Origin of the sequence: Mesorhizobium sp. M1423, from assembly GCF_040317575.1 — a bacterium.
Taxonomy (GTDB): Bacteria; Pseudomonadota; Alphaproteobacteria; order Rhizobiales; family Rhizobiaceae; genus Mesorhizobium.
On sequence record NZ_JAMYKU010000033.1, the window covers coordinates 1 to 57,671 of the forward strand.

Sequence of the window (57,671 nt, forward strand, 5' to 3'; positions counted from 1 at the left end):
AACAAGCGAACAACCGCCGCAACCCCGCCGCCGCAAGCTTTTGCTCATGACTGCGCAACAGGTCCCTTGTGGGAGAAGGTGGCCGAGCGAAGCTCGGTCGGATGAGGGGTGCTGGACGGATCGCGGCATTGAAGATGTAACCCCTTCAAATCATTTTATTTTTTTCAAGCCGAGTTTCTTCCAACACCCCTCATCCGGCTCGGCGCTGCGCGCCGATCCACCTTCTCCCACAAGGGAAGAAGGAAAGATGCCAGCGCCACAGCGCGCCTTCCCGGTTGAATAGCCGGCTTCAATGAGGCATTTCTGAAATGAACCATTCGGGATAGCGGGCGGTTTTCCTGCTGCGAACCGGTAACGGGTACGGGCTGCAACGCATGATCGTCAGGCAATGAACTGGAGCCGCTATTTCTGGCCCGTCATCGGCGTCGCCGCGGTGGTGTTCTCGCTGTGGCTGTTGCTGCACGAATTGCGTGGCATCTCGCTCGACGACGTCTGGGACGGCATCGTCGCCATCCCGGCGCGCGGCTGGGTGCTGGCGGCGCTGAGTTCGGTCATCGCCTATGCCTCGCTGGCCGGCTACGACCACATCGCGCTGCTGCACATCGGCAAAAAAGTCTCGTGGCTGTTCGTCACCTTCTGCTCGTTCACCACCTATGCGCTGTCGCACAATATCGGCGGCTCGGTGTTTTCCGGCGCGGTGATCCGCTACCGCGCCTATGGCACCAAGGGCCTGACCGGCCAGGATGTCGGCATTCTGGTGGCGATCTGCTGGATCACCTTCGTGTTGTCGACGCTGTTCGTCTCAGGCATCGTCCTGCTGCTCGAGCCCGAGGTGATCGACCGGTTTTCCGGCACGCCGCATCACAAGCTGTCGCAAGCGGCAGGGCTCGCCATGCTGCTCGTGGTGGCGGCCTATGTCTTCGGCAGTTGGCTGCATCTGAGGCCGTTGAGGATCGGCAGCTTTCAGTTGCACTACCCGGCGCTGCCCATCGTGGCGCGGCAATTGCTGGTCGGCCCGATCGAACTCCTGGCGGCTGCGGCGATCATCTTCTTCGCCCTGCCTGTATCAGGCAATCCCGGCTATTTCGTCGTGCTCGGCGTCTTCCTGGTGTCGTTCTCGATCGCGCAGATCTCGCATGCGCCGGGCGGGCTCGGCGTGTTCGAGGTGGTGTTCCTCGCCGGCTTATCACATATGGACCAGGTCGGCGTGCTGGCGACGCTGCTGGTGTTCCGGTTGTTCTACCTGATCATCCCGCTGCTGATCGCGCTCGGCGTGGTGCTGTTTTTCGAGCACTCGCAATACAGCCGCAACGAGAATTGAAGGCTGGGGCAATCGCGTCAGGCCCTGATGACGACCTCATGTATGTGAGACGATCAATCCTCGAAGTCGGCGCCGCCCCTCATCTGCCTGCCGGCATCTTCTCCCCGTGAAGGACGGGGAGAAGGGGCTAGCCGCAACGCTGGCGCCCCCCTCTCCCCGTCCTTCACGGGGAGAGGGTAAGGGTGAGGGGCAGCGCAAACGGCGGCAGGAGTGACGACAGGGCAAATCTGAAGCAACCGCGCCGATTGAAATGCCTACGGCAGGGTTGACTATTTTCCGGCGGCGGCTACAAGGCACGCGCGGCGAGATCGTCGCCCTGCCCGCGTGGTTTTCTTCAACCGCGCCTGCTGGGGAATAGGTTAACGGTAGACCCACGGACTCTGACTCCGTTAGTCCTGGTTCGAATCCAGGTTCCCCAGCCACTTTAACTCCTTGGAATTGCTGCGCTTTTAGCTTCATCCGATGAAATTCCCTTGTTGCAGTGGCTTGCAACTAAAAGCCAGTAAAAACAACACGGGGCCACACCGGCACGCAACTCCCCTGCAACTGAACTGCAACAAAACTGGCGGTTCTTCGCCGCGTTAACGATGCCGCAACACTGCGCTTGCGAGCGTTAGTTAATTATGTGTAAAGTGCAGTCCCGTCCCCTTCAAAGGACGCTGACACAGGCCCGGGCATCTCATCGGGAAACGCGCAACCAACCGCGCCGACTGTGTCATCAATGCTGAGTCGGCGTACCTAGTACGGAGCCGACCATGGCAGGAACCCACATCAAGCAGGAACACGACCACGACATCGTTTGGGGCACCCCAGCGATTGGCAAGATCATCAATCGCGACGCCCGTGTTGTCGAATATCTGTTCACGAAGTACCCCAAACAATTCCCAGTCAAGAAGGTAGTCGGCGGCTATGTCGCCAGCCGCAAGGCGCTGCTCGCGTGGCTCCTTGAGAAGGAGGATGCGTGATGGACGCCCATGACATTAAGCTGATGGATCGGCTGCTAAAGGTGGCTGAGGGCGCTTTCGACGGCCACCTCTCCATCCTCAAGTTTACCACCAACTGGCGTGTCTCCTTAGAGACGCCAAGCAATCGCGACGATATCGACGCGATGGCAGTGGGCAGCACGTTCAAGGAGGCTGCGCTTACTCTCCTTAATCGGATCCAACTCGCCGATCCGATCCATTCAAAGGAAACGCCGATTCCTGACTGAACAGGAACCGGCGTCTGGAGAAGCATGAGCACATAAAAGCACATCCCGAGCTTGGGCAATGCTCGCAAAACGCTACCCTACTTCAACCTTGAGTTGCAACAGATTTTATTGGGTAGGGTAATGACACAACAGCCACTTGCCGTGGATATCGACGAGGCTGAGCGCTTTCTGAATATCATCGATCCAGAGGCAACATCCTTCACCTTCCAGACAATCGACGACAGTCCAAAGAAAGACCCAAAGCTGGGGCGGGTGCTGAACGGCTCGCTTCGCCAGTGCGCCCCTGAACTAATCAAGATGAACAAGCTGGGTGCCGGCGTCTTCGTCACTATCAACGAGACGAATGGCGAGGGGCGCAAAACGGAAGACATCATCCGTGTCCGCGCTGTCTTTGTCGATCTGGATGGCGCGCCACTTGACCCAGTGCTGAAGGATGTTTGCCCGCCGCAGGTGGTGGTAACGACATCCGAGGGCAAATGGCACGCATATTGGCGCGTCGAGGGGATGGAGCTTGACGAGTTCCCTGCTGCCCAGCGCAAGCTCATCGCAAAGTTTGATGGTGACGAGGTGGTGAAGGATTTGCCCCGCGTCATGCGTCTGCCTGGCTTCTACCACCAGAAAGGCGAGCCACAGCTTGTCCGCATCTACAAGACATGGCTTGTCGAGACATACCCAGCAAGGCAGTTCAGGGGCGATCCGCCTGCCGCAGCCATCCCGCAAGTTGTGGACGCGGCGGACGATGATAATGGCGCGGCCATGCAGCTGGTGGAGAGTGAGTGTGCCAAGGTGGCAGCAACGCCAGATGGCAGCAAGAAGCGCAACGACAACTTGAACAAAGCTGCCTTCACGATAGGTGGGCTAGTCGCGAACGGCTACATTGATGAAGAGGACGCTCGGAAGCGACTTGAAGCAGCGGCGGATGAATGTGGCCTCGCTCGGAAAGAGTCGAGCAAATCAATTCAATCAGGACTGGCGGCTGGCAAGCAGCGCCCCATCACCCCCCGCTTGATCCTAGATCCGACAGACCCGATGCGTAGCGCGAGGAGCATGGTGCTTGCGCGCTACACCGACGACAAGGGGCTGCGCACGCTACAGCGCCACCGCAGCACCTTCTGGGTATGGAATGGCTCGCACTATGCAATTGCCGACGACGAGCAGATCGAGGCTGATGCGTGGGGCTTCCTCGCCGTCGCCTTTCAACCGGGCAAAGAGGGACTAGCACCCTTCAAGCCAAACTCTGCCCGCGTGGCTGACGTAACCAAGGCGCTGCGCGCCGCCGCGCGCCTACCCAATGACATTTCAGCACCCGCATGGATGAACGCCGATCCCGACAAGCCGGCGTCAGAATTTATGGCAGTGAAGAATGGACTGCTTCACGTCCCGAGTGGCGAGATGTGGAAACCCACGGCTAGCTTCTTCAACACCAGTTCATCGGAAGTGTCGTTCAATCCCGACGCCTCCGCACCCAGCAGATGGCTGGCATTCCTGAAGCAAGTGTTTGTCGATGATCAGGAGGCGATAGACGCGCTGCAGGAGTGGTTTGGCTATACGCTTCTGCCTGACACATCGCAGCAGAAAATACTCCTCATCGTAGGACCACGCCGCTCCGGCAAAGGCACTATTGCCCGCGTGCTGACGCAACTGCTGGGACGCGACTCGGTCGCCGGCCCGACTGCATCGGGGCTTGGCGATACATTCGGGCTTGAATCGCTCATACCAAAGCCCCTCGCCATCGTGCCTGACATGCGGATTGGCGCAAGGACGGACAAGTCCACAGTGGCGGAGCGACTGCTGTCTATCTCCGGCGAGGACACGCTTACCGTCAATCGCAAGTTCAAGGACGCGTGGATTGGACGGCTGAACACCCGCATCATGATCCTGACAAATGAGGTGCCCGCGTTCTCCGATGGTGCAGGCGCCCTCGCCAGCCGCTTCCTTGTGCTGATGATGGAGGTGAGCTTCCTCGGCGAAGAGGACAGAGGGCTGTTCGACAAGCTCAAGACTGAAATGGCTGGCATCCTGATTTGGGCGATGGAGGGCTATGAGCGTCTGCGACAGCGTGGGCACTTCATCCAGCCGTCACGCAGCGAGGCGGTGGTGGACGAGATGGAGATGCTTGCGTCCCCTGCCCGCGCCTTCGTGAAGGATTGCTGTGAGGTTGGTCCGGGGTTTGAAGTCACCATCGACGACTTGTTCGACGAGTGGGAGGCGTGGTGCCAGCGCTCCAATATCGACAGGGCAGGCACAAAGAAGTGGTTTGGACGCAATCTGCGCACAGCAGTTCCCGGACTGGGCAGTGGCGACACTGGCACGGGCAATGAACGCACTACCATCTACAAGGGACTGAGACTGACAGATGCTGTCGTGGAACGGCGGCACAGTGCCCAGCAGGCGCGACTTAATCGGGACGCGGTTGACACTGGGAGGGACCCCTTTCACCCAGATGGCTATGGGCGGTGACGGTACACACCTCACAAACCGGGACATTTACACACCCCGTTGCGGCTTGCGCTTTTTCCCAGTGCAAAATTTCCCACTCTAGGATCGGTAAATGTTGGGTGTTGTGCGGTGAGATGAAAATCTGGTCACCTCGCGCTTTTTATTGCAGCAACTGGGCTTGATGCAGGCGGGCTAAAAGCTCAACTGCAATAACGGACTATGCATCCGTTGGTCCGGTACTAAACGATTCAAACTATTGCACAAAAAGGTTCCAGTTGCACTTCAGTTGCAGTGCGCCCTACGCATTTGCACTACTGCACCCCACCCAAAACAAGCAAGCAGATACGTAAGCGACAACACATGGACAGGACTAGGACAGCTATCAAGAAGCCCATGGCTCGCAGCGCCACGACGAATGGCACTGCCGTCCTGCCCAACGTTGATGGTCGAACTGTGTGGGTGCGCCGCCTCTCGGACTTGATGGCACTCATAACACATGACTTGGGGGGCGAGGACGCTATCAGCGAGATGGAGCGCGGCCTGATACGGCGCGTTGCCACCCAGCAGGTGGCTATCGAGAAGATGGAAGCGCAGTTTGCTCAGGACGGCGCGGCAGACGTGAAGGACCTCGACACGCACCAGCGCCTCTCCAATACCCTGCGCCGCAACCAGGAAGCCCTGGGACTGAAGCGCAAAGCAAAGGACATCACCCCGACACTCGACGCCTACCTCGCGAGGCAGGCATGAACATTCTTCAAGCCTGTGCCGACCCCAACCTGTTCGCCCCTTGGTTCAGGAAACGCGAGACGTACATGGCATGGTTCGCCTTCCTCGCCGCTCTGTTCGCCCTGCCCATGGACGCCGCACAGCTTGCCTTGTACCGCGCGCACACAGGCAGGAATGAGCCGCCCGAAGAAGCGTCGGACGAGGCTTGGCTAATCGTCGGGCGACGTGGCGGCAAAAGTTTCATGATGGCGTTGATCGCCGTCTACTTGGCGTGCTTCCGCTCCTATCGCGAGTTCCTAGCGCCCGGCGAACGAGCGACGGTGCTAGTCATCGCCGCTGACAGAAAACAAGCCCGGATCATCGTCCGCTACGTGCGGGCAATGCTTGAGGGCATCCCCCTGCTGACGAAGCTCCTCGTGAACGCGAACTCGGAAAGCTTCGCCCTATCCAACAGCGTCACGATTGAGATTGGCACCGCCAGCTTTCGCTCTACCCGCGGATACACGTTCGCTGCCATCGTCGGTGACGAAGTTGCGTTTTGGCGGACGGGCGACGACAGCGCCAACCCTGACTTTGAAATCCTCGCCGCAGTCCGCCCCGGACTGGCGACAATTCCGGGCAGCATGTTGATATGCGCCAGCAGCCCATACGCGCGGCGCGGTGCGCTGTTTGACGCATGGAAGCGCTACTGGGGCAAGGATCAGACGCCGCTCGTCTGGAAAGCACCAACGCGGGCAATGAACCCAACGCTGCCGCAACGTGTCGTTGACGAGGCGATGGAAAGCGATGCTGCCAGCGCCAAAGCTGAATACGGGGCTGAATGGCGCGAGGACATCGAGGCCTTTGTCCGCCTTGACGTTGTGGAGCGGTGCATACGGACTGACGCGCAAGTGCGAAAGCCGCAACAGGCACTGCTGGGCAGCTATGTCGCCTTCGTGGATCCGTCCGGGGGCAGTGCAGACAGCATGACACTGGGTATCGCCCATCTGGATGGCGACATGGTGATCCTCGACGCGCTGCTTGAGGAACGGCCACCGTTCTCACCTGACACTGTGACGAAGAAGTTTGCCGACTTCCTCAAGACGTACGGGATCAGCAGCGTTGAGGGTGACCGGTACGCTGGCGAGTGGCCGCGTGAAGCGTTCCGCAAACAGGGCATCGAGTACAGACTGGCGGACAAGACGCGCTCCGAATTGTATCTCGATCTGCTCCCTGTCCTGAACAACGAGAGCGTCGATCTTCTCGATAACCCCAAGCTCGTCAACCAGCTCGTCGGACTTGAGCGGCGTGTTGCGCGAGGGGGGCGTGAGAGCATCGACCATGCGCCGGGGGGACATGACGACATCGCCAATGCGGCGGCGGGCGTCATCAACATGGTGACGCGCCCTGTCCTCCGCACAATCACCACCACCCTAGCCATTCCGATGTGAGAACAGAACATGCGTAGCGGCGACATCATAACATCACGGCGTGGGCACAAATGGATCATCGGCTATCCGGTCGAGGAAGGTGCATACGAACGCGCTCTCGGCAAGGGCCGTCACTATTTTTTGATTCGCGCTATCGACTGGAATGGCACGCCCAACCTGCTGTTCACATTGCGCCCCCAATGCGACATCCGGAAGGGTTGGCAGCGGAACGACTTTGAAGTCGGATATTCGTCAGCTGGATACCTGAATGGTTCGGTGAGCCTCGTGCGGCAGGACACGCTCTATTTCGCGGTGCCCGCTACGGCAGACGTTCACCCCTTCACGGAGGTGCATGACGGCAAGATGCTGGTCAAAGCGGCGTCGGGCTTCAACGACCTGTTCGTCGCGGTGCAATATGATAGCGACGGCGGCGGCTCAGACCACCTCATTTTGTGGCGTTGGCAATTCGCACTGCTGATGCAGCGTGACCGCGAGGGGAAGGCGCCCATCGATTTTTCGCAAGTGCAGGGCCGCATAGCGCGGCCGGAGGAAATCTGATGACCGTAGCTGTCGGCGATATCGTCGTGTCGGGATCAGGGTTGCGGTGGTGCGTCTTGGGCTTCGTTGGCAACGCATCCGGGACACAGGACGCGAAGCTGATCCGCAAAAACAGCGAGGGCACTTTCACCGGCCTCCAGAAGGACGCCGAAATGCTGATCCCGGTGGAGACGCCTGTTTTCGAGTCGGGCGATGCAGTGACGATTGACGGCTTCAAGGGCCGGTACATGAGCCGCGATGGCGACGTGGCGCGCATCATGCTGGAACCACGCCGACGCCAATTGTCGAGCGGCGGATTTGTCCAGATCGAGGCCGGCGTTGCTCGTGCCTCGTTTGCATTGCTCGTCGTCCAAAATCGAAAAGTCTGAAAAGGAGAAGACACATGGCAACCGCCGCCGACCTGGAACAAAAGCTGCACGTCAGCCCCTCAATTCACGAGGGCCTGATTGACCACCACGCCGCAAGGCAGAGGGGCAACGACAAGCCGCCCGAACCCGATCTTGAGCAGGTCGTGCTATCAGGAGCGATGAAGCTAGCGCGGGAAGAAGCCAACGCGCTGGTCGCTCTCGCTGAGGCAGTGTACGGGGACGCCTCGCAAACGCCCGAACAAGCGGCGATTCAGCTAGCCGCCGCCGCGCAGAGGACAGGCGAGCGTGTGGCAGCGCGGCTCGTCGCCGCGAACGAAAAGGCGGACGCCACAATTGCTTCACTGGAAAAGGCGACGTTCGCTCCTCCCCCTGACGCAGACATAGGCGAGAAGTTCGACAAAGAGGTCCGTCAAGCCCTCAAAAGCATGACGCCAGATCAACGCCGCGAAGAGCTGGCAGAAGCATTCGAAGCCGGTGACACAGCGACGATCGGCGCCGTGCTGCGCGCGCCAAGAATGCTTACCGGAATGACTTCGACCGAGCTTGCCTCGCTCAGGCATCGATTCCAGACGAAACATTTTCCTGCCGAGATGGCTCGTTTGGAGAGGCTGAAGAAGATGCGGGCTGCGTCTGAAACGGGCGGCGGAGCATTTGTCGAGCTCGTCAAGAAAGTCGGCAAAGGCCGATTTGGCAAATTTGTCGACAACGCAATCACAGCTCGTTCAAAGCGCGAAAGCGCGCTGGCGGCACATCAACAACAGGAGGCATGAGCATGAGCAGTTGGAAAAATAACCACACCACAAGTGAGGGCGTTGTCCTTCGCAGAAAGATCGCGACTGCCGATCTTGCGTCAGTCCCCGAGGAATATCGCGTAGCCTACCGAGAGGCTGACCAGGATGATGAAGATGAAGCAGGCTATGACTTCATCCTGGCCGTCCGAGCAGCGGATTACGTCGCGGAGGCCAAGGCCGAGATCGCCCGCCTCGACGCCGCTCTCGAGACGCTGAAAGTTGAAGGTCCTGCGATGGTGGCGGCTGAGAAGCAAGCGTCACGCGACTATGCTGTCTCTACCACCCTTCGTCATTCGCTCGTGAATGCCGGCGTCAAGGGCGGGTTGGTAGAAGGTGTTATCTCACTGCTGAAGGACGAAAATGACTTCGAGGTGGGGGAATCTGATGACCGCAAAAAGAAGCGTGTCGTCCATGCCCGAACCGAGCGTGGGCTGCTGACGGTCGATGCACTGGTCCAGCAGTTCGTCACCAACGAAGGGGCAGCTTATCTGGAAAAGCGCGCTGCCCCCGTCGGTGGCCACTTCAGTCAGCTACAGTCGGGGCTGAAGCTGCGTCACTGACAACTGGACCCTTGCCAAAGGCGAGCGTCTTTTCCTTTGATCGCTTTGGCTTGACGGTCGAGTAGCGCATCGCACCGTCCTTCATGACACCGGCAATTTCAACGCCGGCGCGCTTCACGTCGCCGATCAGCGAATAGGCGGCCTGCTTGCTGATTGATAGCTGCTCCGCGATCTCAGCCACGCTGACGGCGCCGGCATTTAGCAATTCCTGCACGCGGGATTTCTTGGTCTGCGGCTTGTCGGCTGCTACGTCTTTGCTCTTGGGCATGTGATGTTCTCCTGTCTGACACGTCCTTGATGGACGAAAAGCAGACTAGGACAACATTCCTAATTGGTAGAGCGACTGGCAGTTGTCTATGGAAAACGTGTCAAGCCCTTGGCTGTACACAAGTTAGCTGTGAAACGCGGGTATCAATGTCGTTTTGGTGGGGACTCTTGCAGATAACTGGCAATGAGCGCCAAAAGGAAGAGTATGTAGAGGGTCATCTTCAACCAAGGATTCGCCCCAGATGACGCCAGTTCAAATTTCCTACGTGATGCTCGCACTCTCGTATTTAGCAGCAGCCTATGCGCTTTACTCCCCGCACTAGGGCCCGCACAGCAGCAAGCTTCGCGCGGCCCGCACACTTGGGGCGAAGTGCATGCTTGTCCGCTACAGGCGAAGGCTTTGGCCGAGCAACTAGAAAAGCGCAGCTTCCGCCGCAGCGAGTTCAGCACTCGCGTCCCCTTTCGGGAACAGATGGCCGTAAACGTCCAGCGTCATGACGATGGACGAGTGCCCCAAGCGCTCCTGAACGGTCTTGGGAGCCAGGCCAAGCCCTTTGTCTTCCTTTGAGTTAATGCAGTACGAGGCATAGTAGTGGCGCAGCGCATGGAGGCCGGTGTACTTCGGCGCTAGGACGGGATTGCCGTCGCCGTCTAGTTCGTCGGTCTTGACAGTCACCCCAGCGCTGATTTGAGCTGGGTGCCACCAATCCTTTATGATGTTGGCATGGTTCATGACGTTGTCCCGCTGCATGGCGCTATCAACCTCGCGCGGCAGACTCGGGAACACCAGCTTCCGCGAAGTGCAGGCAAGCTTCCATTCGCGAAGCTCGGCAGTCAATTTATCGCCGATTGGCAACGTCCGAATGCCGCTGGCGGACTTGGGGGAACCAAGCTTCCCGTAAGCATCAGCGCGCTGACTGACTTCGATCGTCTGCTTCGCGAAGTCAATCGCCTCCCAAGCAAGTCCCCGTAGCTCGCTAGCCCGCATGCCGGTGAGAGCAGCGGTGCGGAGGAATACGCGCGCCCTACCCTCCTTAGCGGCGGCTATGATCAGCTTCACTTCCTCGGTGGTGGGGATATCGACGCCGACCTTGAGACGTTTCTTGTGCCGTCCATCCTTGGGTTTGCTATCGCGGCCCATCTCCTTCACCGCGTTGAAGATGACCTTGCCCTGCTTTTGGGCGTTTGACAAAAGCGCTCCAAGGCTAACTCGCACGTTGCGCACCATCGCCTCCGAAAGGCCCTGCTTGCGGAGCTTGGCGAGGAAGTCGTAGACGAATGGCACGCCGATCTTGTTGAGCTTCGTCTTTCCGATGTTGGGATAGATGTGATGCTTCAAATGCCCGGCGTATTGATCCCGCGTACTGCGCTCAAGACCAGCGCATGCTTCGATCCACAACTCCCCGGCCTCTTTGACCGTGATTGAATCGATGTCGGGGACATGCGTGTTCCCCTTAAGCTCCATGCGGATTTTCGCCTCTGCCTCTTTCGCCTCCTTCTGGGTGCGATAAAGCATTTGGTGGCGCTTGCCATTGCCATCGAAATAGTCGTGGCACCATTTATCAGTTCCTAAACGCTTCCGGACCGACATTACGATTTTCTCCTGTCTCTGGAGAAGCATACTAACGGATTCCCGTGCAACAAAGCAACGAGGCAATGCAATGCCCCATCGCTTCCCCAAATGGGGCCAGCTTTATAACTTGATACGAGAGAGGCCTATGTCGCCGGACGTTCTGTTCAAGGAGCTTGGCTGTGCTAATAGAGGAGCGGTCGTCCAGCTTGTCGATGATCTGAGATGCGCTGGCATTGAGGTGGAGACATTGCTTAGCAATGGCACGGTGATAACGAACGTCGCCCAAAGGGGTACGAGGGGTGCCAACTACAAAGTTGTGACATATCAAATCAGGAGCGGTCCTGACACGTTTGAGTCGTTTCGAGACGACATGACAGAGGCTGGGAACAGGCGACGCGCGCGCCGTGCAACCAAACTGCAACAAGGAATAGAAAAATCCGAATGAAAACAACGGACTTGCAAGGACTCTGACTCCGTTAGTCCTGGTTCGAATCCAGGTTCCCCAGCCAGATTGCTTTTTTCGTCACCTAGAGAACATTAGAAATTGCTAAGCGTTATAATCAAGCGAATAATCCACATGGGTCATTCTGATTGATTGACGCTGGTCCCCAAGCATCTAACAATGTGTCTGAAAGGGAGGGTTCAAGTGCCTAATCGGCCGCGACCTCTTTCAAACCAGCAACCAGCCGACCCGACCAGCCAATATCCGGGGTGTGGTCAGGGCGCTTGTCGCCGGGCATCGGCGGTCATTCCCACCTCCGCGACATGGGCGATTCACATTTCGTAGCGCTCAATCGACTTTGAAGCGCCCTTCAATTCCTGACGCGATAAGCTAATCAGTTCTTCCCACAGCGCCACGAGCTTTGACGCCTTTTTATCCAGCGCCGCGATCTCGGCCATGATCTCTTTGTAGATTTCATCGCTTACGTATCGGCCACCCGACGGACGCCACGTCGATCTCCCGTGGCCATCGTATGTATAGAGACCGTAAAAATCCATGTAAAATTCGAGCGCGCCCTTTGAAAAATTCTCGTAAATTGCTTGAATTTTAATGTTATGAAAAGGAAATATGTCATTTTCTTTATAATATATTAGACTCTGAAGCCCTTTGTAATCATCGGCGTCCATATACGTTTGTATGGCCTTCTGCTCCCCCTCCGCTCCCATGCGCATCATTGGCGCGGTAAAGCGCAAAAGGAAAGCTCGCCGGGGTGAGCGGGGGCTTTAATCGGTGGGCGCGGGGAATTAAGGTGACAGTGGAATTACGGTGACAATGCACTTTTTACCATGTCGCCCCGCCGCATGGTGCACCTTGCCCACGTTCCCGGTCTGCTGCATCCCCCGGCACCGTACGGGCGAGTCAAAGTGTTTTCACGTCCGAGGTGTTCCACAAGAACTGCTCATCGAGTATTGCCGCGTCGCCGATGTCGCGGTTTTCGATGCGCCCGTGGGCCGAGAGCATCGCCGGGCAAATCGGCAAAGCCGTGAAACCCGGAAAACGAGGCACGCGGCGAAAAGAAATTAGTGCACTGTCACCGTAATTCCTAAAACCTTTCCGGCAACGCTTCTACTCCCCGACAATGGACGTCGGCGGGCGTGCCGAGGTTATCGGATCGGCATGACGAAGGACGATCCTCCACGCGCCTTCCTCGCGCCGGAATATGGTGGTGACTCGAAGCGCAATCGGCACCAGTTTGTTGCCACCACCGACCTTGGATTGGAACCGCTCGACCTCGATGATGTATCCCAAGCCGGCTGTCGCATACTCCGAGATGCGCTCAAAGCCGATGGCCTTGCCGTGCCGGTAATTGGTGGCGGCCCGTTCCATGGTCTCAGCGGCCTTTCTCCATCCCTTCGCCGGCGGGCCAAAGGGATTGGCAATAATGACGTCGTCCTGTCGCGAGTAGAGGTTTTTCAAGGGCTCAGGATCGCCCTTTACGAAGGCATCCAGAGCCAGATGATCCTGCTCGATAAATTTCGTCAGGTCGGAGGCTAACATCTTAATATCGTCCCATGACTAAAAAGAGAACTCTATCAAGCACTTCATCCGCCCTTCGCCTCGCCGTAGGCGTTCGGTCCGGAGTATAGATCAGAATTACGGTGAGTGCACTTTTTACCATGTCGCCCTCGCCGCATGGTGCACCCTTACCGGCATTCCCGGTCTGCCGCATCCCCAGCACCGCACGGGCGAGCCAAAGTGTTTTCACGTCCGAAGACCACGTGTTCCACAAGAACTGCTCATCGAGTATTGCCGCGTCGCCGATGTCGCGGTTTTCGATGCACCCGTGGGCCGAGAGCATCGCCGGACAAATCGGCAAGCCATGAAACCCGGAAACGAGCCAGGCGGCGAAAAGAAAATAGTGCACTGTCACCGTAATCGCACCGTAATCGCTCGTGGACCGACGCGACCTGCGGCAGGTGATCCTGGCACGAAGAGCCGGGGCATGATCGGCTGGAGATGGACGCATGACAACCACCGCAAAATGCGGGTCTGGATGATGACCTCTGGCAGCCAAACCCCGTCCGCGTTAGAATGGGACAGGGGGACATTCACCAACCCAGCAAGGGAGGTCCGCCATGAAAGTCAAAGACGCAATGCATAAGGGTGTCGACTGGGTCAGCCCCGAAACCGCTGTCACCGAACTGGCGAAAATGATGCGAGCCCAGGATATCGGGTCGATTCCCATCGGAGAGAACGACCGACTGATCGGAATGGTGACCGACCGCGATATTGTCTGCAAGGGACTGGCGGACGATGGTTTCGACGGCCGCACCGCAACGGCGCGCGATGTCATGACGGCCGGCATTCACTGCTGCCGCGAAGACGACGATCTGGCCAAGGCCGTACGGCACATGGAGGAACTGAAAATCCGCAGGTTGCCGGTGATCAACAAGAATATGCGAATGGTCGGCATCCTTAGCGTCGGCGACGTCAGTCAGTCGGCACCGAAGGAAATGGTGTCCGAATACGTCAAGAGCGTTTCCGCCCACCACCACTGAAGGGCGGCTCGCCGTGCGCTAAGGCCTCAGTCTGCCGCCGCGCTGGCCACAGCGCGCCGGCAGAAATGTCCGGTCATCGAGGCCGACGCCGACATTTCATGCTACAACTCTACACAGCACTGCCGAGAAGGAGCGCCGCGACAAAATGGCGGCGTCCATAAAGCAGTCGCCCTGACCTTAATCGCAGCCGTGGCGCACCGGAAAGCCCGCCGGCTGGAGCGTCTGCAGTCGCCAGAGTGTGGGTAACTTTATGCAGCCTTCAGGTTAATCACCCGCATCACTGCGACCGCTGTTCCGTTGTTCGTAGCAGCCTCCTTCGTGCGCCCGTGCAGCCAAATAGTCAAAACACAATTGAGCAGGCCAACGCCTGGCCTGCGCGCGTTCTGGCGTGCCGCTGTCCTACACCGCCGAAGTGCTTCGCGCGTCTTGGCGGCTCGCTGCGGCTGGCTGCGCATGGCCTGCCTGCCACACCTCTTGACTGTCCGAGCGGGTTAGATACTTTTTGCTGCGTGCCTTGAGAAAAGCGGTGCCGGGCACCTTGGTCAGCCGCGTGATAACCGACGAATGGGTGAGCCCTCACGTCGAAGAGAAAGAAGAAACAGCACCAGCTCTTGGTGGCCGCGCTGCCTAAAGCGAAACCGAAAATGACCTAGATTGTTGATGCGACGCGGGAAATTGGCCGCTAAGGATGAATTACGGTGACAGTGCACTTTTACCATGTCGCCTCGGCCGCATGGTGCACCTTGCCCGCGCTCCCGGTCTGCCGCATCCCCCAGCACCTCACGGGCGAGCCAAAGTATTTTCACGTCCGAAGACCACGTGTTCCACAAGAACTGCTCATCGAGTATTGCCGCGTCGCCGATGTCGCGGTTTCGATGCACCCGTGGGCCAAGAGCATCGCCGGGCAAATCGGCAAAGCCGTGAAACCCGGAAAACCAGAGCAGGCGGCGACAGAAAATAGTGCACTGTCACCGTAATTCCTTCCATGGCTTCAAACAGCAAGAGGCGCGGCCGAGACCGCGCCTATTCCAACGGGGTCGCCTATTCCCTAGATTGTCGAAACTATGACTGCCGTGAAATCAGTGGGCGGAAAGACCCTTCCACTTGTATCCTGAGCCCCCTGCATAACGACGATGTATTCTGGTCCAACCTGCTTGATCCAATAGCTACTTGTTATGTATGGCACGTTATGGCAATGGGATATTACCGGGACAAAATTTCCCTTGTACTTTTCATCTATTTCAAACGATAGTATACTATCTTTCCACGATGTCACATTTTTCGAATGCTCTGCCAAATTGCCCTCTTTTATTCTGGCTGATGCAAGAATTACAGACATGATCATCCCTCCCATTCATGATTACACTTCTACCCGGTTGTGGACTAAAGATATGCTATTTTCTTGGAGAAAGGGCATTTGCGTCCCCCGCCTCGCCAACAGCGAATGCTCGATCCCCAATACCTTCCGCACACTCGCCAGTGCCGCCTCATTCACCTCGATATACGCGACGATGTACCATTCGCCGTTTTCTTCCCTGGCCATGCCCATCGGCTCGGCCCGCCATTTGAGCGCGCCATGGTGGGGCATGAAGTAGGTTTCCTGGACGCCGCCGACGGCGCTGAGGCCCTCGTCTAGAGCGTATTCCATCACCGCGCAGCACAGCTGCGTCAGCGTTCCCCTCAGTCCGGCAGTTCGCTTGTCGGGAACGACGAATGTGCGGGTCCATTCGGCCCAATCAGGACGTCTTGGGACGCCCGATTTTTCGCACATGTGAGAAAAAACCTCCGAGACCATGTGCGGCTCGCTCGTTGGGATCAATCGAGCCGAAGTCACTACGCGATCGTCTTCAATGCCCAGCAGGTATGTCGCCGCGTCTGTATCGAATTGATCCAGTTCGCGACCATCCGGGCTCGGAGGGCGCCAGCGTTTTTGATGCACGAAGAAGTCGTGCCGCCGGCGCAGAAATTCGTCGAATTCGTTTTCGTAGAGATGCTTGTTATGCGCGTTGACTACGTGGGCCGTTATCATGGCGCGATCCCCCGATCGTTCTCGCGGCGGATATTTGCAGCCTCGCTAATGTACGTCACCTGTCCGATGGGACAGTTGACGCGTTTAGGGGTGGATCAGGCGCCGGCGCACTGCCTCGACGACCGCCTGCGTGGTCGTTGCGACGCCAAAAGCCTCACGGGCCCTTGTCGAATGCCATTTGACCGTTCGCTCGGTCAGACCGAGGATTTGGGATGTCTCCGACGAGGTCTTGCCGGCTGCGGCCCACAACAGCACCTCTTTTTCGCGGTCGGTCAGCATGCCTTCATCGTCATCATTGTCATCCGCCAAGGCCTGGATCGACATGCCGGCATAGACCGCCATGGTCACCAGTTGCACTTGATGGCGTGGCGAGAGATTGCAGGACTTCGCGGAGGAGGCAAACGACAGCACGGATTGCCAATGGTGAATGCTGAGCATCGGCACAGCGAAGCCGCTACAGATGCCAAATTCCGTCGCCTCGCCGGCGACGCGTCGTGAACCTTCCGTATCCGACCACTTTGCCGGTACTTCGGACCAAAGGAACGGCTTCAGGGTCTTTGCCGAGTAAATGCAAACACCATCAACCGCGGCATGCTCGGCTTCGACATAGCGTTCGAACCAGCCGGCCGGCCAGCCATTCAGTTCAACCATCGGCGCAAGTTTCTGGCCACTGAGCGGCACACCGCTCAGGATAAGATGCTCGAAGCCGAGATTCCTCACGGTTTCAAGAAGGTCGCTCAGCAGCGGCCCGGTGGCTGTATGTTTCCTGCAGCGTTCGACAAAGTCGAACACGTCTGAATCGATCATCACAGAGACCCCCGTCCCCCATGCCGGAAAGCAGTGTACCTTAAATTAGCGACTTCGAATATCCCAATAAGCGCGTCCGGCACGCAAGACGGGTGGACCAAAGTCAGCTAAATCAGCCAGATAGTGATCACCCACACAGGACCCCAAGCATGACGCCACCACTGCCGAAACGAAACGAGCCGTTCCGGGCCGGCGAAACCGCACTGCTGCTGGTCGACATGCAGCGCGTCTGGCTGGAGCCCGGCGCCGATCCGGCGCATCCGGAGCGCGGTCCCGACCACGATTTCTACCGGCAGACGGCGTCGCAAACGATCCCCAACCAGGAGCGCCTGCTAGCGGCCGCGCGCGCCAACGGCGTCGAGGTGATCCATACCATCATCCAGAGCCTGACCGAGGATGGCCGCGATCGCTCGCTCGACCACAAACTGACGCCGATCCATATCGCGCCGAGCCGGCCGGAGGGCCTGCCGGTGCCGTCGCTGGCGCCGGTCGGCGACGAGATCATGCTGCCGAAGACATCGTCGGGCGTCTTCAACTCGACCAACATCGATTATGTCCTGAAAAACCTCGGCGTGCGTTACCTGGTCGTCGCCGGTATCATGACCGACCAGTGCGTCGACATGGCGGTGCGCGATGCCGCCGATCGCGGCTACCTCGTCACCTGCGTATCGGACGCTTGCGCCGCCGCCTCGCAGGAGCGCCATGACGGCGCGCTCGAGGCTTTCGGCGGCTATTGCTGGATCGCCGACACCGCCACCGTCGCCGCCCGCTTCGAAGTTTTGGGAAAAGCTGCATGACATCGACCGTCGAACCGCTCGTTGCCGTCGTCACCACCGACCTTTCGGCGATCACGCGCGGCCGCTCCGTCGTCGAAAGCAAGCTGCAGAAGATCGCCGCGACCGGCGTCGGCTGGCTGCAGGCCAATCTGTCGCTGACGCCGTTCAATTCCATCGTCGATCCCAATCCCTGGGGCTCGTCCGGCGACGTGCGTCTCGTTCCCGATCTCAACGCGCGGTTTCGCACGGCGCTGACCGGATCGCCGACACCGTTCGACATGGTCGCCGGCAACATCGTCGAACTGGACGGCAGCCCGTGGCTCGGCTGCACGCGGACCATGCTGAGCGATGCGCTGGCGGAGTTGAAGGCGGCGACCGGGCTTTCCGTCATCGCCGCGTTCGAGCATGAATTCCATATCGAAGGCGACTTTGGGCCGGCTCATTCGATGTCGTTGGCCGCATTGCGCCGCGCCGATCCGTTTGCCGTCAATCTGATGGCGGCGCTGGCGGAAGCCGGCGTCGCACCGGAAGTAGTGATCGCCGAATTCGGCACCGACCAATTCGAGGTGACATGCGAGCCAGCCGATGCGCTCGCCGCGGCCGATCGGGCGGTCGCCATCCGCGAGATCGCGCGCGAAGTCGCGCGATGTGCCGGCTGGCGGACGAGCTTCGCGCCCAAGATCGCGCCGGATGCCGTCGGCAACGGCGTCCATATCCATTTCAGCTTCGTCGACGCGGCCGGCAAGCCGGCGACCTACGATCCGGCACAGCCGGGCGGCCTTTCCAGCCCGGCCGCTTCGTTCTGCGCCGGCGTCCTGCGCCATCTGCCCGCGATCACCGCCATGACGGCGGCGAGTGTGTCGTCCTACTACCGGCTGAAGCCGCACAGCTGGAGCTCGTCCTACACCTGGCTTGCCGATCGCGACCGCGAGGCTAGCCTGCGCATCTGCCCGACGGTGACGATCGGCGGGCGCGATCCGGCGCGGCAGTACAACATCGAATACCGGGCCGCCGACGCCACCGGCAATCCCTATCTGTCGCTGGCGGCGATCGTGCGCGCCGGGCTGGAGGGGCTGAAAGCCAAGCTGCCGGCACCGCCGCTGGTCGCCGGCGACCCGACGCAGATGAGCGCCGCCGAACGCAAGAAGCTTGGCCTCGTACGGCTGCCGGAAACGCTGCCGGCGGCACTCGACGCGCTCGTTGCCGACAAGACCGTGACACGATGGTTCGCGCCGGTGTTCGTCGAGACTTTTGTCGGCCTCAAGCGGCATGAGACCGAGCGCCTTGCCGGGCTTGATCCAGTGGCTGTCTGCGACCTCTACCGGACGCTCTATTGATGGCTGAGCCGGTTGCCAACGCCATCCTACCGGAAGGTTGGCCACCCGCGGTCGAAGCAATCAACGAAACGGGGCGTTCCGATATCGTCCTGATATGCGAGCACGCGTCCAATCATATTCCGGCCGAGTATGCGCGGCTCGGTCTCGACAGCAGCCATTTGCAGCGCCATATCGCCTGGGATATCGGCGCCGCCGAACTCACCCGCGCTCTGTCGAAGCTGCTCGATGCTCCGGCTTTCCTCAGCTCCTATTCGCGGCTTTTGATCGATCTCAACCGGCCGCTTGGTTCCAGCGGCAGTATTCCGGTGCTGTCGGAAGACACCGGCATCCCCGGCAATGTCGGCCTCGATCCGGAGGAGCGAAGCCGGCGTGCCCAAATCCTGTTCGCGCCGTTTCATGACCGCGTGGCCGCCCATCTCGATGACCGGGCGAAGCAGGGCAGACCGACGCGGATCGCGACGATCCACTCCTTCACGCCGGTCTTTCTCGGCATTGCGCGGCCCTGGCACGCCGGCGTGCTTTACGACCGGGCAATCGAGTTCGGCCAGGCAGTGCTTGCCGGCCTGGGCGCCGGCATCGGGCTCAACGTCGCGGCAAACGAGCCTTACGTGATCAGCCGCGAGGGCGACTACGCCATACCGGTCCATGGCGACGATCGCGGCATTCCAGCCGTCCTCGTCGAGATCAGGCAGGACCTGCTGGCGGGCCGCTCCGGCATCGAGGAATGGGCGCACCGCCTGGCAGCAGCGTTGCCGGCACAGACAAAGGCGTTGTGACCGAGCTCGGCTGCTCGACCGCAACGCAAGATGCCAGCCGGTGAAAAGCCTCCACCGTCCTCAGGAGAAGATTTGCGACAGTTCTTCGACGCTGGTGCCTTCCTTGACCTGCCGCAGCTCGACATAGCTGACCGCCGTGGCGACCGACAGCACCATCGACAGCACGGTCGACACCAAGGCTGCCGCCACATCGGCAATGATCCCGCCAAACATGACGATGACTGCCAGCATCACCCACTGGATGACCATGGCGATGACCATCAGGATCAAGAAGAGGCCAAATAGCGGCCAGCGGTTGCCCTTGGTCAGGACACGGCTGCGCGACATCGACCCGAACACGCCAAGCCGCTCCTGGATCAGAACCGGCACCGCCACGCACCATCCGAGCCATAAGATGATGCCGGGAACCAGCAAGGCTATCGACGCCAGGCCCGCACCCAGGCCGACGAGCAGGCCAATACCAAGGGTCGGCAGCAAATTGCGGATGGCTATCTGAATACAGTCGCCAAAGGTCGGCCGCTTGCCGTTCAAGTCCTCGATCGTTGCCCGCACCAGCGCCGACTGGAGCAGCAGCGCGAAAACGAAGGATAGCAATCCCGCAATAACCGTAATCCATGAATTCTGAAACATCATCGAGGGATCGGCCGCGGCGCCGGGGTCGCCCTGCAGAACCGCATCTAGTTGCGGTTGGCTCCACAGCCGAAGAATAATCGCCGGCAAGCCTGAAAACAGCAGCGCGAGTCCAAGGCACAGGCCGATGTTGCGGCCGATCACGGCGAAGCTGTTGTTGAACACTCTGCCGATCTCGAATTTCTCAGGCCGTTCCAATGTCGTTGAAGCCATGATTTCCCCCGTGTTTCGCCGTAACAGTATCACGGCGCCCTAATAGCAATTCTGCCAAGATTAACCGTGGGCGTCCAGCCCACTTGCAATTCTTGTGCTGCATTGTCAGTGTCGGCTGGGAACTCCAGGTTGCAGGGGAGCGGGTGACGGTGGCACAGCCAGGCACAGCGGAAGCCGAATGGCTGACCAATCTGCACAAGCGGCTGATCGCCGATGAGTCGATCCAGTTCGACCTGCCGGCCTATGTGCCGCCCCAGCCGCCCGACTGGCTGAAGCCGCTGCTGGATCTTTTGTCATCGCTCGGTCCCTACATGATCTATCTGTTCTGGGGGGCGGTGATATCAGGCGCCGCAATCATCCTGCTTGTGGTCTTCCTCGAGGTGAAAGGCATCGCCTGGCGCCTGCCGTGGCAGCGCGCGCGGCCCGAGGCCGAGGCCGAAGAGACCTGGCGCCCCGACGCCGGCGCCGCGCAGGTCCTGCTGTCGGAAGCCGATACGCTGGCCGCGCGCGGCGACTATGACGAGGCGGTTCACTTGCTGCTTCGGCGCAGCGTCGCCGATATTGCCGGCCGGCTGCCGGACTTCCTGCGCCCGTCGCTCACCGCGCGCGACATCGCCAATGCCCCTTCCCTGCCGGGAAGGGCACGCCATGCCTTTACCGAGATCGCCCGCATTGTCGAGGCCGCGCTGTTCGCGCGGCGGCCGGTCGGCGCGGAAGGCTGGCGGCAAGCACGCGGCGCCTATGAACGGTTCGCCTTCCGGGATGCCTGGACGTGAGCGCAACGGCGGTCGAGGCGCAGGAGCCGTTCAATCGAAAGACACTGTTTTGGGGGATTTTCGCCAGCCTGCTTGCGGCAGCCGGTTTCTTCCTGCTGTCCACCTATGCTCCCGATTTCCGGCAACCCGGCAATGGCGGCGCCACGCCGTTGTCGAAAAGCGGCGTCGGCTACGCCGGCCTGGCGGAATGGCTGAAGCTGACCGGCGAACCGCCCTTCATGGCGCGGACCGAGGACGATCTCGGCACCGACATGCTGCTGATCGTCACCATTTCGCTCGACAGCGATCCGGAGGCTCTCGACCACATCCTCGACCTTCGTCAGGACCAGAACACGCTCTTCGTGCTGCCCAAATGGCAGATCCTGCCGCTGCAGGAGCACGAAGGCTGGAACATGAAATTCGGGCGATTGCCCGGTTCGGTGGTGAACGAGTGGCTTGGCCGGATCGCCGATGCAAAGATCGGTGCTGGCCAGAGTACGCCAAAGCAACTCGACATCGAGGGCCAGCTCGTCAACACCCCGGACGAATTGCAGTGGGTAGCGGACGAACACCCGGTCATTGCAGCCGGGCAAGGCCAGGCCGTGCTGACGCGAGTGGAGAACAAGCCGTTCTATATCCTGACCGACCCCGACCTGATCAACAACGCCGCCCTCAAGGATCCCGACAAGGCGGTAGCGGCGCTCGGGCTGATCGCCTTGCTCCAGCCCGACGACGGACCGGTGATGTTCGATCTGACGCTGCACGGCGCGGGGCGGAAGTATGATCTGGCCAAGCTTCTGGTCGAGCCGCCGTTCCTGGCGCTGACACTGACGATCCTGGTCGCCGCTGCGCTGGCGTTCCTGCATGGCCTTGGCCGGTTCGGCCCGCCGCGCGCCGACCAGCGTGCGATTGCTTTCGGCAAGCGTGCGCTGGTCGATACGACGGCGATGCTCATGCGGCGTGCCGGCCGGCTGGACGAGCTGGGAGGCCGCTATGCGGCCTTGATGCGGGTGCGCGCCGGCGCGCTGCTCGGGGCACCGCAAGGGTTGCAAGGCACAGCGCTCGACCACTGGCTCGACTCTCGCGATAAGGAGCAAGCCGGCGGATTCACGACGCGCTCGCAAGCCGCCGGCGAGGCGAAGAACCTGACGCAGATGCAACAGGCAGCTGAGCGGCTGCACGACTGGACAGCAAGGAGGCTCGGTGAACGTCGATGATGTGAAGGCCCTGGCGACACGGATCAGGGAAGAAGTGGCCAAGGCGATTACCGGGCAGCACGATACGGTCGACCTGATGCTGACCGCCTTGTTTGCAGGCGGGCATATCCTGCTCGAAGGCCCTCCCGGCACGGCCAAGACAATGACCGCGCGCTGCTTCGCCCAAGCGCTTGGGGTCGCCTACGGGCGGATCCAGTTCACACCGGACCTGATGCCCGGCGACATCGTCGGGTCGAACATCTACAACTTCCAGACCGGGCAGTTCACGCTGACGCGCGGCCCGATCTTCTGCGATCTCCTGCTTGCCGACGAAATCAACCGCACGCCACCCAAGACGCAAGCCGCACTGCTCGAGGCGATGCAGGAACATGCGGTCACGTTCGACGGCACCACGCATTCGCTCGGCCGCAACTTCATGGTCGTCGCGACCCAGAATCCGATCGAGCACCAGGGCGTCTACCCCCTGCCCGAGGCGCAGCTCGACCGCTTCCTGTTCAAGCACCGCGTCAGCTATCCCGGCCCCGAGGAAGAACGAGCCATCATCGTCCATCACGGCGGCGGCTCCGCCTCGCACGACATCGCGCAATACGGCATCGAGGCGCAGACGGACCGCGAGACGCTGCAGGAGGCACTCGCAACCGTCGGCTCCGTCACCCTCGTCGACGATGTCGTCGGCTACATAGCGGCGCTGGTACGGGCTACGCGCGAAAATGCCGATCTGGAAGTCGGGGCCAGCCCACGCGCGGGCGCCATGCTGGCGCGGGCGGCTCGTGCCCGGGCGGCGCTGGACGGACGCGCCTATGTGATCCCCGACGACGTCAAGGCGCTGGCAGTGCCGGCGCTGCGCCACCGCGTCATCCTTTCGCCTGCCGCCCAGATCGATGGCCGCCTGGTCGAGCAGATCGTCTCCGACCTGGTCGACCAGACGGAAGCACCACGTTGATCTATCCCAGCGGCCGAGCAGTGTGGGCAGCAGCGGCCGGCGCGGTGCCGGCCTTCCTGGTCGCGCTGGCACTGCCGTCGTTCTGGTATCTGGGATTGCTGTGGAGCTGCCTGCTGCTTGCCTTCCTGGCGGTGGATGCCGCGGCCGGACGCGGGCGGGCATCGCTGAATGCCAGCATCGATGCGCCGCAGCAGGTCGGTGTCGGCGGCGACTTCAGCGTACAAATTGCCGCCCGTCATTCGGGGCGGCCGCGCATCGCGGAGGCTCGCGTCGGCCACGATGCGCGTCTGGCGCCGGTGAGCGACAGCGGTGGGACATTGCTGCCAACCCCCGGAGGCGGGTCGCTCGACCTTCGCTTCCAGGCGCTGCGGCGTGGGATCGCCAGCTTCGACCGTCTTTGGGTGCGCTGGCGCGGGCCGTTCGGGCTGGTCTGGAACCAGGTCGTGCTGCCGGTGGAAAGCAAGGTTGCGGTGCTGCCCGACGTCAGCAGCGCCCGCGGCGAGGCGATCACGCTGCTGCAACATGCGGCGCTTGCCGAAGGCCATGCGCAGCGCCGCGCTGGTCAAGGCCGCGAGTTCGACGCGCTCAAGGATTACCAGCCGGGCATGGGCCGGCGGATGATCGACTGGAAGCGCAGCGCCCGCCACGGCAAGCTTTTGGCGCGCGAGTTCCGCATCGAGGAGAACAACAATATCGTGCTGGCCATCGATAGCGGACGCCTGATGTGCGAGCCCGTCGACGGTGTGCCGAAGGTGGACCGGGCGGTGACGGCCGCCCTGCTGTCGGCATTCATCGCGCTGAAGGGCGGCGACATGGTCAGCCTGTTCGGCTTCGATGCACGGCCGCGCGTTTCGAGCGGCGCGGTACGCGGCCCCGCCAGCTTTGCGATGATCCAGAAACGGGCCGCGGAGATCGACTATTCCAGTGAAGAGACCAACTTCACCTTGGCGCTGACGACGCTGGCGGCGCGGCTCGACCGCCGTTCGCTGGTCATCGTCTTCACCGATTTCGTCGATCCGATCAGTGCCGAATTGATGCTGCGCACCGTGGGCCGGCTCACCGAACGGCATCTGGTGCTGTTCACGCTGATGAAGGACACCGAACTGGAGGGCCTGGCCGATATGCCGCCACGCTCCGGCGAGGACGTTGCCCGCGCGGTGGTTGCCGGCGGGCTCTTGCGCGAAAGGCAGGTCGTCATCGGCCGGCTGCGGCTGCTCGGGGCGCATGTCATCGAAGCCAACCACAATCGGCTGGGTCCCGCGCTGGTCGAGCGTTATCTGCAGTTCAAGCAGGAGGATCTGTTGTGACGGCGCCAGTACCCGGCAGTGCGGTACGCGGCGACGCGGTACGCCAGTCGCTGGCCAGCTTCCGCCGCGAGCGCGAGGCCGACTGGAAAGCATTCGAGGCGCTTCTCGCGCGTGTCGAGAAGCGTGCGCCGCGCACGCTTTCCGAAGAGGAGCTGCTGTCGCTGCCCCTACTCTATCGATCGGCGCTGTCTTCCCTTTCGGTGGCGCGGGCGACCTCGCTCGACAACGCGCTGGTCGCCTATCTCGAAGCGCTGTCGCTGCGCGGTTATTTCTATCTCTATGGCGCACGCCGCGGGCTGCGGCAGCGCCTCGCCGATTTCTTCCTGCACGACTGGCCCGAAGCCATTCGCGACCTGTGGCGCGAGACATTGGTTTCGGTCGCGCTGATGGTGATCGGCATTGGTGCAGGCGCCTGGCTGGTGGCATCCGACAAGAGCTGGTTCGACGCGATCATCCCGTCCAGCCTGGCAGGGGGCCGCGGTCCAGATGCTTCGGCCGAACTGCTGCGCAGCATGCTTTATGATGGCGACAATGGCTTTCTCTCAGGCTTTGCCGCCTATCTGTTCACGCACAACGTCCAGGTCGCGATCCTGGCCTTCGCCCTCGGCTTTGCCTTCGCCGTGCCGACGGTACTGCTGATGCTGTTCAACGGCTGCATGATCGGCGCGTTGTTCCAAGTCTATTGGTCCAAGGGGCTCGGCATGGAGCTCGGCGGCTGGCTGGCCATCCACGGCACCACCGAATTGTTCGCAATCGCTTTGGCCGGCGCGGCCGGCATGCGCATCGGCACCAGCATCGCTTTTCCCGGCGAATTGACACGCATGGCGGCAGCGGCTGGTGCCGGACGCATCGCCGCGAATGCTATGGTCGGGGTCTCGGTCATGCTGCTGTTTGCCGGGCTGCTCGAGGGCATTGGCAGGCAGACCATCACCAGCGACGTCACGCGCTACGCCATTGGCGGTGGCATGCTGGCGCTGTGGATCGGTTACTTCTACCTGTTCCGGATGGTGCGGCATGGCGATCGGTAGACGCGCCGCCTTTGCGGCTATACGGCCGCTGATCACGCCCGAGGGCGTCGATCTTCGGATAAAGCTGGCCGACGCCGGCACGCGGGCTGCCGCCTTCCTCCTCGACTTCGTGTTCATCGCGGTGGCTGCAATCGTGATCACGATCGTCGCACTGTTCGGGGTGGGAGGCCTTGGCAGCGAGGGGTTTCAGCCGCTCTTCGTCGTCTGGATCATCCTGATCTTCTTTCTGCGCAACGCCTACTTCATCGTCTTCGAAGCGGGCCGGCGCGCGGCTACGCCCGGCAAGCGGATCGTCGGCATCCGGGTCGCATCGCGCAGCGGAGACGGCCTGTCGATCGACCAGGTCATCGCCCGCAACCTGATGCGCGAGATCGAAGTGTTCCTGCCGCTGTCGATCATCGTCGGACGCAGCGGCACCGACCTTGCCGACACGCTGACGACGGTGTTCGGACTGGTGTGGACGCTGCTGTTTGCCTTGTTTCCGCTCTTCAATCGAGACCGCATGCGGATCGGCGACCTGTTGGCGGGGACCTGGGTGGTCGAGGCACCGAAGCGCGCCTTGCTGGAAGATCTGTCGGCCCGGCAGGATGCCGGCACTGGCGCGTTCCGATTCAGCCACGCCCAGCTCGACGCCTACGGAATTGCCGAACTCCACAAGCTGGAGGAAGTGCTGCGCCGCGACGACTATTTCGCGTTGCGGACGGTGGCCGAAACGATCGGACGCAAGATCGGTGCGGCGCCACAAGCCCATGACGCGCGGGCGTTCCTGACGGCCTACTACGGGGAGTTGCGGGCACATCTCGAACGCAAGCTCCTGCTGGGCAACCGCAGGGCCGACAAGCATCAGCGTTAGACTCAGGAGTGGAAATGCACGAAAAGCGTGCGCAGCAGCCCATTGCCACCGAAGATTGACGCTTGACCGGTGCCATCTTCTCCCGCAAATTCAGTCTCGCGGGGTTGAAATGCCTATCCGTCCGAGGGTGCTCGTGTTCCCTATCCTCTGGAAGTCGCAAGCGGATGTTGCAAGAAAACTCCTCGAGAGTTCCAGGTTCTACGGAAATCAAGCTGCAAGGAGGCTTCCTTGGCCACTTTCGTCACTCAATCCACTTTCCAACGAGCTGGCAGCCAAATGGTGTGGTTTTGGAAACTCGGAACAGGCGATGCCTACTGGGGGTACTCGGTACGTGCGGCGGTCGTCCTTCGCACGGCCACTTTGCGCTGGGAAAGCCTGTATACCTACATCGATGAGACAGGCCAGACCGAGGTGATACAGACGAACGTATCAGACGATATGCAAATAAGATTCGCGGCGATAAGTTCTCCCTGAGGAGCCAAGACATGCCAACAGTGCTTCACGCTGTATACGATTCCCGCGGAGTGATCATTGCCGCCTCACGAGTCGATCCTTCCGATGAGAAGTCGGCCCCGGCGCCAATCCCACAGCCCGGCGAGGGCAATTACTACGCGCTAATCCCGCTTGACGAGGCCCACGTCAAAATGCCGCTGGATCAGCTGTGCACAACGACTCGGGTCGACTTGCGACAGAAGCGGCTGATTGCCGAGGACCTTCACTCTCGAACGTAAGTGTTCCTCGCCACCCTGCCCTATCCCACCCACTTCTCGTAGTCGGACACCAACAGGTGCAGCGGTGCTGTGTCCTCGTCGATGTCTGCGAAGCGGCCGATTGGTTCGCGAAAGACATTGTCGGTGAGATCGTCGTTGACCGTCGAAACCTCGCCGATCAGCACGTCCTTGCCTTCCGCCCAGAAGGCGTGCCAGACGCCCGGCAGCAGCGTCACGCTCTGGCCTGGGTCGAGCTTCAGCAGCCCACCCGCAGGCAGCCTGTGGATGGTTCCGTCGACAGGTACCGTCACTTCGGCCTTCGGGTCGATGCCGCCATCGCGATCGTGCATGAACAGCTCCAGCACCAGTTTGCCGCCACCACGGTTGATGATGTCTTCGGCCTTGATGTTGTGGCGGTGCATCGGCGACAGCTGGTCCTTGCGCGAGATCATGATCTTCTCGGCATAGAGCATGCCCATGCCCTTCTTCATGTCCTCGTAGCGGCCGTTGCGAACGGTGAACAGGAACAGGCCGAGCTCGTCGAACTTCTCCTGGCCATAATCGGTGATGTCCCAGCCGAGCCGGGAGGAGAAGATCGCCGACGAATCCTGCCGGCGCGCCTTCATCTCTTCGGGGCTCCAGTAGGCGAAGGGCGGCATGATGTAGCCGAACGAGCGGATGAAGGCGTCGGCGTCGCGGATGATGTCGTTGATGGCGGAGCGTTTCATGATCGTGGTTCCTTCCCGTCGCTTTGCGAGCGCTAACGCAATAGCCGAACGTCAATTCGGTGTCGATGCAAACTGCTGTCGCTGGCCCCATGACATGCGGTCCGATCAGGGCCATAAGGTCAACCAATTTTCCGATGGTGAGACCATGCGCAGCATAGACGACCTCGATACGCCGGCGATCCTGATCGATGCCGGCCGCGCCGAAGCCAACATCGCGCGGGCGCAGGCCCATGCCGACCGGCACGGGCTGAAACTCCGGCCGCACATCAAGACCCACAAACTGCCCTACTGGGCAAAAAAGCAGATCGCGGCCGGCGCCGTCGGCATCACTTGCCAGAAGATCGGCGAGGCCGAAATCATGGCCGACGCCGGCCTGACCGACATCTTTCTGCCCTACAATATCCTCGGGCGGGCGAAGCTGGAGCGCCTCAAGGCGCTGCACGGCCGCGTAACACTGTCGGTGACAACGGACAGCATGGACACGCTGATGGGACTTGCCGCCACCTTTACCGATCCCGGCCACCGCCTGCCGGTGCTGGTCGAATGCGACACCGGCATGGGCCGCTGCGGTGTGCAGTCGGCCGGCGAGGCAGTCGCGCTGGCGAGCGAGATCGACAAGGTCCGGGGGCTCGTCTTCGGCGGCTTGATGACCTACCCGGGGGCGGGCCGCGCTGCAGAGACCGAGGCGTGGCTCGCCGATGCGCAGCAAGCACTTGCCGCATCCGGCCTTGCCTGCGAGCGTATCTCCAGCGGCGGCACGCCCGACATGTGGCGCTCGGGCGAGCATTCCGTCGTCACCGAATACCGCCCAGGCACCTACATCTATCTCGACCGCTACCAGGTCGCCAAAGGCGTCGGCAGCCTCGACGATTGCGCGCTGACGGTGCTGTCGACGGTGGTCAGCCGTCCAACGCCGACACGCGCCATCCTCGACGCCGGCAGCAAGGCCCTGTCCAGCGACACGCTGGGGCTCGCCGATTTCGGCGAGCTGCTAGGCGTTGCGGGCGCAAGGGTGACCAGCCTCAGCGAAGAGCACGGCAATGTCACGCTTTCGGGCGGCGCCGAGCTTGGCATCGGCGAGCGCGTGCGCGTCGTGCCCGACCATTGCTGCGTCGTCACCAATCTGTTCGACGAGGTGCATCTGATTGAAGGCGAGAAAGTGATCGAGACGCTGCCGGTCAAGGCGCGCGGGCGTATGGGGTGAACCAGCCCGGAGCGCGTGCGGAGGCTTTAATGTATAGAATTTTCCGGACGCCGGAGGGACAGCACCCCCCTCTGTCCTGCCGGACATCTCCCCCGTAAGGGGGGAGATTGGCAGCTCCGCCGCCCGCACCCACTTTGATACGTTGGTAATTGGCGAAAGCAGAAGCAACATCCGATCTCCCCCCTTGCGGGGGAGATGTCCGGCAGGACAGAGGGGGGTGGGAAGAAACTCGACGGATAAGATCAGCCGGGTTGCCGTTCAGCTTGCCTTGCCGCGACCCGGCGCATCGAAATGACGCGGCGGCGCCAGATCTCGGTGCGCATCGCCGTTAGGTGCAGCGCGAAGAACAGCACTGTGAAGCCGAGCGCCATCACCAGCAACGGCCACAACAGGCTTGGATCGATGGTCGGCCCGCCAAGCCGGAACACCGAAGCCGGCTGATGCAGCGTGTTCCACCAGTCGACCGAAAATTTGATGATCGGAATGTTGATGAAGCCGACCAGGGTGATGATGGCGGCGGCCCAGGCGGCGCGCCCGGCATCGTCGAGCGCTCGGGTCAGCGCGATGATGCCGAGATACATCAGGAACAGGATGAAGACCGAGGTCAGCCGCGCGTCCCACACCCACCAGGTGCCCCACATCGGCTTGCCCCAGATCGAACCGGTGATCAGCGCAAGGGCGGTGAAGACGGCGCCGATGGGTGCCGCCGATTTCAGCGCCACGTCGGCCAGCGGATGGCGCCAGACCAGCGTGCCAAGCGCCGAGACCGCCATCAGCGTGTAGCACATCATGGCAAGCCAGGCGAAAGGCACGTGGATATACATGATGCGCACGGTGATGCCTTGCTGGAAATCCTCAGGCGCCGTGAAGCTCATATAGAGACCGACAGTGAGGATGATGGCGGCCACGCTCGCCAACCACGGCACTACCTTGTCGACCAGCCCGACGAACCGCGTCGGGTTGGCAAGGTCCATCCAGCCGGAGAGGCGTGAAGTCGTGTCGCTCATGCGGCTTTACATAGACCGCCGGCGGAGTTGCGGCAACCACGGCGCCGGCGGTCTCTCCTTCTTCCCTTTGTGGGAGAAGGTGGATCGGCGCGTGGCTCCGAGTCGGATGACGGCTCATGTCGAGCCTGAATCAGTACTCATCGCAATATGAAAGCCGCCAGTCGGTAAACAACCCGATCGGGGTGTTTGATCGCGCCGAAGTTGACGCCAAAAGCGGTCAAGCTGGAAGCGTCGAGGATTGGTCAAACGCTCGGCGGCAGACTTCAAAGCTGCTGTGGGCTGTTGGTTGATGGGGCGTTGATCGCAAATTGCGAGGCGAAAGCCCGGATATAGGCGGGCCGTGCTTCCCCGCGCGCAACATAGGCAGCCACGTTTTGATATTCGTCCAAAATGCCTGACATTCTTAGTCGCAGCAGCACCGATACCATCAATAGATCGCCCGCGCTGAACGCATCATCGAGCCAGTCGGCGACGCCTAAGTGAGCCGAGAGTTTGTCCAGCCGAGCGCGAACACGGTCCTTCACCAACGGCAAGCGCTCCTCGCTCCAAGGCTTGTCACCTTCGAATATTCTTGCCGTCGTTAATTCCAGGATCGGCGGCTCGACGGTGTTAAGTGCGGCAAACATCCACGTGATTGCGCGCGCGCGGGCATCGCGATCCTTCGGCAGCAGGCCCGCATGCTGCTCGGCAAGATGAAAGACGATCGAGCCGGTCTCGAACAGCGAGAGAGAACCTTCCTCATAGGTGGGGATCTGGCCGAAAGGATGGATTGCCAGATGGTCAGGCGCCTTCATCTCTGCGAAGGAAACAAGACGAACCTCATAAGGCTGACCCACTTCTTCGAGCGCCCAGCGAACGCGCGTATCGCGCGCCAGTCCCTTGCCGCCATCGGGCGATCGTTCAAATGCTGTAATAGTGATTGTCATCGCATCCGTTTCTTTGCTTGGGCGAATTTCTTCGGCTTCCTATCGTGAGACGAATGAGCCTCCCCGAAATCGACATCGGTCTTGAACTATTTCATTGCTGGGCGCCGCTCCCGATCAGAGGTCGTGATAGCGCGATGGCCAATTCGGCGAGGCTGCGCGTAGGGGCTGCCTTGTTCCATCGACCGCTTTTGCGAACTTGCGCCCTGAAAGCAGACCGAGGGCCTTCCGGTGATTTACGGATTCACATCCTGATCTGCAGTGCGCCTACATCTCCATTTTTGGATGCAGATTTGCGCCAAGCTGGAGATGCGGGATCTGGACGCCGTCTGCGACACAATTCGCCTACGTCCGCGATGAGAGCTTGCAGCCGTGGCGGTGACGCGGTCTCCTCCCCTGTGGGAGAAGGTGGATCGGCGCGTAGCGCCGAGCCGGATGAGGGGTGTTGGACGGAGTGAGGCGCCAATGATCCAATCTGCCGTGCGCCGAAGTCCGGATTTTGGATGAAGATTTGCGCCAAGCTGGAGCACCCCTCATCCGACCTCGCTTCGCGAGGCCGCCTTCTCCCACAAGGGGAGAAGGCAAGGCGTGCCACTCAGGCGGCTTCGTTCACCGGATGGCTGAGGCGGCGAACCTCCTCGTCGTTGAGCAGGCCGCCAGCACGCAGCAGGCTGGCGAAGCGGCCGTTGCGCAGCGACAGTTCGGTGAACCCGCCCATCTCGACCACCCGGCCCTTGTCCATGAACACGACCAGATCGGCATCGCGAACGGTGGTCAGGCGGTGGGCGATGATGAAGGTGGTGCGGCCGCGCCGCAATTCGTCGATGGCGTCCTTGACGCGGTCTTCCGTCTCGACGTCGAGCGCGCTGGTCGCCTCGTCGAGAACCAGGATGGGCGCGTCCTTCAGCACGGCGCGGGCAATCGCGATGCGCTGGCGCTCGCCACCGGACAGCTGTCCGCCGCGTTCGCCGACGACCGTGTCGTAGCCTTCGCTCTTCGACAGGATGAAATCCTGCGCGGCGGCGGCGTTGGCAGCGGCATGGACCTCGTCATAGGTCGCCTCCGCACGGCCGACGCGGATGTTGTCCTCGATCGAGCGGTTGAGCAGGCCGGCATCCTGGAACACGGTGGCGATCGAATGGCGCAGCGACTTGCGGGTCACCGTGCGGGTGTCGATGCCATCGATCAGGATACGGCCGCCGGACGGCGTGAAGACGCGCTGCAGAAGGTTGATGAGCGTCGTCTTGCCGGCGCCCGTCGGGCCGACGATGGCGACGGTCTGGCCGGCCTGGACCTCGAACGACGCGTCGTCGACTCCCTGCCCGGAATTGCCGAACTCGAAGCAGACATTCTCGAAACGCACATGACCCGTGACGTTGACGAGGTCGCGCAGCCCGTCGGGCTCGGCGGCATCGGAAGCGGAGTCCTCGAGATGATAGAATTCCTCGAGCTTGGCGCGTGCCTCGGAAATCTGGTTGGCGAAAGCCGACATCTGGTCGAGCCGGGCAATCAGCAGCGTGGCAAAGCCGGTAAAGGCGATCACGTCACCGATGCGCAACTGGCCGTGCGTCACCAGATAGGCGCCAATCAAGAGCACCACCATCATCGAAATCGTCGACGACAGCCGGTGCAGCGCGTTGGCCATCGCCCACCAGTCGAGCACCGGATTTTGTGCGTCGAGCAGGTTCTTGACGTAGCGCTTCAGCGCCTCGGTCTCGTGGCCGATGCGGTTGTAGCTCTGCAGGACAGCGACGTTGCTGACCGAGTCGGTCACATGCGCAAACACCTTGTGGTAGTGCCGCTCCACCGCCGCCTGGCCTTCCTTGGTGCGCCGCATCACCAGCCGTCCGATGCCGACATAGAGCGCGCCAAGCGCCAGCAGCACCATCGACATGCGGATATCCATGCTGAGCGCCGTGGGCACCAGCAGAACCAGCGCGACCGCGGTCGACAGATGCTGCCGCATGAATTCGAGCCAGAGGCTGAACAGGGTCTCGACCGCGCGCAGGAGCGTGTGCAGGGAATTGGAGGTGCCGCGCTGATGATGCCAGGCGAGCGGCATGGTGATCACGCGCTCGAACGACTGGCAAAGAACCTCGCTGCGCCGCTTATGGGCAAAGCGATCGGCGCCGCGCGCCACCAGCACGAAGGCGATGATGTTGAACGCGCCGAGGCCGGCCCACATCGCCAGCGTCGAGAATACCGAGCCGCGGTCCGAAATGGCATCGATCACCCGGCCGAACATGATCGGCTCGAGAATGGCGATAATGGCAAGCGCGACATTCGCCCCGCAGATAAACGCAACGCGTTTCCTGTCGGCAGCGAGATAACCAAGGGCTCGCCAGTAGATTTGCAGAAGTGACACTTCAGCTACTCCGCCAATTATTTATGGTGCAGTGCGTCATTTTTTGACTCGTATCGGTTGACGCGTCGCAAAACAATGCTCGTCTACCTCTTCCGTTCCCATTCCGCGAACAAAAGATGACGACGCTTCGAAATTTGCCGTGATCGTCTAACAGTTTGAGATAAAAGGTGAAATGTCAGCGTTGCGGCAAAATCATGGCAGCCGGAAAGCACTGCCACAATTTTAATCAGCAAGACCCCGGGCACGAGGTCTAAAGTCGTGTGCAGGCATTCAGCAAGGTCAAACGCAAATATAACCGGTAGAGGCACTTGGAGCGCCCGTGCGTTCCCTGGGGAAGCGCAAGGGACGCTCCAAGCCCTTGAATCTAGGCCGGTATTCTGACGATCACCTCGGCATTGTCTCCGGCTTTTGGCTCGAAGGACGAAGATTTGGTCTTCGTGCCATTCACTTCAAGTGAGATGGCCCGGGCCTTTTTGTCGCGGACGACGCGTACCTTGATCTCGGCGCCCAGCATCTTCAGGGTCGCCGAATAACCGTCCCAATGGCTGGGAAGTCTCGGCGTGAATTGAATGCGCTGTCCGCGACGCTCTATGCCGAGAATGCTCTCGACCGCCGCGCGATAGAGCCAGCCCGCCGACCCGGTATACCAGGTCCAGCCGCCGCGGCCGCCCTTGTCCTGCCCGGAATAAACGTCGGCCGCGACGACGTAGGGTTCCACCCGGTAGCGCTCTGCCGCGGCTTCATCGAGTGCATGGTTGACCGGATTGAGCATCGAAAGGCAACGGTAGGCATCGTCGGTGCGACCCATCTCGGCGAGCGCAATGACGAACCATGTCGCCGCGTGGGTGTATTGGCCGCCGTTTTCACGGACCCCCGGCGGATAGCTCTTGATGTAGCCCGGGTCCTTTTCCGTCCTCGAGAACGGCGGGGTGAACAGCTTGACGATCTTGAGCTCGTCGTCGACGAGCGTTTTCAGCGCCTGTCCCATTGCCGTCGTCGACCGCGCCGGGTCGCCCTCGCCCGAAAGCACGCTCCAGGACTGGGCGATCGAGTCGATCTTGCACTCGTCCGATTTGCGCGAGCCGAGCGGCGTGCCGTCGTCGAAGCTGCCGCGCCGATACCACTCGCCATCCCAGGCGGTGCTTTCCAGCGCCCGCTTCAGCATCTCGGCGTGCTTTGTCCAGGCCTGCGCGCGCTTGGCATCGCTCTGCGCCTTGGCGACAGCGGCAAAGTCGCCCAGCGTCTTCAGCAGGAACCAGCCCAGCCACACGCTCTCGCCCTTGCCGTGCTCGCCGACGCGGTTCATGCCGTCGTTCCAGTCGCCGCCGAGGATCAGCGGCAGCCCGGCTGGGCTGCTGCGCTTGACGGCAAGATCGAGCGCCCGCGCGCAATGGTCATAGAGCGAGGCTGTCTTCTTCGAGATTTCCGGGATGAAGAAAGCATCGTGCTCGCCTTCGCCCAGCGCCTGCCCCTCGATGAAGGGCAATTGCTCCTTCAGGATCGCGGTATCGCCCGTCACCAGCAGGTAACGCGCCGTGGCGTGGGCCAGCCAGACCACGTCGTCCGAGATCATGGTGCGAACGCCTGCCTCTGTGCGCGGCAGCCACCAATGCTGCACGTCGCCTTCGGGAAATTGCCGCCGCGCCGCATTGAGGATCTGATCACGCGCCAGCTTGGGGTCATGCGCCAGCAAGGCCAAGGTGTCCTGCAGTTGATCGCGGAAGCCGAAGGCACCGCTTGCCTGATAGAACGCAGAGCGGGCACGGATGCGGCAGGCCAGGCTCTGATAGGGCAGCCAGTGATTGACCATGGCGTCGAGTGCCTTGTCCGGCGTCTCGACCTGGATGGTGTCGAGAAAGCCGCGCCATGTGCGCTCGTTGTCGGCCAGCCGCTGATCGAAGTCCCTGGAGCGATGGGTCTGCACCAGCGCGCTGGCCTCCTCGGGCGAGGCCGCGTCGCCGAGCAGCCAGAGCAGCGTGACGTCGCCGCCGGCAGCGATGTCGATGTCGCGTGCGATGGCCGCGCAGGGATCGTCGCCGGCCTCGACACGGCCCGACAGGCCGGCGCCGCTCAGCACGGCATGCGGAAACTCGCTGGTGCCCAGCCTGCCGATGAATTCGCCGCGGTCGGCGGTAACCGAATGCACCGCACCGTCGGCGGCCAGAAAGGCGATCCGTTCGCCAAAATCGAGCCCATAGGGATTTTGCGCCAGCAGAGCGCCGGTCGCGGCATCCCGGGACGGAACGATGCTTGCCGCGGTGCGCGAACGATGGCCGCCAAGAACCCATTCGGCATAGGCGTAGACGCGTAGCCGCATCGGCGCCGAACCCGAATTCTGGATGCGCAGCCGCGATATCTTCACCGGATCGACGGGATCGACGACATGGGTCAGGTCCATCGACAGCGGCCCGCGCTTTGAACGGAACGTCGAAAAACCCTGCCCGTGCCAGGTTTCGTAGGTCATTGTCGGGTCACGCACCACGGCAGCCAGCGGCGAGAACGCTTTGCCACTGGCATGATCGTAGATATAGATAGCCTCGCCCGGCCGGTTGGTGACCGGATCGTTCGACCATGGCGTCAACTGATAGTCGCGGCTGTTGCGGCTCCAGGTGAAGGCAGCGCCTTCAGCCGATATGTGGAAACCGAACGATGGGTTGGAGATGACGTTGATCCACGGTTGCGGCGTCGTGCGCCGGCCGGCAAGACGCACGACGTAGTGGCGTCCGCCGCCGTCGAAGCCGCCGAAACCGTTCCATTGGTCGAGCCCGCTGCCGTCGACGCGGGCCCCGACCAGTGCCTGGGCGGCAAACGCTTGCGCCGTCGGCACCGGCAAGGACGGCTCGCGAAGCGCTGCAAGTTCTGCCGGCTGGAGGGCGGCGTCTCGCGCCTGCAGTGCCGCGGCCTCGGCGCGCTCGATCTGGTCGAAGATGGTGCCGTTACGCGTATGCAGCACCACCCGGGCGACGGCGAGCAAAGTCCTGTAGGTCGTTTCCTCCATCAGATCGCGGCGCACCGCGAAGATGTGCTGGCGGGGTCCAAGCTCCTTGCCGCGCAACCGGCTGTTTTCGCACAGCGTCTCGACCGCGCGCTGCAAGTCCTGCACGTATGACGAAGCCTGCTCGTTGACGACAACAAAATCGATCATCATGCCGCGGGCGCGCATGTATTCCTGGAAGCGAAGCGCCTGGGCGACGATCTCCAGATCGGCGACATCGGCGATCCTGACCAGGAAAATCGGAAAATCGCCAGATATGCTGGTCGGCCACAGGCTGGACTGCCTGCCGAGCCCGGAGGCGATGGATTCGCCGGGAAGGCGCAGGAACGGATCGGGATATATCAGGTAGCGCGCCAGCTTCTGCACATTGGCGGCGTCGGACAGGCTGAGGCCGAGGTGACGGGTTTGCACCTGCGAGCGCGTCCAGGCGAGCATCGCCTGGCGGGAGAAGCTTTCGGGATGGTCGAGCCGTGCGATAGCGGCATCCAATTCGGCGCGATCGGCGCCGACGACGGTCCAGAACGTCAGCGAAATCTTCTTGTTGGCCGGCACGCGCACCTGCCGGCGAAGCGAGGCGATCGGATCCAGGGTGAAGCCGGAATGGCCGCCAAGCTTGGCGCCGGGATCAAAGGCAGCCGCGTCCGTGATGGTGCGGCCGCGGCCGATGAAGGTGCGCCTGTCGGTTTCCGCCTCGGCATCACGCGCCGATCCAGACGGATCGGTGACGAAATGCACCATGGTGACATCGGGCTCGTCCTTTTCGCGCTTGCGCCTGGTGGCGAAGATCGCGCCGTTGTTCGGCGCGATCTCGGTTTCCACGAACATCTTCGAAAAGGCCGGATGCGCATTGTCCGAGGGCTCGGAGCCCAGCACCAGTTCGGCATACGAAGTCACTTCGATGTGCCGGTCGGCGGCGCCGTCATTGTAGAGCGTTACCCGCCGGCCCTCGCCATTGCCTTCCGAGATGACGATGCACTCGACCTCCGAACGCAGCGACCCAATCGATTTGACGAAGCTCGCCTTGTCGTCGGAAAACAGCGTCTGCACACGCTCGTCGGCGGCGCGCTTCGGCTCGGCGGTGGCCGACCACCAGTCGCCATTGCTGGCGTCGCGCAGGAAAATGTAGGAACCAAGGCGGTCCTCGGTCGGATCCGGCTGCCAGCGCGTGACGGCAAGTTCGCCCCAGCGGCTGTAGCCCGAGCCAGTGGCGGTAGCCATGACCGAGTAGCGGCCGTTGGACATGACACTGGTCGAGCGCAGCGCCCTGAGCGGATCGAGCACGATGCGCGTATCCGGGCTCTCGAGCTCGGTCTCGTCCTTGGAGCGCTCGTCGGCCTCGGTCCTGACGGTCGCCGTCGGGATGTCGCGCGGCGCCCTTTCCTGCAAGAGCAATTCGGCCGACTCGATCACCGGATCGCTGTGGAAGCGGTCGCGCAGGCGCCCTTCGAAGATCGCATCGGCAACGGCGGCGATCGACATGCCCGAGTGGTGGGCCATGTAGTTCAGCACGACGGCGTGGTCGGTACCCTCGGGGACGCGTTGCGGCGTGAAATCCACCGCGTCGTAAAAGCCATGCCGGCCCAGTGCGCCCAGCCGCCTCAGCCTGGCCAAGTTCTGCACGGATTCATGCGGCGTGAACTGCGCTGCCAGCACGGTCGCGTAGGGCGCGATCACCGTGTTTTGGCCAAGGCCGCGCTTCAGCCCGAGCCCGGGCACGCCGAAATTGGTGTACTGATAGGTCAGTTCGCGGTCGCGGGCGTTGTAGGCCGCTTCCGAAATCCCCCAGGGAACGTTCTTCGACCGGCCATACTGGATCTGGCGCTTGATGATGAGCTTGCTGGTCTGGTTGAGAATGCTGCCTTGCGGCTCCTTCATCACCAGCGGCGGCATCAGATACTCGAACATCGAGCCGGACCAGGACATCAGCGCGCCCTGGAAGCCGATCTCGACGATCGGCCGGCCGAGCCGGAACCAGTGCTCGGTCGGCAAATCGCCCTTGGCGATGGCGAACAGGCTGGTCAGCCGCGCTTCGGAGGCCAAAAGGTCGTAGCAGCTTTCGTCGAGCTGATGCTCTTCGACCCGGTAACCGATCGACAAGAGCTTGCGTTCGGGCCGCATCAGGAACGAGAAATCCATCTCGAAGGCGAAACGGCGCGTGCGCTCGCGCAAGGTCAGAAGCTTAGCCCGCAATGCCGCGACGGCGTTTTCGTCGCTGTGCGCGTCGTGGACATGCGCCTCGCAGGTGGCTTCGAGCCTGGCCGCCCAATCGGCGATGGTGTCGCTCTGGGTCGATGCGGCCTCGGTGTGGATGGCTGTCGCGAGCTTGCGTATCTCGCCGGCCAGGACGGCCAGGTTGATAGTGCGGATCGACGCCATCTCCGGCTGCGCCTTGATCAATTCCACCGCCCGCCGCATGCCGTCGAGACGGTCGGCGAGCCGCTGGCGCAAGGGCCGCAATTGACGGCGGTCGTCGGGCAACTCCTCAAGGCTTTCGTCGAGGATGGTGACGGTGTCGAGGATGCCTTCGAAGTCGCCCTGCACATGCACCGACGGCGCTTCCGCCCATTCGGCGCAGGCAGCGGCCACGGCCACCAGATGGCCGGCGAGATTGCCGCTGTCGACGGCAGAAATGTACAGCGGATAGAGCGGCTTCAACGTCGTGGTGTCGTACCAGTTGAAGAGATGGCCGCGATCGCGCGGCATGCTCTCGATGGTCGACATGGTCGCGTCGATGCGGTTGACGGCGTCGGAGAGGCTGATCCAGCCGAAATCGCGTGCCGAAATCACGGACAGCAGGTAGACGCCGATATTGGTCGGCGAGGTGCGGGGCGCCACCACGGGGGCCGGGCTTTCCTGGAAATTGTCCGGCGGCAGATGGTGATGCTCGGCCGTCACGAAGGTCTCGAAATAGTGCCATGTACGCCGCGCCACCGTGCGCAGCGCGTGGATATCGGCGGCCGATATGCGCAGGCGGTCCTCGGTTTCGGCCGAACGGCTGATCCAGCAGGCGATGGCGGGCGAGCCGATCCAGAACAAGGCGAAGAAGAAGGCGACGAAGGCGCCGGTGGAATCGGCCAGTACCGGCACAGCGAGGCCGACGACGCCGATGATCACCGCACCGTACATGATGCTGTAGTAGGAGCCGAGATCGTTGTCGCCGCCCTTGTGTGCCTGCGAGGCGGTGCGCCATTCGAGCAGGTTCTGGCGGCTGACGAACAGGCGGTAGAGCGTGCGGATGATCGCGTCGCCCATCATCCAGGCAAGATGCGCCATCAGCACGATCTTCAGCGCCACCAGGGCGGTACCGAAGGCAACGTCGCGCGCCAATGCCGAGAAATGGCCGCGCGGCGTCTGGTCGCCGCTCTTCGGCAGGATGGCGTTGACGATGTCGAAAGTGGGCGCCATGAACAGCGTGAGGATCAGCAGCGCCTGCCATTGCGCCGCCTGCGTGAATGGCAGCAGCGTCCAGCCGGCGATCGCGGCCATCACCCAGAAGATCGGCGTCACCGAGCGGCGCAGATTGTCCACCATCTTCCAACGCGACAGCGCCGGCACGTTTGAGCGCGGGCCGAGGATGAAGCCCAGAAGCTGCCAGTCGCCGCGTGCCCAGCGATGGTGGCGCGATGCGTCGACCGAATAGCGGGTCGGATAGTCCTCGACCAGTTCGACGTCAGTGACCAAGGCCGATCGCGCCAGCGCGCCTTCGAGCAGGTCGTGGCTGAGGATGGTGTTTTCCTCGATACGGCCCTTCAGCGCCGCCTCGAAGGCATCGACATGGTAGAGACCCTTGCCGGTGAAGGAACCGTCGCCGAAGATGTCCTGGTAGAGGTCCGACACGGCAAAGACGTACGGATCGAGCCCGCGATTGGCGGAAAAGACACGCTGGAAGAACGACGCCTCGTCGCCGCTGGTCAGCGACGCGGTGATGCGCGGCTGCAGGATGGAATAGCCGGCCGTGACCTCGCGCCGGGCCGCGTCGAAATGCGGACGGTTGAGCGGGTGGCAAAGCTTGCCGGCCAGCGCAGCGACGGCGTCGCGGGTGGTGCGGGTGTCGGCGTCCAGCGTCATCACGTGGACGACGCTCTCCGGCAAGGGCACTTCCAACGGCAGGAAGGTGGTGTCGCTGTCGCCGCGCAGCAAGAGGTTCAATTCGTGCAGCTTGCCGCGCTTGCGCTCCCAGCCCATCCAGACGCCTTGCGAGGCGTTGTAGAGCCGGCGCCGATGCAGCAGATAAAAGCGCGGCGCGCCATCCGAGGGATAGCGGGCGTTCAGTCGGGCGATTTCGGCGCGGGCGAATTCGAGGATTTCGACATCCGCCGTATCGATCTCGGTCTTCGAGTCCGGCCAGTCGGAAAGCAGCGCGAAATGGATCTCGCCCGCCGTGTTGGCGAGGTGATGCACTTCGATGTTGCGGATGTTCTCCTCGACGTCGTCGCGCGAGCCGATCAGCGACGGCACCACCACCAGCGTCCGTGCCTCGGGCGGTACACCATGCCTGAAATCATAGCCGATGAGACGCGTCGGCTTCAAAAACAGCGAGACGACGGTGTTGAAGAATGCGAGCGCGCCTTCGCTGGCCGGCACCGCGAACAGGGCCAGCATCAGGACGATCGACGGCACTGACAGGCCGAGATTGGCGAGCGCATTGCCGGAGACGACCAGAAGCAGGACCGTCAGCGCAAACACCGGCACGACGATGCCCAGCCATCCGGTCTTGCGGAACGTCCGGTTGATCGTCTTGCCGATGGTAGGCCGGTAGCCGATCGACCGCTCCAGTTCCATCCGGCGCGGACCGACCAGAAAGAAGCCGACGTCGGTGTGAGCGATCGGACCGGTTTCGGAGCCCGGCGCATCGGCAGCATGGCCGGCGAGTTCAATCGCCCGTTCGGCAACGCGAAATTCGGAAAGATCGGAACGGCGTGCCAGCTCCTCGATCGCAGTCCGGTATTGGTCGCGCGAAAAGAAATCGAGCGCCGCGAAATCGGTGCGCTCGCGCAGCAAAGTGTCGATGCGGCTGACGCCCTCGAACCACACCGTCCAGTCGATGTCATTGATGAGGCGCAGGCCGCGGATGATGTTGCCGGTGGTCACATTGCCGCTGGACAGCGTGCGGTGCTCGCTGAGGATGATTTCCTCGGCGTCGGAGCCCGTCCTTTCCAGCTCGCCCTCCAGCCATTCCAGCGCCCTGCCGGCATTTTGCGAGCCGTCGCGCAGCCGGTAGAGCAACTGGGTTGCGAAGGTGGTGTCCTGCGCATGGGCGCTGTAGCCGGAAAGTATCGTCTGCCGGTCGGCGCTGTCGTCCGTCGCCAGCACACGGTCGGCGACCTCGTTGGCGATCTGGCGCAACTCCCGCGTGCGATTGACGCGCACCGCGATCCGGCGAAGATTCTCGATCAGGACAAAGCGCAGCAGCGACGGCAGCGCCCATAGTTCGCCGATCTTCAGCGGCTCGACGGACTGGAAGCCTTCGACGATCGCCTTGAACATGGCCGACGAGACGGAACTGTCGGAATGCGCGACATAGGTCCATGCGACCGCCAACGCGCGCGGCACGCTGGATCCGTCGGACAGTTTCAGCGTCGGCAACTGGCGATAGAAGCGGCGCGGCAGGTCGCGCTTGACCTGGAAAATGGTCTCCTCGACCAGGTAGTTGTTGTCGAGCAGCCACTGTGCCGCGGGCGTGATCGTTTCGCCCCTCGCCTGGGCAGCGTTGGTGGAACGGTAGACATCGAGAATCTTCCTGGCGCTGTCGCGGATGCGCGCCTGAAAATCGAAAGGCGTCAGCCCGAACAAATCCTTGGCATCGCCATTGGCAAGGGCTGCGCCCAACGCGCGCAGCCGATCTTCCGTCAGGAAATGGGAGCGTATCGGCTCGTCGGTGACAGCCGGGAAGCTGGCGCTCGTCTTTTCGATCTGTGCGAGATTGGTCTGGATATTCATCTAAGGTTCCGTGTTGGGGACGCAGTGCGGCGTCACCGCCACGGCAATGTCCCTAAAACCGGTCCAAATGCAATTGGTTGCATCGCAACACTTGGCCGAATGTTTGTTTCCGCACCACGACAAGGTGTCGTCTTTCGACAACTTCCAGGCGAGCGCCTCCGAGCATCGTTTCGGCTTCTGATCGGCGGAAGATTCAGGCTTTTTCGTGATGCAGGGACCAGCTTACGCGATATTTGGCCGGCGTCGCGATCATGTTTGGAAACAAGCGTTAATCGTTGCCGGCAATGCGCTCGATTCGGATCACGAACAGCATCGCCGGCCGGACGGGATCAAGGCGCAGTTCCGGCGCTTGCGGCCCGAGCAACAGCACATCGAGCGGCCCCAGTTGCACGGGCGCCGCGCCGGCCACGCCGAACTCGCCGTCGGGGGAAAGGATGAGTGTTTCATCGGCTCCAGACCGGATTTCCGTCGGAGTCGAAATCAGCAGGCGCTCGACCGTGTGGGTCGCTCGGGCGCGGCGGGTCATGACGTTGAGGTCGGTGATCGGACCGGCGATCAGCGTGGCTTGCGTCGGCACGTCGGCTGGAAAGGCAAGCGGCGCGGAAGCCTTGGTGATTTCGACCGGCGGCCGGCCGGCGATATCGAGGACCATGCCCTCGCCTTCCAGCAAGGCCAAGGTCCGGTCGACGCCGGGAAAGCCGGAAAACGGGCCGCCGCCTTCGACCAGCGCCATCGAGACGCGCCAGTCGAAATCGTCGAGCCCAGCGCCTGGCGGCGAGACGGCAATCTCCGTCGTCACGCCGCCGCCGTTCTTCCACGGCATCGACCGGTATTCCGAGGCCCGAACGATGCGCAAGGCGCGGCTCAGCCCAATATGCCGGGCAGGTTGAGCTGGTTCTCCCTGGCGCACTCGATCGCGATATCGTAACCGGCATCGGCATGGCGCATGACGCCCGTCGCCGGGTCGTTCCACAGAACCCGCTCCAGGCGCTTGGCCGCCTCACGCGTGCCATCGGCAACGATGACCATGCCGGCATGCTGCGAAAAGCCCATGCCGACGCCGCCGCCATGGTGCAGCGACACCCAGGTGGCGCCGGACGCGGTGTTGAGCAAGGCATTGAGCAACGGCCAGTCGGATACCGCATCCGAGCCATCCTTCATCGCCTCCGTCTCGCGGTTCGGCGAGGCGACCGAGCCGGAATCGAGGTGGTCGCGGCCGATGACCACCGGCGCCTTCAGTTCGCCGCTGGCGACCATCTCGTTGAAGGCGAGGCCGAGCCGATGGCGGTCGCCAAGGCCGACCCAGCAGATGCGCGCCGGCAGGCCTTGGAAGGCGATGCGCTCACGCGCCATGTCGAGCCAGTTGTGCAGATGGGTGTTACCAGGGGTCAGCTCGCGCACCTTGGCGTCGGTTCTGTAGATATCCTCGGGATCGCCGGAAAGTGCCGCCCAGCGGAACGGGCCGATGCCGCGGCAAAACAGCGGACGGATATAGGCCGGCACGAAACCCGGGAAGGCAAAGGCATTCTCAAAACCCTCCTCCTTCGCCACCTGGCGGATGTTGTTGCCGTAGTCAAGCGTCGGCACGCCGGCGTTCCAGAACGCCACCATCGCCTCGACATGCTCGCGCATCGACGCGCGGGCAGCTTTTTCAACGGCCTTCGGGTCGCTGGTGCGCTTCTCGCGCCACTCGGCCAGCGACCAGCCCTTAGGCAGATAGCCGTTGAGCGGGTCATGCGCCGAGGTCTGGTCGGTGACGATGTCGGGGCGCACGCCGCGCCGCACCAGTTCCGGCACGATGTCGGCGGTGTTGCCGACCAGGCCGACCGATTTCGCCTCACCGGCTTTGGTCCAGCGCTCGATCTTCTCCAGCGCCTCGTCGAGGGTGTCGGCGCGCTCATCGACATAGCGGGTGCGCAGCCGGAAATCGATGCGGTCGGGATCGCATTCGACCGCCAGGCAGCAGGCGCCGGCCATGACCGCGGCGAGCGGCTGGGCACCGCCCATGCCGCCGAGGCCGCCGGTCAGGATCCATTTGCCTTTGAGATTGCCACCATAGTGCTGACGGCCTGCCTCGACGAAGGTCTCGTAGGTGCCCTGCACGATGCCTTGCGTGCCGATGTAGATCCATGAGCCGGCCGTCATCTGGCCGTACATCATCAGGCCCTTTTTATCGAGCTCGTTGAACTTCTCCCATGTCGCCCAGTGCGGCACGAGATTCGAATTGGCGATCAGCACGCGCGGCGCATCAGGATGGGTGCGGAACACGCCGACCGGCTTGCCGGATTGCACCAGCATCGTCTCGTCGTCGGCAAGCGTCTTCAGCGAGGCAACGATGCGGTCGAAATCGTTCCAGGTGCGCGCCGCCCGGCCGATGCCGCCATAGACGACCAGTTCGTTGGGATTTTCGGCGACGTCCGGATCGAGATTGTTCATCAGCATGCGCAACGGCGCTTCCGTCAGCCAGGTGCGGGCGTTGAGCTCGCTGCCGCGCGGGCTGCGCACTTCACGGATATTGTGGCGAGGATCGGTCATGATTGTCCCTTTCGAGTGAGGTGCGCCGTGCGTCAGCGTTCGGCCCAGGCGATCGCCGTTTCCAGGATCTTTCTCAGCGTGACGCGGATCGGCGCTGCGAATTCGGCGTCGTAAGGCACCGGCCAGTTATCCGGTTCGCCCTTGCCTTCGGGCTCGCGCAGATAGCCACGGTTGGAGAGCTCCATCTGCAGCGCGTGGACGCCGGCTTGCGGCTGGCCGAAATGACGCGTGATCCAGCCGCCCTTGAAGCGGCCGTTGACGACGAAGCTCTCGCCGGTTTCGGCGACAATCTGCGTGACTTTCTCCTGCAGCGCCAGATCGGCGCTCTTGCCGTCATTGGTGCCGAGATTGAAGACCGGCAATTTGCCTTCGAACAGGCGCGGCAGCACCGAACGGATCGAGTGGCAGTCATAGACGACGATCTTCCCGTGCAAAGCGCGCAGCCTGTCGATCTCGGCCTGCAACGCGGCATGATAGGGCACGAAGAATTTTTCGCGGCGTTCGTCGATCTCAGACGGCCCCGGCTCCTCGCCTTCGCGGTAGAGCGGATCGCCGTCGAAGGTCTCGGTCGGGCAGAGCCCAGTCGTCGTCTGGCCGGGATAGAGCGAAACGCCAGACGGATCGCGGTTGACGTCGATGACGGTGCGCGAGATCGCCGTATGCACGATGGTCGCGCCGAGGTCTTCTGCGAAGTCATAGAGCTTGTCGATCCACCAGTCGGCGTCACGGCGGCCGAGCCAGAGCGAGATAAGTCGGTTGTCGAGGCCGGCCAGATCGATACCGGTATGCGGGATCGAAACCAGCAGGGGTGCCGTGCCTCGGGTGACGGTGAGCCAAGTCATGAGAAGTCTCCGCGCGTTGGAGCTCTACGGCGCCCCCCTCTGCCCTGCCGGGCATCTCCCCCACAAGGGGGGAGATTGGCAGCTGCGGCGCCTCGCTCAGTCCTGCAACGTTGGAGATTGGCGAAAGCCAGTGTAACGGCCAATCTCCCCACTCGTGGGGGAGATGCCCGGCAGGACAGAGGGGGGCGCGGCAGAACGCGACCTTGCAATTGTCCGTCAACACCGACCTCGGTTTTTATCGCTCGCAACGTATTTTGTTCTTGCTTTGTGCCGGCAGCTATGCTACTAATATGGGTATGGTGATGATTGTCACCGGCGACCCGCCCTTGAGGCGGGTTTTTTGTTTCTGGCTTTGAAAGTTTCGGTGTTGCCGGGCTGAGGTTGGCGGGACAGCGCCCTCCTCTGCCCTGCCGGGCATCTCCCCCACTTGGGGGGAGATCAGCTGGCGTCGAGGGTTTCGCCAACGTCCGAGCTGTGGCGGCGTACAGTCTCACGACGTCACTCCCGGCAGCTTTACCGCGCTTGCCGCTTCCACCGCCGCGCCGCTGCGTACCAAGGCGATGGCCTTCTCCATGTCGGGATGGAAGTGCCGGTCGTTGTCGAGATGCGGCACCTCTGCCCTGACCAGCCGGCGCACCGCCTCCAGCGCCGCGCTCGAGGCCAGCGGGGCATGGAAATCGCAGCCTTGCGCCGCGGCCAGCAATTCGATGCCGATGACGGCCGTCGCATTCTCGACCATGCCGATGAGCCGGCGCGCGCCATGTGCCGCCATCGAGACGTGGTCTTCCTGGTTGGCCGAGGTCGGGATCGAATCGACGCTGGCCGGATACGCTTTTTGTTTGTTTTCCGAGACGAGCGCCGCGGCTGTCACTTGCGGGATCATGAAACCGGAATTCAGACCCGGCTTGGGCGTCAGAAAGGCCGGCATGCCCGACAGCGCCGGGTCGACCAGCATGGCGATGCGCCGTTCCGACAGCGAGCCGATCTCGCAGACGGCGAGCGCGATCATGTCGGCGGCGAAGGCCACCGGCTCGGCGTGGAAATTTCCGCCAGAAAGCGCTGTGTCGTCCTCGGCAAAGATCAGCGGATTGTCGGTGACGCCATTGGCCTCGGTGCCGAGCGTATCGGCGGCCTGACGCAGCACGCTGAGTGCTGCGCCCATCACCTGCGGCTGGCAGCGCAGGCAGTATGGGTCCTGCACGCGCTCGTCGCCGACGCGGTGCGATTCACGGATGGCGCTGCCGGCCATCAAATTACGCAACGCCTCGGCCGTCTCGATCTGGCCGCGATGTTTCCTGAGCAGATGGATGCGTGGATCGAAGGGCGCGTCGGAGCCCTTGGCGGCATCGGTCGACAGCGCGCCGGCGACCAGTGCCGACTGGTAGAGCACTTCCGCCTCGAACAAAGCTGCCAGCGTATAGGCGGTCGAAAACTGGGTGCCGTTGAGCAGCGCCAGGCCTTCCTTGGCGCCCAATGTCACCGGCTCCAGGCCGTGCGAAACGAAGGCGACCTTGGCGGGAAAGCGACCATGCGGGGTAAAACATTCGCCGACGCCGATCATCACCGCGGTCATGTGCGACAGCGGCGCGAGGTCGCCGGAAGCTCCAACCGAGCCTTGCGCCGGCACCACGGGAATAACGTCGTTGGCCAGCATCGCCTCGAGCAGCTCGATCGTCTGCGGCCGCACGCCGGAGGCGCCCTGGGCCAGGCTGGCCAGCTTCAGCGCCATCATCAGCCGGCAAATTGCCACCGGCATCGGCTCGCCGACGCCGGCGGCATGTGACAGCACGATGTTTCGCTGCAGCGTCTCGAGGTCGGCGGCGGGGATGCGCACGCTGGCCAGCTTGCCGAAGCCGGTGTTGATGCCATAGACCGGCTCGCCCTTGGCAACGATCCTGGCGACGGCCTCGGCGCTGGCCTTGATCTTCGACCGGCAGGCATCGTCGAGCCTCAGTGCGGCGCCGCGATAGATGGCGCGCCAATCGGCCAGCGTGGCATTGCCTGGCCTTAGCTTGAGTTCGGTCATTGTCCCCTCCAGATGCGGGCATGCAGCGGATTGAAGCCCATGCGGTAGACGAGTTCGGCCGGGCGCTCGACGTCCCAGATCGCCAGATCGGCGGATTTTCCGGCTTCCAGCGTGCCGGTCTGTCCAAGCAGCCCGAGCGCGCGGGCAGCCTCGCGCGTAACGCCGGCAAGGCATTCATCGACGGTCAGGCCGAACAATGTCGCCGCCATGTTCATGGTCAGCAGCAGCGAGGTCAGCGGCGAGGTGCCCGGATTGTTATCGGTGGCAACGGCCATCCTGACGCCATGCTGGCGAAACAGGGCGATCGGCGGCTTCTTGGTCTCGCGGATAAAGTAGTAGGCGCCGGGCAAGATGGTCGCCACGGTTCCTGCCTTCGCCATTGCCACCGCACCTGCCTCGTCGGCGTATTCGAGGTGGTCGGCCGATAGCGCACCATAGCGCGCCGCAAGTTCCGCGCCGTGCAGATTGGACAGCTGGTCCGCATGAAGCTTGACCGGCAGGCCCGCCGCCTTGGCCGCATCGAACACGCGAGAAATCTGCTCCGGCCAAAAGGCGATGCCTTCGCAAAAGCCGTCGACGGCATCGGCCAGGCCCTCGGCCGCGACGGCCGGCAAAATCTCGTTGGCGACAAGATCGATAAAGGCGTCCTTGTCACCTTTTGCTTCGGGCGGCAGCGCATGAGCGCCGAGGAAAGTGGTTCTGACCGTCACCGGCCGCTCACCGCCCAGCCGTCGCGCGGCGCGCAGCGACTTCTTCTCGTTTTCGAGGTCGAGACCGTAGCCGGATTTGATCTCGACGGTGGCGACGCCTTCGGCGATCAGCGCGTCGAGGCGTGGCAGCGACTGGGCGACCAGCTCGTCCTCGCTCGCAGCGCGCAGTGCCTTGACCGAGGAAACGATGCCGCCGCCGGCCTTGGCGACCTCCTCATAGGTGGCGCCGGCCAGCCGCATCTCGAATTCATTGGCACGGTTGCCGACATGGACCAGATGGGTGTGGCAGTCGATCAGGCCAGGCGTGATCCAGCGGCCTTCGCAGTCGGTCGCCTCGGCGCCCTCGCGGAGTGCTGCCGGCATGTCGGCTTCCGGCCCGGCATAGAGGATCCGGCCGTTGCGCACGGCGATTGCACCGTGCTCGACGACGCCTAACCCGGCGCTGCTTTCGGCCATGGTCGCGAGGCGCGCATTGCGCCAGAGGCGAACCTCCCCTGCCCGGCTTTTGCTCTCTCCAGCCATCATCTTTTCCATTTCAATCGGGAGTTATTATGTATATACATATCAAAAGGCACTGCAAGCGCTATCATCACATGGCCAACCGGGATTTGGAGAAAGACGTGACGGCGATTTTTGCGGAACAGGCACTTCTGCCCGACGGCTGGCGCAGCGATGTGCGGATCGTAATCTCCGACGGCAAGATCGCAACGGCCGAGGCGAATACCTCGCCTCTGCCTGGCGACGAGCGCCATTCTATCCTTTTGTCCGGCATGCCGAACCTGCACAGCCATGCCTTCCAGCGCGGCATGGCCGGCCTTGCCGAATTGCGCGGCCCTTCCGCCGACAGTTTCTGGAACTGGCGCGAGGTGATGTATCGTTTCGCGCTGTCGATGACGCCGGACCAGGTCGAGGCGGTCGCGGCGCAACTCTATGTCGAGATGCTGGAGGCCGGGTTCTCGCGCGTCGGCGAGTTTCACTATTTACACCACGACCGCGACGGGCGGCCCTATGCCAATATCGCCGAGATGGCTGAGCGCATCGTTGCCGCAGCGTCCGAGACAGGCATCGGGCTGACTTTGCTGCCCGTCTTCTACGCGCATTCCTCTTTCAACGGCGCTGCGCCAAATGAAGGCCAGCGGCGATTCATCAACGATGTGAACCAGTTCTCGCGGCTTGTTGAGAAAAGCCGCGAATCCCTTCGCGCGTTGACTCAGGCTGTCGTCGGCGTGGCCCCACACAGCCTGCGTGCCGTGACACCCGAGGAACTGGAAAACATCACGGCGATGGCGCCGGAGGGGCCGATCCACATCCACATCGCCGAGCAGATGAAGGAGGTCGAGGACTGCCTTGCCTGGTCCGGGGCGCGGCCGGTCGAATGGCTGCTTGCCAATGCCAAGGTCGACCAGCGCTGGTGCCTCATCCACGCCACCCACATGACCGACACCGAGACGACCGATATGGCGAAAAGCGGCGCCGTTGCCGGCCTCTGCCCGATCACCGAGGCCAATCTCGGCGACGGCACCTTTGCCGCTCCGCTGTTCATGCAGCATGGCGGGCGCTTCGGCATCGGCTCGGATTCCAACGTGCTGATCGGCCTGCCCGACGAGTTGCGCCAACTCGAATATTCGCAGCGCCTCGCCCACCGCGCCCGCAACGTGCTGGCGGTGGCCGGCGGATCGACCGGTCGCGCGTTGTTCGATGCGGCGCTCGAGGGTGGCAGTTCCGCGTTGGGCGCCGGCGCCTCGCGGATCACTGCCGGTGCCTCGGCCGATCTCGTCTCGCTCGACGGCAAGCATCCATCGTTGGCGGGCAAGGCAGGTGATGCGATCCTCGACGCCTGGATTTTTGCCAACGGCACCAAGATCGATTGCGTCTGGGTGCATGGCAGGAAACTGGTCAGCGACGGCAGGCATGCAAGACGCGATGCCATTGCCGAGCGCTTCCGCCAGGTGATGACGGCGCTTTCGGCATGAGCATGATCGAGGCGATAAGCGCGGATTCTGGAAGCGCGGACGGCGGCGAGGCCCTTTCGCTACACCAGCGCATCCTGTCGGACATCAGCGAACGGATCCTGTCCGGCGCCTGGGCGCCCGGCCACCGCATTCCGTTCGAGCATGAACTGACGGAAGAATACAGATGTTCGCGCATGACGGTGAACAAGGCGCTGTCGCAATTGGCCAAGGCCGGGCTGATCGAGCGCCGGCGTCGCTCCGGCAGTTTTGTCCGCCGGCCGCAATCGCAGGCGGCCGTTCTCGAAATCCACGACATCCGAATCGAGGTCGAGGCACTTGGCCTGCCCTACCGCTACGAGCGCGTGGCGGGAAGCAGAAGGCGCAGCAGTGCCGACGATCGCGCCCTGCTGGAACTCGACGTCGCCGGGCCGGTGCTGGCGCTGGAATGCCGGCATTTCGCCGGCAACCGGCCGTTCGCCCACGAGCAGCGGCTGATCAACCTGGCTGCCGTGCCGGAGGCCGCCGAAGAGGCGTTTTTCGACACGGCGCCCGGTCCGTGGCTGATCGGCCGTGTGCCATGGAGTGCGGCCGAGCATCGCATCCGCGCGGTTGCAGCCGACAAGCATATCGCGGCGGCTCTCGACATCGCGACCGGCGCGCCGTGCCTGGTGATCGAGCGGCGAACATGGAGCGCCGAGCACCCCGTCACCCATGTCCGGTTCACCTACGCGGCCGAGAGCCACACGCTGGTGGCGCGGTTCACGCCGTCGCAGGGGTGAGCATTTCAACTGAGGGTCAGACCCCCTCACCCGGATTGCCGACCGAATTGCGAAGAGCAATTCGGGGCAATCCGACCTCTCCCCGAGGGGAGAGGAGATCGCTGGCGCCAGCGCCAGTCTCTTCTCCCCTCGGGGAGAAGGTGGCCGCGAAGCGGCCGGATGAGGGGGAACCTACGGAGCGCCTCAAATCGCCGCGGTAACAATGATCTCGACCAGATATTCCGGTCCGGCAAGCTTGGCCTCGCCGGTGGCGCGGGCCGGCGTGTTGCCCTGCGGTACCCATTTGTCCCACTCGGCGTTCATCTCGGCAAAGGTGCCCATGTCGGCCAGCCAGATGATCGCCTGCAGGATCTTGGTCTTGTCGGTGCCGGCCTTCGCCAGCAATTCGTCGATCGCCGCCAGAATGTCTCTTGTCTGGGCGCCGACGTTTCCACCCGGCTTGCCGACCTGACCGGCCAGATAGACGGTGTTGCCGTGGATGACGATCTGGCTCATGCGCGGGCCTACATCGATGCGACGAATGCTCATTGGATATTCCTTCTCCTCTTGTCAGCTGCGCCTGTTTAGGGGCCGGGTTCGCCGGGGGCAAGGCCGCTCGAGCGGAACCTCTTGAGCCAAGCCAAAGCACACAACAAGACGGTCCGGCCGCAATTCCGCCCGATTGGCTTGTTGACTAATGTAATAACATCACATATCGAATCCGCCCCTGCAGCACCGATCGTCGCCCCATGGATCGTCACATGAGCCAAACCTGCCTGACCTTCCGCGACCTGACGCTGGGCTATAACAGCCATCCTGCGATCCACCACCTCAATGGTACGATCCGCAAGGGGTCCTTGACGGCGGTCGTCGGCGCCAACGGCTCCGGCAAGTCGACGCTGATGAAGGGCATCGTTGGCGTCCTGAAGCCGATGGCCGGCGCGGTGATCCGGGCGCCCGGCGTGCGCGCCGCCTACCTGCCGCAGCAGTCCGAGCTCGACCGCTCCTTTCCGGCCCGGGTCGTCGACCTGGTTTCGCTTGGCCTGTGGCCGCGGCGTGGCATGCTCGGCCGCTATACCAGGGAAGATCGCGACTCGGTCAGCAAGGCGCTGATGGCCGTCGGCCTCGGCGGTTTCGAGAAGCGGCCGATCGACACGTTGTCGGGCGGCCAGCTGCAGCGCACGCTGTTTGCCCGCGTGCTGTTGCAGGATGCCGAGCTCATCCTGCTCGATGAGCCGTTCAATGCCGTCGACACGAAGACCGTCGGCGACCTGATCGCACTGATCAAGCGCTGGCATGGCGAGGAGCGTACGATCATGGTGGTCGTCCACGATCTCGACCTAGTGCGGCAGAATTTCCCCGAAACACTGCTCCTGGCGCGCCAGCCGGTCGCCTGGGGCGAGACCAGAGAGACGCTGCGGCCGGAGAATTTGTTGCGCGCGCGCCGCTTCCACGAAGCCTGGGAGGACAACGCGCCATGGTGCGAGCCTGGCGAGCATGATCACAGTGTGCACGATCACAGCAGCCACGAGCATAGCCATGACCATCATCACGGCTCCGGGCCGAGGGCGGCATGATGGACGTGCTTTACGGTCTTTTCGTCGCCCCGTTTGCCGACTACGCCTTCATGCAGCGGGCGCTCGCCGGTTCGATGATGCTGTCGCTCGGCGCCTGCCCGGTCGGCGTGTTCCTGATGCTGCGGCGCATGAGCCTGTCCGGCGACGCCATGGCCCATGCCATCCTGCCGGGTGCTGCCGCCGGCTTCCTGTTTTATGGCCTGGAGATCCTGCCGATGACCATCGGCGGACTGATCGCCGGCATCATCGTGGCGCTCGGCGCCGGCGCCGTCTCGCGCTTCACCATCCAGCGCGAGGACGCCTCGATGGCGGCCTTCTATCTGATTTCGCTGGCGATCGGCGTGCTTATGGTGTCGATCCGCGGCTCCAGCGTCGATCTCATGCATGTGCTTTTCGGCACCGTGCTGGCGCTGAACAACGAGGCGCTGACGCTGATCGGCGGCATCGTCGTGGTGACGCTGGTCAGCCTCGCCATCTTCTGGCGAGCGCTGGTCGCCGAATGCCTCGACCCCTTGTTCCTGCGCTCGGTCAGCCGGATGGGCAGCCCGGTGCATTTCATCTTTCTCGGCCTCGTCGTGCTCAACCTCGTCGGCGGCTTCCAGGCGCTCGGCACCTTGCTGTCGGTCGGGCTGATGATGCTGCCGGCAGCGGCGGCCCGCTTCTGGACCTCGCGCGTCGAGCCGATGTGCGTGCTGGCGACAGTGATCGGCTTTGCCTCTTGCATTGCCGGGCTGCTGTTGTCCTATCATGCGTCGCTGCCCTCCGGCCCGGCCATCATCCTGTCCGCCGGCGTCGTCTATTTCGCCTCGATCCTGTTCGGGACGCGCGGCATCCTGCGCGCCCGCATCATCCATCACCGCCACAGAACTGCCTGATCCCAACGAAGGAGACTTGTCCATGCTGAAATCGATCCGCGCCGCTTTGGCCGTGAGCGTTATAACATTAACCGCCTTTGGCGCATCTTCGGCTTTCGCGGAGCCGTTGAAAGTGGTCGCCAGTTTCACCATCATCGGAGACTTCGCCAAGAATGTCGGCGGCGACCGGATCGATCTGACCACCATCGTCGGGCCGAACGGGGATGCGCATGTCTACGAGCCGAGCCCAGCCGATGCGGTGGCGATGGCCAAGGCCGACATCGTGCTGGTCAACGGCCTGCATTTCGAAGGTTTTCTGCAGCGCCTGGTCGACGCCAGCGCAACCAAGGCGACCGTCGCCGTGCTGACCAAGGGCGTCACGCCGATCAATTTCAAGCCCGAATTCGCCGAGGCCGACGCCCACGCCGATGGTGAGACGGCAACCGATCCGCACGCCTTCCAGTCGATCGCCAATGCCAAGATCTATGTGAAGAACATCGCCGACGCCTTCTGCACGGCCGACGCTGCGGGTTGCGACAGCTACAAGGCCAATGCAGCCGCCTATACGCAAAAGCTCGATGCGCTCGAGGGCGAGGTACAGGCAGCGATCCAGTCGATCCCGCAAGAGAAGCGCGTCGTCATCACCTCGCATGATGCCTTCGGCTATTTCGAGCAGGCCTACGGCTTGACGTTCCTGGCCCCGGAAGGCGTGTCGACCGAGTCGGAGCCCTCCGCCGCCGACGTCGCCAAGCTGGTCAGCCAGGTGAAACAGGACAAGGCGGCGGCGATCTTCGTCGAGAACATCACCAATCCGCGGCTGATCGAGCAGATCGCCAGCGAGACCGGCATCAAGGTGGGCGGCACGCTCTATTCCGATGCGCTCTCACAGCCCGACGGCCCGGCCTCGACCTATATCGACCTGATGCACAACAACATCGCCCAGATCAAAGGCGCGATCCTCGGCAGCTGAGCCGACCGATCCGGTTCATCCAGCCGGGCTGGCGCATGATGCGTCCTGGCGACATGCGGCGTTAGCCCGGCTGGATTTCCGGCATCGAAATCTCTATCTGCGCGGATGGATTTCTTTTCGCGCGGATTGCCGACCGGGTCAGGGAGTGGCAAGACTGCCGCTAACCAGATTGCGAGGACCCCAGCCATGGAATACCGTCAGATCAGCGAGGACTATTCGGTCTCGGGCCAGATCCAGCCCGAGGATGTCGCGACCATCAAGGCCGCCGGCTTCAAGAGCGTGATCTGCAACCGGCCGGACGACGAGCAGCCCGGCCAGCCATCGGCCGACACCGTCAAGGCGGCGGTCGAGGGCGCCGGGCTCGCCTTCCGCTACATCCCCGTGATCAGCGGCCAGATCACGGCCGAGAATGTCGAGGACCAGGCTGAGGCGCTCGACGAACTCGAAGGCCCGGTGTTCGCCTATTGCCGGTCCGGCGCCCGCTGCACCAATCTCTATGGGCTGATCCAGCAGTCGAAGGGGTGAACGTTCGCGCCCTCAGATCGGCAGCGCGCCGGTCTCCTTCAACGTCTCCAGCACGATCGCCGTCTTCACATGCTGCACCGATTCGTGCGGGAGAAGCACGCTGTTGACGAATTCCGACAGCGACTTCAGGTCCGGCGTCACCACTTTCAATATATAATCCATCTCGCCGGTCAGCGCGTGCGCTTCCTGCACTTGCGGCAGCCGCGCCACCAATTCGCCGAAACGCCGCGCATTGTCGCGGTTGTGGGTGGCGAGCGTCACCGAAATGACGTTGACCAGGGAAAAGCCGAGCTTGTCGCGGTCGAGCACCGCCCGGTAGCCCTTGATATAACCGTCTTCCTCCAGCCGCTGGCGACGGCGCGAGCATTGCGACGCGGACAGGTTCACCCGTTCCGACAAATCGTTGTTGGTCAGCCGTGCATCGCCCTGCAGCAGAGCCATTATCTTGCGGTCAAACTGGTCGATGCGCGCGTCATCCATGAATATCCGCTCCGCAGTGCACAACTCGCGCATGATAAGACCATTTCAAGCGTTTGAATGCAAGCAATTTGCACTCGCTCCGCGCTATGATTGCGCTCAGATATGGCCGACGCGGTCAATGCCAGATTTCGGGCCAGATTTCGGAGCAATGCCATGGGTCCCTTCCCGCACGACGCACCGCCCGCCAAGATCAGCAAAGCCAATCCCGCCGGCACCGACGGCTTCGAATTCGTCGAATTCGCGCATGCCGAGCCGGAAAAGCTCGCCGAGCTTTTCACCCGCATGGGCTACGTGCCGGTGGCCAAGCACCGCAGCAAGGACATCACCGTCTGGCGGCAGGGCGACATCAATTATGTCGTCAATGCCGAGCCCGGCTCGCATGCAATGAAATTCGTCGACAAGCACGGCCCTTGCGCCGCCTCGATGGCTTGGCGTGTGGTCGATGCCAAGCATGCGTTCGATCATGCCGTTGCCAAGGGCGCGACGCCCTATGAAGGCGCCGGCAAGTCGCTCGACGTGCCGGCAATCGTCGGTATCGGCGGATCGCTGCTCTATTTCATCGAAACCTATGGCGAGAAGGGCTCGGCTTACGACGCCGAGTTCGACTGGCTGGGCGAGCGCGATCCCAGGCCGGAAGGCGTCGGCTTCTATTATCTCGACCACCTGACCCACAATGTCTATCGCGGCCAGATGGACAAATGGTGGGATTTCTACCGCGACCTGTTCGGCTTCAAGCAGATCCATTTCTTCGACATCGACGGCAAGATCACCGGCCTGGTCAGCCGCGCCATCACCTCGCCCTGCGGCAAGATCCGCATCCCGCTCAACGAGTCCAAGGACGAGACCAGCCAGATCGCCGAATATCTGAAGAAGTACAATGGCGAGGGCATCCAGCACATCGCCGTCGGCACCGACGACATTTACGGCGCCACCGACAGGCTGGCCGCCAACGGCCTGAAGTTCATGCCGGGCCCGCCCGAGACCTATTACGACATGTCTTATGCCCGCGTGAACGGCCATGAAGAGCCGATCGAGCGCATGAAAAGGCACGGCATCCTGATCGACGGCGAAGGCGTCGTCGACGGCGGCACGACCAAGATCCTGCTGCAGATTTTTTCAAAGACTGTGATCGGGCCGATCTTCTTCGAGTTCATCCAGAGGAAGGGCGACGAAGGTTTTGGCGAGGGCAATTTCCGCGCTCTGTTCGAATCCATCGAGCAGGACCAGATCAAGCGCGGCGTGCTGAAGGTGGACGGCAAGGCAGCGTAGCCAGTTCGGCCGAGGTGCCTTGTGGTTTGATCAGTTATGACCTAAATTCTGGTCATAAAGGATCGAGTCATGAATGTTTCCATTGCCGAAGCCAAGGCCAAATTGTCGGAACTCGTCAGCCGTGCGGAAGCCGGCGAGGAGATCGTGCTCACACGCCACGGCAAGGTGGCGGCGCGTATCGTACCTCCGGCAGTGGCCGAATCCCTGCCGCGTATCGGCGCATTGAAGGGCAAGATCTGGATTGCGGACGATTTTGATGAACTCGGTCCCGAGTGGGATGAGTACGTGAAATGACGGTCGGCCCGTTTCTCGCCGACACACACATCATCCTCTGGTCGATTTCGGACGATCGGCGTCTCAGCGAGCACCACCGCGCTATTCTGGCTTCGGAAGCGGTGGTGTTCGCGA

General features: G+C 62.3%; 52 protein-coding genes and 1 tRNA gene (1 of these 53 running past the window's edge). 32 read left to right on the top strand and 21 right to left on the bottom strand.

What is annotated here, in order from left to right:
• The 12 genes from NKG95_RS29225 to NKG95_RS29280 form a co-directional block, all read left to right on the top strand.
• The coding region (locus NKG95_RS29225) for a hypothetical protein (RefSeq protein ID WP_353043221.1) at window positions 1-283 on the top strand (283 nt) is incomplete at its 5' end.
• A 105-nt stretch (window positions 284-388) separates the two neighbouring features.
• A complete protein-coding gene (locus NKG95_RS29230; RefSeq protein ID WP_353043222.1) occupies window positions 389-1,321 on the top strand; it encodes a putative bifunctional lysylphosphatidylglycerol flippase/synthetase in 933 nt (310 codons plus the stop codon).
• A 348-nt stretch (window positions 1,322-1,669) separates the two neighbouring features.
• Window positions 1,670-1,743: transfer RNA gene (locus NKG95_RS29235), tRNA-Gln, on the top strand.
• Window positions 1,744-2,076: 333 nt separating this feature from the next.
• On the top strand, window positions 2,077-2,286 hold the full coding sequence (locus NKG95_RS29240; protein WP_353043223.1) for a hypothetical protein: 210 nt from the start codon (window positions 2,077-2,079) through the stop codon (window positions 2,284-2,286).
• Window positions 2,286-2,531 carry a hypothetical protein gene (locus NKG95_RS29245; protein WP_353043224.1) on the top strand — a complete coding sequence of 82 codons (246 nt, stop codon included), beginning with the start codon at window positions 2,286-2,288 and terminating at the stop codon, window positions 2,529-2,531. The genes NKG95_RS29240 and NKG95_RS29245 overlap by 1 nt, the downstream gene beginning before the upstream one ends.
• Window positions 2,532-2,582: 51 nt before the next feature.
• Window positions 2,583-4,991: a phage/plasmid primase, P4 family gene (locus NKG95_RS29250; protein ID WP_353043225.1), complete on the top strand. Its 2,409-nt coding sequence runs from the start codon at window positions 2,583-2,585 to the stop codon at window positions 4,989-4,991.
• 372 nt (window positions 4,992-5,363) lie between these two features.
• A complete protein-coding gene (locus NKG95_RS29255; protein WP_353043226.1) occupies window positions 5,364-5,717 on the top strand; it encodes a hypothetical protein in 354 nt (117 codons plus the stop codon).
• A complete protein-coding gene (locus tag NKG95_RS29260) occupies window positions 5,714-7,126 on the top strand; it encodes a terminase large subunit domain-containing protein (RefSeq protein WP_353043227.1) in 1,413 nt (470 codons plus the stop codon). The genes NKG95_RS29255 and NKG95_RS29260 overlap by 4 nt, the downstream gene beginning before the upstream one ends.
• Window positions 7,127-7,135: 9 nt before the next feature.
• Window positions 7,136-7,663: a hypothetical protein gene (locus tag NKG95_RS29265; RefSeq protein ID WP_353043228.1), complete on the top strand. Its 528-nt coding sequence runs from the start codon at window positions 7,136-7,138 to the stop codon at window positions 7,661-7,663.
• Window positions 7,663-8,031 (top strand): hypothetical protein, encoded by a 369-nt coding sequence (locus NKG95_RS29270; RefSeq protein ID WP_353043229.1) that lies wholly within the window; start codon window positions 7,663-7,665, stop codon window positions 8,029-8,031. The genes NKG95_RS29265 and NKG95_RS29270 overlap by 1 nt, the downstream gene beginning before the upstream one ends.
• Before the next feature lie 14 nt (window positions 8,032-8,045).
• Window positions 8,046-8,801: a hypothetical protein gene (locus NKG95_RS29275; protein WP_353043230.1), complete on the top strand. Its 756-nt coding sequence runs from the start codon at window positions 8,046-8,048 to the stop codon at window positions 8,799-8,801.
• A gap of 2 nt (window positions 8,802-8,803) precedes the next feature.
• Entirely contained in the window at window positions 8,804-9,382 is a 579-nt protein-coding gene (locus tag NKG95_RS29280; RefSeq protein ID WP_353043231.1) for a hypothetical protein, read from the top strand.
• On the opposite strand, the gene NKG95_RS29285 is transcribed toward NKG95_RS29280, so the two are convergent.
• The 5 genes from NKG95_RS29285 to NKG95_RS29305 form a co-directional block, all read right to left on the bottom strand.
• Window positions 9,345-9,650 carry an HTH domain-containing protein gene (locus tag NKG95_RS29285; RefSeq protein WP_353043232.1) on the bottom strand — a complete coding sequence of 102 codons (306 nt, stop codon included), beginning with the start codon at window positions 9,648-9,650 and terminating at the stop codon, window positions 9,345-9,347. The genes NKG95_RS29280 and NKG95_RS29285 overlap by 38 nt on opposite strands.
• A 411-nt stretch (window positions 9,651-10,061) precedes the next feature.
• Window positions 10,062-11,240 (bottom strand): site-specific integrase, encoded by a 1,179-nt coding sequence (locus NKG95_RS29290; RefSeq protein ID WP_353043233.1) that lies wholly within the window; start codon window positions 11,238-11,240, stop codon window positions 10,062-10,064.
• 756 nt (window positions 11,241-11,996) lie between these two features.
• Complete coding sequence (locus NKG95_RS29295) at window positions 11,997-12,416, bottom strand: hypothetical protein (protein ID WP_353043234.1); 420 nt, start codon at window positions 12,414-12,416, stop codon at window positions 11,997-11,999.
• 373 nt (window positions 12,417-12,789) lie between these two features.
• On the bottom strand, window positions 12,790-13,221 hold the full coding sequence (locus NKG95_RS29300) for a YybH family protein (RefSeq protein ID WP_353043235.1): 432 nt from the start codon (window positions 13,219-13,221) through the stop codon (window positions 12,790-12,792).
• A 1-nt stretch (window position 13,222) separates the two neighbouring features.
• A complete protein-coding gene (locus tag NKG95_RS29305; RefSeq protein WP_353043236.1) occupies window positions 13,223-13,594 on the bottom strand; it encodes a hypothetical protein in 372 nt (123 codons plus the stop codon).
• Between the two features lie 205 nt (window positions 13,595-13,799).
• Between NKG95_RS29305 and NKG95_RS29310 the strand changes: the two genes are divergently transcribed.
• A complete protein-coding gene (locus NKG95_RS29310; RefSeq protein WP_353043237.1) occupies window positions 13,800-14,222 on the top strand; it encodes a CBS domain-containing protein in 423 nt (140 codons plus the stop codon).
• A 1,048-nt stretch (window positions 14,223-15,270) separates the two neighbouring features.
• On the opposite strand, the gene NKG95_RS29315 is transcribed toward NKG95_RS29310, so the two are convergent.
• From NKG95_RS29315 to NKG95_RS29325, 3 genes are all read right to left on the bottom strand, one after another.
• The gene (locus NKG95_RS29315; protein WP_353043238.1) at window positions 15,271-15,561 is read right to left on the bottom strand and encodes a hypothetical protein; all 291 of its coding nucleotides are present in this window, start codon (window positions 15,559-15,561) and stop codon (window positions 15,271-15,273) included.
• A 21-nt stretch (window positions 15,562-15,582) separates the two neighbouring features.
• Entirely contained in the window at window positions 15,583-16,251 is a 669-nt protein-coding gene (locus NKG95_RS29320; protein ID WP_353043239.1) for an acyl-homoserine-lactone synthase, read from the bottom strand.
• A gap of 84 nt (window positions 16,252-16,335) precedes the next feature.
• Window positions 16,336-17,058, bottom strand: coding sequence for a LuxR family transcriptional regulator (locus tag NKG95_RS29325; RefSeq protein WP_353043240.1), 723 nt, complete (start codon window positions 17,056-17,058; stop codon window positions 16,336-16,338).
• Window positions 17,059-17,207: 149 nt separating this feature from the next.
• Here NKG95_RS29325 and NKG95_RS29330 point away from each other — a divergent pair, with 149 nt between their 5' ends.
• From NKG95_RS29330 to NKG95_RS29340, 3 genes are read left to right on the top strand one after another with little or no spacing between them, the layout of a single operon-like run.
• Window positions 17,208-17,855: a cysteine hydrolase family protein gene (locus NKG95_RS29330; protein ID WP_353043241.1), complete on the top strand. Its 648-nt coding sequence runs from the start codon at window positions 17,208-17,210 to the stop codon at window positions 17,853-17,855.
• Window positions 17,852-19,171 (top strand): type I glutamate--ammonia ligase, encoded by a 1,320-nt coding sequence (locus tag NKG95_RS29335; RefSeq protein WP_353043242.1) that lies wholly within the window; start codon window positions 17,852-17,854, stop codon window positions 19,169-19,171. The genes NKG95_RS29330 and NKG95_RS29335 overlap by 4 nt, the downstream gene beginning before the upstream one ends.
• Complete coding sequence (locus tag NKG95_RS29340; RefSeq protein ID WP_353043243.1) at window positions 19,171-19,947, top strand: N-formylglutamate amidohydrolase; 777 nt, start codon at window positions 19,171-19,173, stop codon at window positions 19,945-19,947. Before NKG95_RS29335 ends, NKG95_RS29340 begins: the two co-directional genes overlap by 1 nt.
• Before the next feature lie 60 nt (window positions 19,948-20,007).
• Here the strand turns inward: NKG95_RS29340 and NKG95_RS29345 are convergent, their stop codons facing one another.
• The gene (locus tag NKG95_RS29345) at window positions 20,008-20,790 is read right to left on the bottom strand and encodes a hypothetical protein (protein WP_023717223.1); all 783 of its coding nucleotides are present in this window, start codon (window positions 20,788-20,790) and stop codon (window positions 20,008-20,010) included.
• 149 nt (window positions 20,791-20,939) lie between these two features.
• Here NKG95_RS29345 and NKG95_RS29350 point away from each other — a divergent pair, with 149 nt between their 5' ends.
• From NKG95_RS29350 to NKG95_RS29375, 6 genes are read left to right on the top strand one after another with little or no spacing between them, the layout of a single operon-like run.
• A complete protein-coding gene (locus NKG95_RS29350; protein ID WP_353043244.1) occupies window positions 20,940-21,566 on the top strand; it encodes a DUF4129 domain-containing protein in 627 nt (208 codons plus the stop codon).
• On the top strand, window positions 21,563-22,762 hold the full coding sequence (locus tag NKG95_RS29355) for a DUF4350 domain-containing protein (RefSeq protein WP_353043245.1): 1,200 nt from the start codon (window positions 21,563-21,565) through the stop codon (window positions 22,760-22,762). Before NKG95_RS29350 ends, NKG95_RS29355 begins: the two co-directional genes overlap by 4 nt.
• Window positions 22,749-23,705 (top strand): AAA family ATPase, encoded by a 957-nt coding sequence (locus NKG95_RS29360; protein WP_352587881.1) that lies wholly within the window; start codon window positions 22,749-22,751, stop codon window positions 23,703-23,705. Before NKG95_RS29355 ends, NKG95_RS29360 begins: the two co-directional genes overlap by 14 nt.
• Window positions 23,702-25,012, top strand: a complete 1,311-nt coding sequence (locus NKG95_RS29365; protein ID WP_353043246.1) for a DUF58 domain-containing protein — start codon at window positions 23,702-23,704, stop codon at window positions 25,010-25,012. The genes NKG95_RS29360 and NKG95_RS29365 overlap by 4 nt, the downstream gene beginning before the upstream one ends.
• The gene (locus NKG95_RS29370) at window positions 25,009-26,040 is read left to right on the top strand and encodes a stage II sporulation protein M (RefSeq protein ID WP_353043247.1); all 1,032 of its coding nucleotides are present in this window, start codon (window positions 25,009-25,011) and stop codon (window positions 26,038-26,040) included. Before NKG95_RS29365 ends, NKG95_RS29370 begins: the two co-directional genes overlap by 4 nt.
• On the top strand, window positions 26,027-26,893 hold the full coding sequence (locus NKG95_RS29375; protein ID WP_352717573.1) for an RDD family protein: 867 nt from the start codon (window positions 26,027-26,029) through the stop codon (window positions 26,891-26,893). The genes NKG95_RS29370 and NKG95_RS29375 overlap by 14 nt, the downstream gene beginning before the upstream one ends.
• 751 nt (window positions 26,894-27,644) lie before the next feature.
• On the opposite strand, the gene NKG95_RS29380 is transcribed toward NKG95_RS29375, so the two are convergent.
• Window positions 27,645-28,331: a D-lyxose/D-mannose family sugar isomerase gene (locus NKG95_RS29380; RefSeq protein ID WP_352750459.1), complete on the bottom strand. Its 687-nt coding sequence runs from the start codon at window positions 28,329-28,331 to the stop codon at window positions 27,645-27,647.
• A 145-nt stretch (window positions 28,332-28,476) separates the two neighbouring features.
• Here NKG95_RS29380 and NKG95_RS29385 point away from each other — a divergent pair, with 145 nt between their 5' ends.
• The gene (locus NKG95_RS29385) at window positions 28,477-29,535 is read left to right on the top strand and encodes a D-TA family PLP-dependent enzyme (RefSeq protein ID WP_353043248.1); all 1,059 of its coding nucleotides are present in this window, start codon (window positions 28,477-28,479) and stop codon (window positions 29,533-29,535) included.
• A 242-nt stretch (window positions 29,536-29,777) separates the two neighbouring features.
• On the opposite strand, the gene NKG95_RS29390 is transcribed toward NKG95_RS29385, so the two are convergent.
• The 9 genes from NKG95_RS29390 to hutI form a co-directional block, all read right to left on the bottom strand.
• Window positions 29,778-30,542, bottom strand: coding sequence for a heme ABC transporter permease (locus NKG95_RS29390; protein WP_353043249.1), 765 nt, complete (start codon window positions 30,540-30,542; stop codon window positions 29,778-29,780).
• A 263-nt stretch (window positions 30,543-30,805) separates the two neighbouring features.
• Window positions 30,806-31,468, bottom strand: a complete 663-nt coding sequence (locus tag NKG95_RS29395) for a glutathione S-transferase family protein (RefSeq protein ID WP_353043250.1) — start codon at window positions 31,466-31,468, stop codon at window positions 30,806-30,808.
• 592 nt (window positions 31,469-32,060) lie between these two features.
• Complete coding sequence (locus NKG95_RS29400; RefSeq protein ID WP_353043251.1) at window positions 32,061-33,830, bottom strand: glucan ABC transporter ATP-binding protein/ permease; 1,770 nt, start codon at window positions 33,828-33,830, stop codon at window positions 32,061-32,063.
• A gap of 364 nt (window positions 33,831-34,194) precedes the next feature.
• Window positions 34,195-42,765, bottom strand: coding sequence for a glycoside hydrolase family 94 protein (locus tag NKG95_RS29405; protein ID WP_353043252.1), 8,571 nt, complete (start codon window positions 42,763-42,765; stop codon window positions 34,195-34,197).
• Between the two features lie 268 nt (window positions 42,766-43,033).
• On the bottom strand, window positions 43,034-43,621 hold the full coding sequence (locus tag NKG95_RS29410) for a HutD/Ves family protein (protein WP_353043253.1): 588 nt from the start codon (window positions 43,619-43,621) through the stop codon (window positions 43,034-43,036).
• Window positions 43,622-43,629: 8 nt separating this feature from the next.
• Window positions 43,630-45,300: a urocanate hydratase gene (gene hutU, locus NKG95_RS29415; protein ID WP_353043254.1), complete on the bottom strand. Its 1,671-nt coding sequence runs from the start codon at window positions 45,298-45,300 to the stop codon at window positions 43,630-43,632.
• Window positions 45,301-45,332: 32 nt separating this feature from the next.
• Window positions 45,333-46,142, bottom strand: a complete 810-nt coding sequence (gene hutG / locus NKG95_RS29420) for an N-formylglutamate deformylase (protein ID WP_353043255.1) — start codon at window positions 46,140-46,142, stop codon at window positions 45,333-45,335.
• 490 nt (window positions 46,143-46,632) lie between these two features.
• Window positions 46,633-48,168, bottom strand: a complete 1,536-nt coding sequence (hutH, locus tag NKG95_RS29425) for a histidine ammonia-lyase (protein ID WP_353043256.1) — start codon at window positions 48,166-48,168, stop codon at window positions 46,633-46,635.
• Window positions 48,165-49,400 carry an imidazolonepropionase gene (gene hutI, locus NKG95_RS29430; protein ID WP_353043257.1) on the bottom strand — a complete coding sequence of 412 codons (1,236 nt, stop codon included), beginning with the start codon at window positions 49,398-49,400 and terminating at the stop codon, window positions 48,165-48,167. Before hutI ends, hutH begins: the two co-directional genes overlap by 4 nt.
• 98 nt (window positions 49,401-49,498) lie before the next feature.
• Between hutI and NKG95_RS29435 the strand changes: the two genes are divergently transcribed.
• On the top strand, window positions 49,499-50,851 hold the full coding sequence (locus NKG95_RS29435) for a formimidoylglutamate deiminase (protein ID WP_353043262.1): 1,353 nt from the start codon (window positions 49,499-49,501) through the stop codon (window positions 50,849-50,851).
• Window positions 50,848-51,609: a histidine utilization transcriptional repressor HutC gene (gene hutC, locus NKG95_RS29440; RefSeq protein WP_352895294.1), complete on the top strand. Its 762-nt coding sequence runs from the start codon at window positions 50,848-50,850 to the stop codon at window positions 51,607-51,609. The genes NKG95_RS29435 and hutC overlap by 4 nt, the downstream gene beginning before the upstream one ends.
• A 183-nt stretch (window positions 51,610-51,792) precedes the next feature.
• On the opposite strand, the gene NKG95_RS29445 is transcribed toward hutC, so the two are convergent.
• Window positions 51,793-52,137, bottom strand: coding sequence for a RidA family protein (locus NKG95_RS29445; protein WP_023717201.1), 345 nt, complete (start codon window positions 52,135-52,137; stop codon window positions 51,793-51,795).
• Window positions 52,138-52,349: 212 nt separating this feature from the next.
• Between NKG95_RS29445 and aztA the strand changes: the two genes are divergently transcribed.
• The 4 genes from aztA (at window position 52,350) to NKG95_RS29465 (ending at window position 55,514) form a co-directional block, all read left to right on the top strand.
• A complete protein-coding gene (gene aztA, locus NKG95_RS29450; RefSeq protein WP_352481273.1) occupies window positions 52,350-53,165 on the top strand; it encodes a zinc ABC transporter ATP-binding protein AztA in 816 nt (271 codons plus the stop codon).
• Window positions 53,165-54,040 (top strand): zinc ABC transporter permease AztB, encoded by an 876-nt coding sequence (aztB, locus tag NKG95_RS29455; protein ID WP_352481316.1) that lies wholly within the window; start codon window positions 53,165-53,167, stop codon window positions 54,038-54,040. Before aztA ends, aztB begins: the two co-directional genes overlap by 1 nt.
• Window positions 54,041-54,062: 22 nt before the next feature.
• Complete coding sequence (gene aztC, locus NKG95_RS29460; RefSeq protein WP_023717198.1) at window positions 54,063-54,989, top strand: zinc ABC transporter substrate-binding protein AztC; 927 nt, start codon at window positions 54,063-54,065, stop codon at window positions 54,987-54,989.
• 186 nt (window positions 54,990-55,175) lie between these two features.
• Window positions 55,176-55,514, top strand: a complete 339-nt coding sequence (locus tag NKG95_RS29465; RefSeq protein ID WP_023674411.1) for a protein tyrosine phosphatase family protein — start codon at window positions 55,176-55,178, stop codon at window positions 55,512-55,514.
• Between the two features lie 12 nt (window positions 55,515-55,526).
• On the opposite strand, the gene NKG95_RS29470 is transcribed toward NKG95_RS29465, so the two are convergent.
• On the bottom strand, window positions 55,527-55,994 hold the full coding sequence (locus NKG95_RS29470; protein ID WP_352816030.1) for an Lrp/AsnC family transcriptional regulator: 468 nt from the start codon (window positions 55,992-55,994) through the stop codon (window positions 55,527-55,529).
• A 153-nt stretch (window positions 55,995-56,147) separates the two neighbouring features.
• Here NKG95_RS29470 and hppD point away from each other — a divergent pair, with 153 nt between their 5' ends.
• The 3 genes from hppD to NKG95_RS29485 form a co-directional block, all read left to right on the top strand.
• Window positions 56,148-57,263 (top strand): 4-hydroxyphenylpyruvate dioxygenase, encoded by a 1,116-nt coding sequence (hppD, locus tag NKG95_RS29475; protein ID WP_353043258.1) that lies wholly within the window; start codon window positions 56,148-56,150, stop codon window positions 57,261-57,263.
• Window positions 57,264-57,332: 69 nt separating this feature from the next.
• Window positions 57,333-57,557: a type II toxin-antitoxin system Phd/YefM family antitoxin gene (locus NKG95_RS29480; protein WP_023717195.1), complete on the top strand. Its 225-nt coding sequence runs from the start codon at window positions 57,333-57,335 to the stop codon at window positions 57,555-57,557.
• Window positions 57,554-57,671: the start of a type II toxin-antitoxin system VapC family toxin gene (locus tag NKG95_RS29485; RefSeq protein ID WP_353043259.1), read on the top strand. 260 nt of this gene lie beyond the right edge of the window; 118 of the gene's 378 nt are visible here — the first part of the coding sequence; it begins with the start codon at window positions 57,554-57,556; the stop codon falls past the right edge of the window. The genes NKG95_RS29480 and NKG95_RS29485 overlap by 4 nt, the downstream gene beginning before the upstream one ends.

Bases quoted from the DNA above. Each gene is read 5' to 3' on its own strand.
- NKG95_RS29230 (WP_353043222.1), top strand. From the start codon at position 389: ATGAACTGGAGCCGCTATTTCTGGCCCGTCATCGGCGTCGCCGCGGTG.
- NKG95_RS29240 (WP_353043223.1), top strand. From the start codon at position 2,077: ATGGCAGGAACCCACATCAAGCAGGAACACGACCACGACATCGTTTGG.
- NKG95_RS29245 (WP_353043224.1), top strand. From the start codon at position 2,286: ATGGACGCCCATGACATTAAGCTGATGGATCGGCTGCTAAAGGTGGCT.
- NKG95_RS29255 (WP_353043226.1), top strand. From the start codon at position 5,364: ATGGCTCGCAGCGCCACGACGAATGGCACTGCCGTCCTGCCCAACGTT.
- NKG95_RS29260 (WP_353043227.1), top strand. From the start codon at position 5,714: ATGAACATTCTTCAAGCCTGTGCCGACCCCAACCTGTTCGCCCCTTGG.
- NKG95_RS29265 (WP_353043228.1), top strand. From the start codon at position 7,136: ATGCGTAGCGGCGACATCATAACATCACGGCGTGGGCACAAATGGATC.
- NKG95_RS29270 (WP_353043229.1), top strand. From the start codon at position 7,663: ATGACCGTAGCTGTCGGCGATATCGTCGTGTCGGGATCAGGGTTGCGG.
- NKG95_RS29275 (WP_353043230.1), top strand. From the start codon at position 8,046: ATGGCAACCGCCGCCGACCTGGAACAAAAGCTGCACGTCAGCCCCTCA.
- NKG95_RS29280 (WP_353043231.1), top strand. From the start codon at position 8,804: ATGAGCAGTTGGAAAAATAACCACACCACAAGTGAGGGCGTTGTCCTT.
- NKG95_RS29285 (WP_353043232.1), bottom strand. From the start codon at position 9,650: ATGCCCAAGAGCAAAGACGTAGCAGCCGACAAGCCGCAGACCAAGAAA.
- NKG95_RS29290 (WP_353043233.1), bottom strand. From the start codon at position 11,240: ATGTCGGTCCGGAAGCGTTTAGGAACTGATAAATGGTGCCACGACTAT.
- NKG95_RS29300 (WP_353043235.1), bottom strand. From the start codon at position 13,221: ATGTTAGCCTCCGACCTGACGAAATTTATCGAGCAGGATCATCTGGCT.
- NKG95_RS29310 (WP_353043237.1), top strand. From the start codon at position 13,800: ATGAAAGTCAAAGACGCAATGCATAAGGGTGTCGACTGGGTCAGCCCC.
- NKG95_RS29315 (WP_353043238.1), bottom strand. From the start codon at position 15,561: ATGTCTGTAATTCTTGCATCAGCCAGAATAAAAGAGGGCAATTTGGCA.
- NKG95_RS29320 (WP_353043239.1), bottom strand. From the start codon at position 16,251: ATGATAACGGCCCACGTAGTCAACGCGCATAACAAGCATCTCTACGAA.
- NKG95_RS29325 (WP_353043240.1), bottom strand. From the start codon at position 17,058: ATGATCGATTCAGACGTGTTCGACTTTGTCGAACGCTGCAGGAAACAT.
- NKG95_RS29330 (WP_353043241.1), top strand. From the start codon at position 17,208: ATGACGCCACCACTGCCGAAACGAAACGAGCCGTTCCGGGCCGGCGAA.
- NKG95_RS29335 (WP_353043242.1), top strand. From the start codon at position 17,852: ATGACATCGACCGTCGAACCGCTCGTTGCCGTCGTCACCACCGACCTT.
- NKG95_RS29340 (WP_353043243.1), top strand. From the start codon at position 19,171: ATGGCTGAGCCGGTTGCCAACGCCATCCTACCGGAAGGTTGGCCACCC.
- NKG95_RS29345 (WP_023717223.1), bottom strand. From the start codon at position 20,790: ATGGCTTCAACGACATTGGAACGGCCTGAGAAATTCGAGATCGGCAGA.
- NKG95_RS29375 (WP_352717573.1), top strand. From the start codon at position 26,027: ATGGCGATCGGTAGACGCGCCGCCTTTGCGGCTATACGGCCGCTGATC.
- NKG95_RS29380 (WP_352750459.1), bottom strand. From the start codon at position 28,331: ATGAAACGCTCCGCCATCAACGACATCATCCGCGACGCCGACGCCTTC.
- NKG95_RS29385 (WP_353043248.1), top strand. From the start codon at position 28,477: ATGCGCAGCATAGACGACCTCGATACGCCGGCGATCCTGATCGATGCC.
- NKG95_RS29390 (WP_353043249.1), bottom strand. From the start codon at position 30,542: ATGAGCGACACGACTTCACGCCTCTCCGGCTGGATGGACCTTGCCAAC.
- NKG95_RS29395 (WP_353043250.1), bottom strand. From the start codon at position 31,468: ATGACAATCACTATTACAGCATTTGAACGATCGCCCGATGGCGGCAAG.
- NKG95_RS29405 (WP_353043252.1), bottom strand. From the start codon at position 42,765: ATGAATATCCAGACCAATCTCGCACAGATCGAAAAGACGAGCGCCAGC.
- hutU (WP_353043254.1), bottom strand. From the start codon at position 45,300: ATGACCGATCCTCGCCACAATATCCGTGAAGTGCGCAGCCCGCGCGGC.
- hutG (WP_353043255.1), bottom strand. From the start codon at position 46,142: ATGACTTGGCTCACCGTCACCCGAGGCACGGCACCCCTGCTGGTTTCG.
- hutH (WP_353043256.1), bottom strand. From the start codon at position 48,168: ATGACCGAACTCAAGCTAAGGCCAGGCAATGCCACGCTGGCCGATTGG.
- hutI (WP_353043257.1), bottom strand. From the start codon at position 49,400: ATGGCTGGAGAGAGCAAAAGCCGGGCAGGGGAGGTTCGCCTCTGGCGC.
- hutC (WP_352895294.1), top strand. From the start codon at position 50,848: ATGAGCATGATCGAGGCGATAAGCGCGGATTCTGGAAGCGCGGACGGC.
- NKG95_RS29445 (WP_023717201.1), bottom strand. From the start codon at position 52,137: ATGAGCATTCGTCGCATCGATGTAGGCCCGCGCATGAGCCAGATCGTC.
- aztA (WP_352481273.1), top strand. From the start codon at position 52,350: ATGAGCCAAACCTGCCTGACCTTCCGCGACCTGACGCTGGGCTATAAC.
- aztB (WP_352481316.1), top strand. From the start codon at position 53,165: ATGGACGTGCTTTACGGTCTTTTCGTCGCCCCGTTTGCCGACTACGCC.
- aztC (WP_023717198.1), top strand. From the start codon at position 54,063: ATGCTGAAATCGATCCGCGCCGCTTTGGCCGTGAGCGTTATAACATTA.
- NKG95_RS29465 (WP_023674411.1), top strand. From the start codon at position 55,176: ATGGAATACCGTCAGATCAGCGAGGACTATTCGGTCTCGGGCCAGATC.
- NKG95_RS29470 (WP_352816030.1), bottom strand. From the start codon at position 55,994: ATGGATGACGCGCGCATCGACCAGTTTGACCGCAAGATAATGGCTCTG.
- hppD (WP_353043258.1), top strand. From the start codon at position 56,148: ATGGGTCCCTTCCCGCACGACGCACCGCCCGCCAAGATCAGCAAAGCC.
- NKG95_RS29480 (WP_023717195.1), top strand. From the start codon at position 57,333: ATGAATGTTTCCATTGCCGAAGCCAAGGCCAAATTGTCGGAACTCGTC.